Below are 57,671 nucleotides of genomic sequence, written 5' to 3' on the forward strand. Positions count from 1 at the left end.
ATGCCGCAGGATTGATAGAAAAAGGCTTAACAAGCAGTAGTTTAGTCGCGCAAAATACACGCAACGCACCTGCCGGATTGGGGCCAGGTGGACATCAACAGACAAACTGGTTTGTCTAATTCAATTTTAACTAAAAGGGTAATACATCTACTATAACCTCTTACTATGAACAATTTACAGTACGAGTTCGGAATGGTCGGTCTTGGGGTAATGGGCAGAAACCTGATGCTCAACATTGCTGATCATAATTTTTCGGTCATTGGTCTGGACCTGGACCCTCTTAAAGCCAAAGTTGTAGAGACTGAAGCCGGCGAAGGAAAACCTGTCCGTGGCACTACTTCCATTGAAGAGTTTGTGCAGTCGATCCGAAAGCCCCGCGCTATCATGCTGCTGGTACCCGCCGGTAATCCGGTAGATGCCGTAATCGCCAGCCTTGTGCCCCTGCTGGAGCCGGGCGATATCGTGATAGATGGTGGTAACTCGTACTTCCCGGATACTGAGCGCCGCGTGGTGACTCTGGAAGAAAAAGGCATCCATTTCTTCGGAATGGGTGTGTCAGGTGGTGAAAAAGGAGCCCGTTACGGCCCGAGCATGATGCCCGGTGGAAACCGTGATGCCTACGAACGCCTACGCCCGATATTTGAGGCCATTGCCGCCAAGGTAGATGGCGAACCCTGCGTAGCTTATCTGGGAAGTGGCTCGGCGGGTAACTACGTCAAGATGGTGCATAATGGTATCGAGTACGGGATCATGCAGCTCATCTCCGAAGCCTACGACCTGCTCAGACGCGGGGTAGGGCTCAACGATGACGAACTGCAGGCGGTGTTCCAGGAGTGGAATCAATCGGAGCTGCAGTCATTCCTGATCGAGATTACGGCTGAAATCCTCAAGAAAGTGGATCAGGATACCGGTAAACGTCTGGTAAGTGTGATCTCGGACCGGGCCCGCTCCAAAGGCACCGGCAAGTGGACGTCACAAAACGCCATGGACCTGCAGGTACCGGTACCTACCATTGATACGGCGGTACTCATGCGTGATATATCCAAGTATAAGGAAGAGCGGGTAGAAGCCTCTAAGCTACTCCCCAATAAGGCCCTTGAGGTAGCATTTGACGGAGATCGTCAGGAGCTGGTCAACCAGATGCGCAATGCCTTCTACTTCGCCATGATCTCTACCTACGCGCAGGGCCTCGCTCAGCTAACGGTGGCATCCGAAGCCTATAACTACGGATTGCGACTGAATGAGGTGGCCAAGATCTGGCGCGGGGGCTGTATCATCCGGGCGGTATGTCTGAATGATATCCGGGCGGCGTATGAGAAAAATCCTCAGCTGCCTAACCTGTTGCTGGACCCCAAGGTAGGTGGTGACCTGCTGGATCGTCAGCTGGCTATGCGGGCCATCCTGAAACTATCCATCGATAAGGGGATCGCCATGCCGGCCTTCATGTCGTCCCTGGCTTACTTTGATGCCTATCGTACCGAGGTATTACCTACCAACCTGATCCAGGCGCAGCGCGACTACTTCGGCGCGCATACCTACGAGCGGATAGATCGGGAGGGTATTTTCCATACTGAGTGGTAATCTATATTTTCTGAAGGAGAGCTCTTCCGGGAGCTTTCCTGGCTTATTATTTACTGTTTTGACTATGAATTCAATCAATAAAGCCGCCCCTACCATTGCTGTTATCTTTGGTGGAACCGGCGACCTGACCAAGCGTAAACTGGTTCCGGCCTTTTACAACCTGTTTCTGGATGGGTGGATGCCGGAGCACTTTGCCGTGATAGGCCTGGGGCGTACCGCAACGGATGATGTCAAATACCGGGAGCATCTGCGGGAGGGACTCAACGAGTTTTCGCGTAGCGGCAAACCCGAGGACGCCCCCTGGGAGAAGTTCCGCGACTCTATCTACTACCTGCAGTCCAACATCAACGATCCGGCTTCCTATGAGGAACTGGCCGATAAGATCCACGCGCTGGAAGAGTCCTGGGGAACGCGGGCCAACCGGTTGTTCTACCTGTCGGTAGCGCCTAACTTCATAGAACCCATCACGGTCAATCTGTCTAATGTGGGTATTGCTAGTGATGTGGAGCGTGACCGGATCGTGGTAGAGAAACCCTTCGGACATGATCTGGGGTCGGCCCGGCAGTTGAACCAGTTGCTGACCCGTACCTTCCAGGAGTCCCAGATCTACCGGATCGACCACTACCTGGGTAAGGAGACCGTGCAGAACATACTGGCCTTCCGCTTTGCCAATGCCTTATTTGAGCCCCTCTGGAACCGTAACTATATTGACTACGTCCAGATCACCGTGGCGGAAGAGGTAGGCGTGGAGGACCGGGGCGGTTACTACGAAGGCTCGGGTGCTCTCCGTGATATGATCCAGAACCACCTCCTGCAGCTACTTTGTATGGTGGCCATGGAGCCACCGGTCACGTTCGAGGCTGAAGAAATACGCAATCGGAAGGTTGACGTTCTGGAGGCTATTCGTCGGTTTTCGAGGGAAGATGTAGGCAAATATGCTGTACGTGGTCAATATGGTCCTGGCTGGATGAAGGGTAGCCAGGTACCTGGCTACCGCGAAGAAGAAGGGGTTGATCCCAAGTCCGGAACGGAGACGTACGCGGCTATCAAGTTCTTCCTGGACAACTGGCGCTGGCAGGGAGTACCGTTCTATCTGCGTACCGGTAAGCGGATGCAGGAGAAGAGCTCTTCCATTACCATTCAGTTCCAACCAGTGCCGCACCTGACGTTCCCGACGACGATGTCGGAGAATATTCTGCCCAACCGACTGGTCATCAATATTCAGCCTCAGATGGATATCCGTCTGCGTTTCATGGCTAAGAAAACCGGTCTTGAAATGGCATTGACACCGGCCGAAATGGTATTTGACTTTAACGGAGGTACCACCAAGTCACAGTCGCCTGAGGCGTACGAAACCCTCTTGCTGGATGCCATGCAGGGGGATGCAACCTTATTTATGCGTTCGGATCAGGTAGAGGTGGCTTGGGAGGTGATTACACCTATCCTGGAAACCTGGGAGTCGCGGCATTCACTGGAGTTCCCTAACTATGCCGCTGGTATGTGGGGACCGGAAAACGCCGAGGCTCTGATCGCCCGCGATGGTCACACCTGGACGGTTTCCTTATCCCATTAATAGAGATAGAGATGTTACAGATATTTGAAGATAAATCACAGCTTAGCCAGGCAGCCGCCCTGCTATTCGTACAAGCCGCCGAAAAGGCTGTAATCCAGAACGGACGCTTTACGGTGGCCCTAACGGGGGGATCGTCGCCGGTGCAGCTGTATAACATGCTGGCCGAATCGCCTTACCTGGAGCAGGTACCCTGGCAGAAAACCTATATTTTCTGGGGCGATGAGCGCTGGGTACCCCTGACGGATGATCGCAGCAACGCTAAGATGGCGCAGGAAACTTTTCTGAGTAAGGTACCTGTTCCTCAGGAGCAGATTTACCCCATGTGGGCGGATAACACGGAGCCGGAGGCTTTTGCCGATCAGTATGAGCAGCTTTTAAAGACGCATTTTGGTCAGGAGGCTCCGCAGTTTGACCTGATCCTGCTGGGCATGGGGGATGACGGACATACCGCTTCGCTATTCCCGGGTACGGAAGTGCTGCACGAGCCCTCGCGCTGGGTACAGGCTTACTACCTGGAGCCGCAGTCGATGTACCGCGTTACCCTCACGGCCCCGCTGATCAATCAGGCCAAAGCCATCTGCTTCCTGACATTTGGCAGTAACAAGGCCAAAGCCCTGTACGAAGTACTGGAAGGTGAGCGGAATCCGGAGCAGTATCCTTCCCAACTGATCCAGTCCCAGGATGGTGAAGTGATTTGGATGGTAGATGAAGCTGCAGCCGCTCAGTTGACCAATAAAGGATAACCAGAGTAAGCTCTGATAAACAAAAAAGGTGGAGATAGTCTACGCCTTTTTTGTTTATCAGAGCTGCATATATTTTAACTACTTCGGATTACTTACCCAAACACCCTTTTTACCCTGCCAGACAAATTTTTTGGGATTACCTGCTATTTCCTGCTCGGGGGCCTGCGCACGATGGGCGCGCCACATGGCCGTCACGAAGGGATCATAGGTGGTAGTCTCGGCTTTTGGACGAGGATAATTGCCCCGCGCACTGGCGTAGGGATCATCCTCCCGCATCCAGCGCTCAATGTAGTCAAAGTGGGCATCGTGGTTCCATAGTTTAATAGCCTTCATGTAGCGGGCGGCTAGGGCGGTGCCGGCCCAGGCGGAGGCATTGCAGCAGGTACGGTAGCTCTCTGATGTTTTGTCCCATTTCTCCCACTGGCTTGGATGCTTCTCTTCGTAAGGTTCGCGTTGGCCGTGGTGGGTGATCATCTGCCAGAGCACCGTCTGTCCAAACCAGCCTTTGCCGTAATAGGTCTGCGTATCTTCGTGGAATAGGGCCGTTTCGGGTAGTTGCGCCAGTTCCTGATTATCCAGCATAAGGCTGGCAAACAGGATGGGCCATTTACGACCGCTGGAATGCCCACCGCCTTCGTTCCAGTAGCCACCCACCATCGTCAGCCCGTACAGATCAATACCACGCTGGATCAATTCTATCGTGAGCTTTTCCTTCCGCTCCTGCGGTACATCCAGCATTACCATCAGGCTGGCTATGGATACCAGCCTGGCATACTCGCGTCCATAGGGAGGCTGATTTTCATTGGGTACCAGTTCCTGCTGTGACCAGCTCATAATATGATCAATCCAGGGGCGCTGAAAGTACCGCTCAAAAGCCTCCCACGAAGGCACCTCTCCCGCAGGCTGAAGCTTAGGCAGCAGGTTCCACCGGATGTCTTTGACCCGAAGAATGGGTTTGTCCGTACCGGCATAGGGCGGTCGAAACGCATCGGATGGCGGCTCCTCGTCCAGGCAGGTAAGTACCGCTGCCGCTTTCATTACGACCTGGCTCTGCTTTTCCGCATCCCACATCAGGTCCTTATTAAAATGGTCTACGGGAAGCGTGGTATTGCTGATCGATGAGATTAGGGAGCGGTTGGTTGCGAGGTCCAGCGGGAGGTTAATTACATCTTTTTTAGTAAATGAGCCACTACGGGAGTCGTAGCCCTGGGTATAGCCTGCTTTCAAAACGATCATGGAGCCGTTCCGCATGGTGGTGTCCTGCTTAAGACTGGTGTCGTTCCAGTGGTTTATCCTGATTGAGGAGCTATCAACTTTGGCCGGACCGGGAGCAGGAGTGATTTTTACGATTCGTACCGGACCTACTACCCACCAGTCGCCGGTTATGAACTGGCCGGTTCTGGCAGGTTTGTCAAACGTCCAGGTAACACCGTACTGGCTGACTTCCCGGCGAAGAGCAACCCCAATAGTCACGCTGGCGGAATCGTCCCCGGTGGTACTTACGGGTTTGGTACAGGCGAGGGAGATCAGTACTAAAAGTAGAGCGAGGCTGGTTAAACAGGAGGTAAGAGGTTTCATGCTTCGGGTTGGCTAAAGTAGAAAAAGCCGCGAAAGCGGCTTTTTCTACTATTAAAATTAGTCCTGGTTACTTCTTATAAATCTGCTCGTACACGGCGTCCATAATGGCGGTGCGGATGTTGAGTTGCGAGATCTTGTTGTTGTCACGCGTAGGGTACACCCGGTTGGACAGGAATACGTAGTTGAGGTTGACAGCCGGGTCCATCCATACCATAATACCCGTAAAGCCGGTATGGCCGTAGCTCATGGGGTGAGCATATTTAGGAGCGTTGCCGGTATAATGGAAGGTAGGCTTATCAAAACCAATTCCCCGGCGGCTTCCCGTTTCAGGATACTGATATCTTGTGAATTCGGTCAATACATCAGGGCTCAACAGCTGATTGCCGCCGTAATATCCTTTCTGAAGGTACATCTGCGTCACCTTCATCAGGTCATTGGCATTACCGAATAGTCCGGCGTGGCCACTGAATCCTGCCAGCATCACGGCACCTTCGTCGTGTACTTTACCACGGATGACCGTCTGACGGAAGAATGTATCGCGCTCGGTGGGTACTATACGGTTGATATCATAAAAGCGTAGTGGATTGTAGGTCAAAGTACTAGCTCCTAACTTACTGTAGTAGTGCTTCTTAAGGTACTCTTCCATCTCCATACCGGTCTGGTTTTTGACGATTTGCGGATAGAGGTAGAAAGAAAAGTCGCTGTATACATAGCCGGGCTCCGGATTCAGAGGAGAGTCGCGGATAGCCTTGAATATCTTCTGGGGATAGTCTTTGTGCAGGTACAGGCTGTCCTGAACCACCTCAATCGGAAAGTCCTCCGACTTCCGGGTAGTGAAGGTGTTTTTCTTCCAGGTGCCATTCGGATTTTTAGCGTCACGCCAGAAAGGAATCCATGCCTTCAATCGGGCCTGATGAGTCAGTACATCCCGCCATTTCAGGTCTGCTTTGTTGGAGCCTTTAAAGAAGGGCAGGTAGTCCTTCATGGTAGCATCCAGACTAAACTTCTTCTGATCCCAAAGGCTCATCAGCGCCAGGGTAGAGGCGGACACTTTGGTAACCGAAGCGAGGTCAAACAGATCGCTCAGCTGCGTGGGCTCTTCCTGCTCGTAGGTATGGGTACCGTAGGCTTTTCTGAAAAATACCTTTCCGTCCTTAGCCAGCTGTACTACGCATCCGGGGGTAGCTTTCTGAGCAATGGCGTAGTTGGCAATAGAGTCGATCTTATAGGTGATAATCTTCGAATCCAGTCCTAGCTCCTCGGGAATCGTGTACTTCAGCCGTCCGATGGCAGGCAGTTCGATACCGGCTCCGTAGGCAAAGCGCTCGTTCACCGTTACAGGTAGCTTTCCCTTGGCCGGTATAGCACCAAAGACTAACTGAGCCGCCAGGTCTTCCGTGTAAGGTGTCATCTGGTAGGTCATCACCAGGGCTTTCGCCTGTTCGGGGTTTTGTACCTTGTTCAGCACGTACGGATTGCCGAAAAGACTTACTACCGCCTTCCCCGTAGCCGTAAGCTGGTTGAGTATCGCATTCATCTGCTCGGTAAGGCCAAAGTTCAGGCGGGGCGATACGCTGTTGAGGTGTACTCCCACCAGCAGCAGGTTGTAGTCGTTGAGCTTGGCGTTAAGTGCAGCGAGTTGTGCTTCGGTAGGACGAGCGGGGATACTGATGGTATCCACCTTCGTATACAGACCAGCTATCTCCTGGAACTTGGTTGGCTTATCAGCTCCCAGGGATATAGCCGCTATTTTGAGCGTATCCAGGCGCTGAAGCGGCAGCAGGCCGCCGTCGTTTTTCAGTACCGTCAGCGCGTTTTCAACCATGAGTCGGTTGGTCAGTTCGGCGGCTTTGGGATTCAGATCCTCTACCAGATTATTCATATCAACAGGCTTCAAGCGATCCAGTCCTACCCAGGCTTTGGCGGCCAGTACCTTGCGCACGCGGTCGTCGATTTGGGCCTGTGTGATCTTACCCTCCGCGATGGCCTTCTTTATTTCGGCGATGGCCATGGGTACATCTTCCGTAAACTCCAGTATATCCATACCTGCTTCCAGACCCATGGCGTCAGCCTTGCCGTTGGAGAAGTACTTGGTAACGCCCTTCATGTTCATGGCATCGGAGTAGGTCAGCCCGTTGAAGCCCAGCTTGAACTTCAGCAGGTCGGTCACGATGGGCTTCGAGAGCGTAGAGGGCAGGTTAGGCGTATTGTCCAGCGCGGGTATGCTCAAGTGCGCGATCATCATACCGCTCAGGCCGTTGTTGATCAGCACCCGGAACGGATACAGTTCCAGGGAGTCCAGTTGGGTAATATCTTTTCCGATCACAGGCAGGTCGTAGTGTGAATCTACTCCTGTATCGCCGTGGCCGGGGAAGTGCTTGGCACTGGTCAACAAGCCGTGGTCCTGCATCCCTTTCATATAAGCTACTGCCTTCTCGGCTACCCGGTACTTATTTTCTCCGAACGAGCGGAAGCCAATGACCGGGTTATTGGGATTATTGTTGACGTCAGCTACGGGCGCAAAGTTGATATGTACCCCCAGGCGGCGCGCCTGCTGGGCCAGTTGCGCTCCCATCTGATAGATGAGGTCGTCGTGGCCCTGCATGGCCCCCAGGGTGATCTGGTAGGGGTAGCGGACGGTACTGTCGATGCGCATGGCTAAGCCCCATTCGGCATCCATGGCTACCAGCAGAGGTACTTTGGATATAGACTGAAAGTAGTTGGTCAGCCGGGCCTGTGGTACCGGTCCTCCCTGGAAGAACACCACGCCTCCGATCTTGTTTTCCCGGATTAGCTTCGCCACAAATGCCGGATTGCTGCGGGCGGTGTCAATAAGAGCCCGTCGGGTATCCGACGTAGCGGCCACCATGATCAGCTGAGCGATACGTTCGTCGGGCGTAAGGGTCGCGAATACGGAGTCAACCCACTGGCGATTGGCACCTAGAAAATCAGGCGGTGTACTGATCTGGGCAAAGGCAGAAAAATGATAAGTTAAAAAGGTAATAGTCAGACAGAGGACCGTCAGTACTTTCTTCATGGGTTTGGAATAAATTAAAATACTTTCAAAGTTTGGAAATCCCCGGCAGGATTGCAACCCTGTATAGTACGAATATCAGCGAAGTTTCTGATATAGAGTTGCTCAAAAAACGAGTCCCAGTAAGAGGCCACCCAGGATGATGAGGTAGGAGGGAACGCGGGTAAAGTAAAGAATGAGCAGGGTACCTACCACCGTAAGCAGGGGCTGTATCTGCGTCGCCATGGGCTGAAACAGGATAATAGCGGCGGCTATGGTCAGTCCGCAACTGGCCGCGTGGATACCATCCAGCGAAGCCCGGATACCCCGGTACTTCTTCAGCTGGTCCCAGAAACGGTACACAAAAAAGATCAGGAAGGTACCCGGAAGAAAAATAGCGACCGTGGCTATAATAGCTCCCAGTATCTGGCCGCTGATGCCGTATTCCTGCATGGACATACCACCCACGTAGGTAGATATAGAGAAAACCGGCCCCGGTACTACCTGTGTGAGGGCCATACCGGACAGAAACTCCTGCCGGGTCAGGTAGTGCTTAAATACCACAAACTCGTTATAGAGCATCGGGATCAGTACCTGTCCGCCCCCAAATACCAAACTACCGTTGCGGTAGAAATTCTCGAACAGACGTACGGGTAGCGATCGGGTAATGGCACCCAGTGACGCCGCTGCCACCAGTACTCCCAGCCACAGGAAGAAGTTGGCCCACTCGATGCGGAGCGGCTCTTTGTCCATGACCTGATGCTGGCGGTAGTTGAGTGAAGCCACCACTCCACCGATCAGGATGAGCAGGGGCGTCACGTAGGGGGAGGGATACAAAAGGGTAGCTGCCGTAGAGAACAGAACCAGTACCCATCCCTGTATGCCATGCACTACTTTCTGGGTGATACGATACCCGCCAAACATCAGGAAGGCCACCGCCATGGGGCCTACAAACCGGGTAAAGGACAGGGATATATTATTGACTTCCAGGTAATGTGTGCCAATGGCCGCCAGGGTCATAAGTACCATGGCCGGGAAAGACCAGACCAGCAACGTAAGGTAAGCCAGGTTGGGACCGCCAATCTTGAAGCCCAGCGCCGTGACGGTCTGGGTAGAGGTAGGGCCGGGAAGTATCTGGCAGAGCGCCTGCAGTTCGAGGAGTTCTTCCTCGGTGAGGTAGCCGCGCTTTTGTACGAGTCGTTCCAGCATCATCATCAGGTGTACCTGAGGTCCGCCAAAAGCCGTACAGGCAAGTAGCAGGATGTCTCTCAGATAAATGATATACCGGAACTTCCGCATTAATAAGTGGGGTAGTGGGAATAGTCTGTAAAAATGGTAAAAAAAGAACTTCCTGCGTAGTATATGCAGGAAGTTCTTTACGAAAAGGCAATATTCTTTAACAAGACACAGCTTGTATTAAGACAGCTGCGCTTATTTTTTCAAACCAAGTTCACGCAGACGCTCATCCAGGAACTCACCGGCCGTCATGTCCGTGTATAGCTTGGGATGTTGCTCATCGATACAGCTTTCCAGCGAAGTCAGGTTCATATCGCCACGAGGGTGCATAAAGAAAGGAATCGAGTAGCGCGAAGTACCCATCTTTTCACGCGGTGGGTTCACCACGCGGTGGATGGTAGACTTAAGCTTGTGGTTGGTGAGGCGGTCGAGCATATCTCCTACGTTCACCACGATCTGGTCGGGCAGGGCTGTGATAGCGATCCACTCGCCGTCACGACGCAGCACTTCCAGACCTTCCGCACTGGCTCCCATCAGCAGCGTAATGAGGTTGATATCACCGTGAGCGGCAGCGCGTACAGCTCCCTCGGGTAGCAAGTCCGGATTTTCGATGGGGAAGTAGTGCAGCGCCCGCAGGATGCTGTCCCCGTTGCGTACTTTGTCTTCGAAGTAGTCCTCGGGTAGTTCCAGGTAGATGGCAATCGCCCGCAGAAGGGTCTTGCCCGTATTTTCGAAGGTACTATATACCTGCTGAGTATACCTCTGGAATTCAGGTACCTCCTCCGGGAATATATTCTTGAACATAGTACCTTCGGGATCAGGCTGACCTACATGGTAAAACTCCTTCAGGTCGGCAACTTTGAAGCCCTTTGCGGTTTCTTTGCCTTTCCCGATATAGCCGCGCTGACCGTGCAGTTCCGGAAATTCGTATTTCTTTTTGACTTCTTCGGGTTGTTTGAAAAACCGCTCCACCGATGAGTAGAGATTGTGGCGGAGTTCTTCATTCAATCCGTGGTTCTTAATGGCCACGAATCCAATGTTATTAAAAGCAGCACCCAGGTCTGCTACAAATTTCGCTTTTCGCTCCGGATCACCCGAGGTAAATTCGGCCAGATCGAGCGAGGGTACTTTATCCAGCAATGCTTGTTCCATAGTAGTAATTTTTTACAAATTTCAGGACAATCTGTTGTTTATGCAACTATAACTTGAGGCAGTACCGAAGAAGGAAATCTGGTGGGAGGATTAACAAAGAGCATAAGCCAGATAGTGACCCCTGGAAGTCCCTTTCTCTCCTTCGCCTTTTCCTCCCTTCCTCCTTCCCAATGTTAACAATTTGTGAACTTACCGGCTGCCGTATGGGAAATGGCTAATTTGCGACAATGAATCAGCCCGTTACTGCATCCGTGTTACGTTTTGTTTACAACACCCGAGGCCTTGACATGTTTTGGATGAGGTCCCTGCTCATGGTCTTTTTAGCCGGAATCTTAACCACAAGCATCGCCGCCGGGAGCCCTCTCTCCATCAATTATCGCCTGGAAACAGAAAAAGCAGGGGCGGAGGAGCGCCCGGATTCATTACTGCTGCAGCTTCGTAAAAACTACGCCCGGGCGGTCAGCGATAAGAAGGAGGTAGAGGCGGCGCGCTACCTGCACGAGATGGGTCGGGTCATGTACCAGACGGGTTACTATCCGCAGGCGCTGGACTACTACCAGCAGGCCGAGAAGCGATTCAGGGAGCAACAGCAGGATGAGCACCTGGCCCGCAACCTCAACGACCAGGGACTGCTGTACTACTATAGCCATCAGCCGGATCAGGCCCGCCAGTACTATGACAAAGCCCTGGCTATCTACCAGCAGAGAGGGGACCGGGCAGGACGGGCCGAGACACTAGGCAAAATAGGACATCTCTACGAAAAACAGCAACGCTACGACAGGGCCTTCCACCTACAGCGTCAGGCCCTGGCCGATTATCAGCGTGTAGACCACCAGGCAGGTACCGCCAAGATCTACGAAAATCTGGGCAGTATATATGAGGATCTGGAGCAGTACGACTCAGCCTACGTGAATTATAGCAAAGCCCTGCTGATCAATAAAAAGAATGGCAACGAAATAGCTCAGATCGAAATCCTCAACAACCTGGGAGATGTACTTCGCAAAACGGGTCGCTATCGTCAGGGAATGGCTTACAGCTGGCAGGCCCTGGCGCTGGCTCAGCAAAAGGGGGTACGCTATCAGCTTACGAGTGCCTACAATGACCTGGCTAAAGGCTATAACCTGCTCAACCGTAACGACAGCGCTTACTACTACCTCTCACTGAGCCGCAGGTACCAGACTGATATTTATTCAGAAGAGGCCAATAAGCAGATGGCTCTGCTCCAGACGCTGTATGATCTGGAAAAGAAAGACAACGAAATAGAGAGCCTGACCCACGAGCAGGAGCGGGCCCGGCTCATTACGGGGTCGGTGGTACTGATCGTGCTATTAGTAGTTGTTGTTGGGGGATTAGTTATCAGCCGCCAGCGTCTCAAGCTCAAAAACGAGCAGGTGCTCCGCAGCCAGAACGAGGCCCGGAACCAGCTCATGTTGATGGAGCTGAAAAACAAAAAGCTGGAAGAGGAGTCGCTGAGGCAGCAGCTGGAAGTAAATGCCAAGGGGCTCACCTCCCATACATTGCACCTGATCGAAAAGAATCAGTTTCTGGACGGCCTGCGTAGTACCATGGAGTCGATGGTAAAGGAAGAAAAGCGTGACCAAAAAAAGCAGCTGAAGCAGCTCATCGAACAGATCCAGCAGAACATCACCCATGACGATCACTGGAACGAGTTCAGGACTGTTTTTGAGCAGGTACACCAGTCGTTTCTGACCCGGCTGCAGCAGCAGTGCGACAACCTTACCACCAACGATATTCGCCTAGTAGCGCTCATCCGCATGAATCTTGACTCACGCGATGTGGCTACGCTACTCGGTGTCTCGACCGATAGCCTCAGGGTAATACGGTACCGCCTGCGCAAAAAACTTAACCTCCCCCAGGGCGATAGCCTTTCTGCCTACATCCAGTCCATCTGAGTGCGCTTAACATTGACATAACAGTATCGTAATACAAAGATAATGGCTCCTTGTTAACGCAGGTGGCGCTTGTAGATCAGGTAGTTAAGTGCTATTTGTTACGGTTGTTAACGCTTTGTTTATGGTAGGTAACCCGATGTTGCCTGTTTGTTAACGCTCCTGATTTGGAGCACTGCCCCTACTGTATTCACCTTCGTGCTGTCGTTTGACACCCGCCCCTGCTCAACGGGTCGGGCTATGGTTAAAAAAATAGATTGCACTAATGGCACGTACTCCTTTACTCCTCCTACTTCTGTGTTTGCTTGTTGGAAGCGCCTCGTCGCAGGTACTCCGGGGGAGGATTGTGGAAGCCGAAACTGGTGAGCCTATAGTAGGCGTCACGCTACTTCTCGAAAATACCAGCTACCACGACGTCTCCGGCCTGGACGGCTCTTTTGCCATTGCTAATCTACCCAAAGGCGACTACCGGCTTGTGGTCCGGCACGTATCCTATGCATCCCAAACGCTGGATGTGAAGGTACCTATGCCACAGGCTCAGCCACTTAATTTGTCCCTGGCACCGGCCGTGTACAGTACCCTGAGTGAAGTAGCCGTGGTAGGAAAACGGGACGGCGCTTCCGAAACGACCGCCCGCTCCATGGAGCGCAACGCCAGTCAGGTCCTAAATATCGTATCGGGCAAAGCCATTGAGCTTTCGCCCGACCTGACGGTAGCCAACGTCATTCAGCGGGTATCGGGGGTATCGGTAGAGCGTAACAGCAACGGGGACGGACAGCACGCCATCCTGCGCGGCATGGACAAACGCTACAACTATACCCTGGTCAACGGCGTAAAGATCCCCAGCCCCGACAACAAGTACCGCTACGTACCGCTCGATATATTCCCGGCGGAGCTGCTGGATCGCCTGGAAGTGGTAAAGGCCCTGACCCCCAATATGGAGGGTGACGCTGTGGGTGGAGTCATCAATATGGTGATGAAAGACGCTCCTGATCACCTGGTGATATCGGGCAACCTGGCTACCGGCTACAATGAGCTGTTCATGCAGCGTCCCTTCACCAGCTACGACCACCGTAACATACAGTCTCGGTCGCCCTACGAGCGGTTTGGCAACCAGTATAGTGCTACACCAAAGGATTTCTCTAATGCAGCGGTTACCTACCGCTCGCAGTCGCCCCTGCCCAACCTGGTAGGAGGCCTTTCAATCGGCAATCAGTTCCTGAACCATAAGCTGGGGGTGCTGGTGGCCGGAAGCTTCCAGAATACCTACCGGGGGAGCAACAGTCTGTTTTTTGACTTCGAAACCGTGGATACCCTGCGCGGCGTCACCCTTAATAAGATGCGGGAGCGCGAGTACTCGGAGCAGCAGCGGCGCTACGGCCTGCATGCCAAAGTAGAATACCGCTTTAACGAACGCCACCGCCTGGAGTGGTACAACGCCTACATGAACCTGACCAACATTCAGGTCAGGGATCAGAAAACCACCCAACTCACCATTGGAGGCTATGATCCGGTGCTGGGCAACGCTACCCTCGGCTACTCGACCCGCTCCCGCCTGACGCGCCAGCAGATCCAAAACAATACTCTGCAGGGCCAGCACCAGTTGTGGGATGCCCTGATGCTTCGCTGGTCGGCGGTGTACTCGCTGGCTACCAACGAGGAACCCGACAACGTAACGGTACCGCTGGTGGGTATTCGCGAAAACTTCCTGGAGCGCCGTACTACCATTGACGATGCCTCGCGCCGCTGGGAACATAATACCGACCGTGACCTGGCTGCCTATCTTAATCTAACCTATACCCGCAAACTGGGTGAAATGGCTACTGAGTGGTCGGTAGGAGGACTATATCGTGATAAATCCCGCACCAACTTCTACAACAACTACCAGCTACGCCCTGCCAACCTGTTTGCCCGTTACGGGGAAGACTTTACGGAGTACTCGCAGATCCAGTGGACCATCCAGAACCCGCGCGGAGCGGTAGCCACGGCCCTCAACTATGACGCTGCCGAAACTATTCAGGCCGGGTACCTGCAGTTCAAGGGACAGGTCCATAATCTGGAAGTACTGAGTGGGGTACGGGCCGAGGCCACTGATCAGGGCTACACGATGAAGTTCCCCATCGGCGAGGGACGCCCTGCCAGCAGCCAGGTATATACCGACTGGCTCCCCAGCCTGCACCTGACGTACAAGCTACTGGGACATACCAACCTGCGGGCTTCCTACTTCCGATCTATTAACCGCCCGGGCTTTTTTGAGATTGTTCCCTATCGCATTGTCAACGAGGAGTACCAGGAGCGCGGGAATCCGGATTTGAGACGGACCATCGCTGACAACCTGGACCTGCGCTACGAGCGATACCCCAGCACGTCAGAGCAATTTATGGTAGGTGTTTTCTATAAATCCATCAAAGACCCCATTGAGTATACCCTGCAGCGCGACGCCATCCGGGGGCAGGACCAGTACTATTCGCCCGGCAACTTCGGTAACGCGGTCAACTACGGCCTGGAGGTAGACTACATCCGGTACCTGCGCCGGTGGGGCATCAAGGCCAACTACACCTATACACACTCTACCATCACAACGCTCAAGTCAAAGCGCATTCGTAACGAGAGCGGCGACCTCGAGACCATCCTGGTCAACCAGACCCGGCCCCTGTTCGGACAGTCGGCGCACGTGGCCAACCTGACGCTGCTCTTCAAGGATCCCCGTAGCCAGCTAGACGCCCAGCTGGCCGCGGGCTACACCGGCGACCGCATCAATACTGTATCGCAGTTTGTGGATAACGACCTGTGGCAGAAGGGATTTGTACAGGTGGATGCATCGCTGGAAAAGCGACTGGGCAAGGGCTGGAGCCTTTTTGCCAAGGCCAATAACCTGCTCAACACGCCCATGGAGGTGTACATCAACAACGTAAGCGCCCGCAATGACGGCATTCCGTTCCAGAAGGGAAGCCAGCGCACCCTGATCCGGCGCGACTACTACCAGCGCTCCTACATCCTGGGCGTACGCTACAAACTTTGAGTACTAAACAGTCAATCAATTAATAACAACAAACCATTACGTTAGAAATGAAGAAGGTATTTATGTACATGGCCGCCGTTGCCCTGCTTAGCTTCCAGGCTTGTAATAATAATGACACGGAGGTAACTCCCGTTGAGGAAAAACCAACCGTTGAGGAAGCGGTAGCCGGTGAAGTATCAGGTACCTGGAAAAAAGGAAGTACCTATAAGATCACGGGTCACCTGCAGATTCCCGCTGGCAAGTCTCTGACCATAGAAGAGGGTGTTACCGTACTGTTCAGTGACTCGGTAGTGAAGCCCGAGGTAGTAGTACTGGGTAACCTGTACAGCCTGGGTACCACCGAAGCACCCGTGAAGTTTACGGTACCCGATGCCTGGAAAACGGCTAAGAATGAATTCGGAAACCTGTGGGGAGGCCTCATCGCCGGTCCTAACGCTAATGAATTGGTGATCAAGAATACCATTCTGGAGTACGGTGGAGCCGTTACGACGGAGGAGTCTCCTTCGGTGAAGGCGGGCTTGTACAAGGCTGAAGCCGGTGAGCACGTACCTGTTATTTACTATCCGGCCCTCAACGGTAAGCTGGTAGTAATGAACAGCACGATCCGCAACTTCAACGAGGATGGTTTCTATATTGAAGGCGGTAAGGTGATCATTGCCAACAACCTGTTCTACACGACGGGTGTATCGGGTGGAGATGCTATCAATATTAAGTCAGGTGTACAGGCTGATATCGCTTTCAACCTAGTGTACAGTCCCAATACCAACGCTCTGAAGCTATCCAACTCCGGTGACCGCAGCCCTCAGGCGTACATTGTAGGCTACAACAACACCATCATTAACGCGGGCTGGCGTCGTCCTACTACCAAAGGTGGATCTATCTGGCTGGAAAAGTCGGTGCGGGCTGACCTGTACAACAACCTTCTGGCCAACGACCGCTTTGGTATCAAGCGTGACAAAGGCGCTCCCGAGGATAACCGCTCCGTGATTGGTACTACGCTGTACTACGGCCACAGTGAGGATGCTGTGAAGCAGTTCCAGCCTTCTACCGAAATCATCGCCGGTGTAAATGACCTGCTGGCTGCCAAGGTAGGTGACAACGATCCTAAGTTCGTAAACTACCCCCTGAGCACCAGCATGACCAATCCTACTTTTAATACTGCCTGGGATTTCCACCTGCAGACAGGTTCACCCGCGCTGGGCAAAGGCCGCACCGACTTCACCCGCCTGTATGCCGATGGCCTTGTTATCAACGGTGTAACGTATAAGTCGCCCGCGCCTGCTACCCACATCGGTGCCTTTGGTACCAAGTAAGCGGTAGCCCCTTTTATAGTTTTGATAGTCGTTGTTAATTGACACAATTTTGAAGAATTACATTCAACTAATTATCGGATGCAGCCTGTTGGCCTATGGATGCCAGACCGCCAACAGCCTGCATACCGACAGCGGAGTAGCCGACTCGTTAAGCGTAGTAGAGCCGATCTATGTAACAGAGCCGGTAGGGCATGATTCCGACGATCCGGCGGTATGGGTAAATCCTGCTGACTCTGCCCAAAGCCTGATACTAGGTACTGACAAAGACCAGGACGGTGCGCTGTACGTGTTCAACCTGGAAGGAAAAATCCAACACGATAAGGTAGTACGCGGCTTGCAGCGCCCTAACAACGTGGATGTGGAGTACGGCCTGATGCTGGGTGGCAAGCCTACCGATATTGCCGTTGTGACCGAGCGCTTCACGCATAAGCTGCGCATCTTCTCTCTGCCCGATATGAAGCCCCTTGACCAGGGAGGTATCGAGGTATTTGAAGGGCAGACGGGTAAAGAAGAGCGTGACCTGATGGGCATTGGCCTCTATCGTTCTAAGGCGGGACAGATCTACGCCATCGTAGGCCGCAAAACCGGCCCCACCGATGGTACTTACCTGTGGCAGTACCTCCTGGAAGACAACAGCAGCGGACAGGTGAAAGGGACGCTGGTGCGTAAGTTTGGAGCCTACAGCGGGCTGAAAGAGATCGAATCCATTGCCGTAGATGATGAGCTTGGCTATGTGTACTACTCTGATGAAGGTAAAGGCGTACGGAAGTACTACGCCGATCCTGAGAAAGGAAATAAGGAGCTGGCCCTGTTTGCCACCACCGGTTTTGCCGCCGATCACGAAGGCATCTCCATCTACCAGACGTCGCCCACCACGGGTTACATTCTGGTGTCGGACCAGCAGCACAACCAGTTTCATATTTTCCGTCGTGAAGGCGAAGCCGGGGCACCGCACCAGCATAATGAGCTGAAGGTAGTCCGGGTAAGAGCGGCGGAGAGCGATGGCTCCGAGGTAGTGTCGCTTCCCCTCGACCGGCTTTTCCAGAAGGGTCTTTTCGTAGTCATGAGCAACGACCGGACGTTCCACCTATACCGCTGGGAAGATATAGCCGGAACAGAACTTCAGTAGTAGCTGATCAAGAAGGCTTCGTATAGAAATGAGCATACGTCCGGCCCCTGGGGCTGGACGTATTTTTTTGTAAAAGCTACCTATTTAAATATAACTAGATGAAAAAAAGTAACTAAGAATAGTACTATTAAGTAAATAGGCGAGTTGGTATGATTCCATACTTTTATTTTGATATTTTTATAAAATGCAGAATACTATTTTATTAGAATATCGGACTACATACATTTGGTTTAGCTGGTTTACTTTTGGCTATATCTATGTCACCTGGTCTTTTAAAAAATACAGATGATGCCGTGCTCTGGAACTACCTTAGGGAAGGAGACGAGGAGGCTTACACCGAGCTGGCCAGGCGGTACTATCGGACCATGCTTCAGTACGGTCAGAAGTTTACGCCTAATGTTCAGATGATCGAGGATGCCATTCAGGACCTGCTGGTGCATCTGTGGCTGCACCGTGCCTCCCTCAACGACACGCCTTCTGTTAAGTTCTACCTGCTCAAATCATTCCGTCACCGTATTCTCAAAGCCATAAAGCCCCATTCAAACGAAGTCGAGCTCACCGAACGCTTTGAAGACCTGCTTCCGGACCATTCGTGCGAGGACTCCCTCATCCGCAGCGAAAACGACCAGGCTCTTACCCATCAGGTCCAGGTAGTACTTGACCAGCTCCCTGCGCGCCAGCAGGAGGTGATCTACCTCCGTTTCTTCCAGAATCTTAAGCCCGAAGAAATTGCGGGTCTTCTCTCCATCAATCCCCAATCCGTCAGCAACATTATTCAACGGGCTCTTGGCAACCTCCGTGAGTTGTGGCCTACTGTACAACCGTATGCTTTGCTTTTTTATGCTTATTGCCAAACATTGTAGTATTATTTAAATAATTTTAAAAATTTCCTTCCGCAAGTGAGTATCCAGGCCATAGAATCGGATACTAGTAGAAATAGCACAACAATCCGCGCATGCATCGCTCCTATACCGGCTTACTAGACGCCCTGCTGGCCAATCCTGATTTCCTGCAATGGGCCAGAGGGGAGAAGCCTGAGGATGATGCACGGTGGGACCAATGGGTGGGCAATAATCCTGACCGCAGAGAGATTCTGCAGAAAGCCCGGGTACTGGCGAAGGTCATGGAGGAGGCTCCGGTCGAAGTATCTGACGACTATATAGAATCCAGGATCAGGCAGGCCCTGACTATTGCCAAGCAGAAGGAGGTGAAGTCCTCCCAGGTGCGAAAGCTACTACCAGCCATAGGCTACCGTTGGGCGGTAGCAGCCTCGCTGCTGCTGGCGGTGGGAATAGGCATGGTCATTTACGGAATGCGGAAAGACAACTCTCATGATGCAGTAGTGCTGGCGAAGGAGGAAAGGGGGCAGGCGGCTGACTCTACCCGGATACTGAATATGGACCGCGTGGTAAAGTATGTCCAGCTGCCGGACGGAAGCTCCGTGGTACTCCACCGAAACAGCAGCATCCGGTTCCCCAACCGGTTCGACCCGGCCAAACGGGAAGTGTACTTATCAGGGGAAGCATTCTTTGAAGTGACCAAAAATCCGGCGCAGCCTTTCTATGTGTATGCCAATGAGCTGGTGGCGCAGGTACACGGGACGAGTTTCAGCGTCAAAGCAGGCCATCAGGACGGGCAGGTAGAGGTAGCCGTAAAGACGGGTAAGGTATGGGTATATACAAATAAGGAAGCGGAGGCGAGCAGGGGTGAGCCGGCAGCCAGACTCATACTGACTCAAAACGAGCAGGCGAGTTTTGACCGGAATAATCTGACGCTGGTACGCTCAACGCAGAAGAGCCCTGTACTCCTGAACCTGGTCATCGAACATCAGCCTTTTGCCTACTCTGAAGCTCCAATTGGTGAAGTATTCACCGCACTTAGCAAAGCGTATGGGGTAGATATTGAATACAACAAGGACCAGATGGCCAACTGCAGTATTACGGCTACGCTGGGGGATGAGCCACTGGAAAATAAGATCAAATGGATCTGTACGATACTGGAGGCCGACTACGAGATTACCGAGGAGAAGATACATATCAGAGGAAATTCCTGTCTATGAATTAATAACCTAAACCCCTAACCCTATTCGATAAAACACACAGAGCACAAAAAAGGTGAACAGTGCGGCAACACCGTTCACCCCGATTGAAAATCCCCCGTTTCTAGGCTGGCGCAAAGAAAAGTCCCCATTGGGGATCAGGGAATTATTTTGCTGATTTTTTTATGAACAACAAAACAGTCAAAAGTATGAAAAAAACCTTTTACCAGCGGAAATACCTGCTTAGAATTATGAGAATCAGCCTCATACAGTTGTTTGTTATTATTCAGTTTTCGGGCTTATCCTTTGCTTCCAGCGGCTTTGCTCAGGAAGTACTGAATCGCCGACTGACGATCAGTGTCAAGGAAGAGCGGATAGGAGCGGCCCTCGAAAAGATCAGTAAGGCTTCGGGTGTTAACTTCATGTACAGCCCCGAGCTGATACGCTCACAGCGCAAGGTGACCTTCGATGCAAAAGAGGAGAAACTGGAGTCGGTACTGAGCAGCTTCCTGGCTCCCCTGCAGATCTCCTACGAAGTATCAGGTACTCAGATCCTCCTGAAAAGATCAGTTGCTAAGCCTGTAGATCAGCCGGAGGTGATCAAAACTTCTCAGAATGTGCTATTTCCGGTCAAAGGAAAAGTCGTGGATGGAAGTGGCGAAGGAATACCTGGAGCGACTGTGGTTGTAAAAAACAGCTCGGTAGGTACCACCACCGATGTGGATGGTAACTTCACCATCAATGTACCCGATGGAAGTACTACCCTGGTTGTATCCTCCATTGGCTTCCTGACGCAGGAAATCAATGTGGCCAATAAATCACAGGTAACAGTGACGCTGCAGGGCGATATCAAAACCCTGAGCGAAGTAGTCGTAACGGGTTATTCTTCTCAATCTAAAAGAGATATCACCGGTGCGGTATCTACCGTAGATGCTGCCGAGCTAACCAAAGTAGCGGCTCCTAACGTAGCCCAGCAGCTGCAGGGCCGCGTATCGGGCGTAACCGTAACCTCCAACAACACCCCCGGTGGTGAAGCTACCGTTCGTATTCGTGGTTTTGGGACGGTCAATGACAACGATCCGCTGTACATCATTGACGGGGTACCTACCAAAGGTGGCCTCAACAGCATCAACCCCAATAACATAGAGTCGATGCAGGTACTGAAAGATGCCTCTTCGGCTTCTATTTATGGTGCACGCGCGGCCAATGGGGTCATCATCATCACGACCAAGAAAGGAAAGATCGGGGCACCTCAGTTTACATTCAACGGCCGCACCGGTATCCAGACAGGTAAGGTGGATCTGGGCCTGATCAGAGATCCGCAGCTATTCGGTGACCTGCTCTGGACCCAGCGCCGGAACGCCGGTGTACTGACCAACGGCAATCCGTCACACCAGCAGTACGGTAACGGTCCTGCAGCCGTAGTACCTGACTACATACTGGCGGGTTCTGCCTATGGTCTGCCAGCCACGGATCCCCGGGTAAATCCTTCGCTGTACAACTACAATGCAGCTGGTTTCTACCAGATCGTAGAAGCAAATAAGGAAGGTACCGACTGGCACCAGGAAATCCTTCGACCGGCGCCTATTCAGGAGTACAACCTGGGAGCTACCGGTGGTACCGAAAGCGGCCGCTACGCCATCTCCCTGAACTACTTCAAGCAGGATGGGGTGATGATCCATACTACGTTTGACCGTTACTCACTTCGCTCTAACACGGAGTTTACGTTCAGGAAGCGGGTACGTTTCGGCGAAAATCTGGAAGTAAGCTACACCCAGAACAAAGGATACTACCACAACAACGGTACCGCCAGCACCGCCAACAACCAGGATGGTAACCCCATCGGTAACGGATATCGTATTCCTTCGATCATTCCGGTGTATGACATCATGGGTAACTTCGCGGCTACCCGTGCGGCTGGCCTTGGGCCCGCTACTAACCCGGTAGCCCAGCTCTGGAGATCGCGCAACAACCAGTTGAATACCTTCCGTGCCTTCGGAAACGTATACGCCGAAGCAGACATTATGAAGGACCTGGTGGCCCGGACGAGCATAGGTGTCGACTATACCAATGCCAACCGCGTATCCTACGTACTGATGGACCTGGAAGAGGCCGAGATTGAAGCCGCTAACTCACTGACCAATGCCAACGCCTACGATATCAACTGGACCTGGACCAACACGCTTAACTACAGCAAATCATTCGCTGATATACATAAGTTGAGCTTACTGGCCGGTACTGAAGCTATCAAAGGTTCAGGTAAAAACTTTACGGCAACCCGTACGACCTTCTTCTCGGAAGATCCATTATTCATGTACCTCAACTCGGGTACGGCCGGTATCAACAACAGTGGCACCGGTTACGAGTGGGCGCTCTTCTCAGTATTCGGTAAGGCTAACTACTCCCTCCTGGACCGCTACCTACTCGAAGCTACCGTACGTCGCGATGGCTCGTCGCGCTTCGGTCAGAACAACCGCTATGGTACCTTCCCGGCGTTCAGTGCCGGATGGCGCATCTCGCAGGAAGGATTCATGTCGGGTCTGACCTGGCTGGATGATCTGAAGCTGAGAGCAGGCTGGGGACAAACCGGTAACCAGGAGATAGGTAACTACAACGGTTTCAGTACCTACCGCTCTACCCTGAACCAGTCGTCTTACCCGATTAACGGTTCCAACAGCTCCGTAGTGGCTGGATTTGATACCGAAGCTTTTGGTAACCAGGATGCCAAGTGGGAAACTACTACGCAGACCAACATTGGTCTGGACGCGACCTTCCTGAAAGGCAAGTTTGGCTTCAACCTGGATGTATACAACCGTGTTACATCGGATATGCTGTACCAGGTAGCGCTGCCGGCCACGCAGGGGGTAGCTACTATACCTTTCGTGAACGTAGGCGAAATGAGCAACAAGGGACTTGACCTGGCTCTTAACTACAACGACAAAGCCCTGAACGGTGACCTGACCTACTCGGTAGGCCTTAACTTCTCTACCTATAAGAACAACGTAGTAAAGCTTAACAACAGCGCCACGGCCGTACTGCTGGGACCAGCTATCCGTAGCTATACCTGGACGCGCTCCGTAGCTGGTATGCCGCTGTACTCTTTCTACGGTCTGAAAATCGACGGTATCTATCAGAATCAGGGTGAAGTTGACGCCGGACCCAAGTACCCCGGTTACGCAGCGGTAGGTAAGTACAAGTACCAGGACACTGACGGTGACGGTACTATTACGGACAACGACCGTGTGTTCCTAGGTAATCCGCATCCTGACTTTACTTACGGTATCAACCTGAACCTGGGCTATAAGAACTTCGATTTCTCGGCCTTCCTGCAGGGGGTACAGGGCAACCAGGTACTTAATATGGTGAAGCGTTGGGTTGACTTTAACAACCAGGCCGGTAACCGTAGTCTCCGTATGCTGTACGACTCATGGACTCCTGAAAATCCTGACGCCGTACTGCCCATCCTGGATGCCAACGACAGCCGCAGCCAGCAGCCTTCCAGCTACTTCATTGAAGACGGCTCGTACCTGCGTATGAAGAACATCACCCTGGGCTATACACTGCCTACCACTGCGCTGTCAAAGATTGGCTTGTCAAGTGCCCGGGTGTACGTGCAGGCTCAGAACCTGTTCACCATCACCAAGTACAGCGGTATCGATCCTGAGATTACCTCGGTGGGTTCAACACCGGGTAGTACTGTGCTGGGTATCGATCAGGGTAACTACCCAAGCGCCAAAATGTACCAGATCGGAATCAACTTCGGATTCTAATCCGCGGGTGTAGTAAGAAGTATTTTATCTAAGAACCTCAAGTCTATTCTAAGTATATGAAAAAGAAAGTCTTAGTAGTTGCGGCATTGGTCAGCATGGGAATGATGACTTCCTGTGGCAGCGAGTTTCTGGAAACCACTCCGCTGGGTGTAGCCAATGAGCAGATGCTCGCCAACAAAGCAGGTGTAAACGCGGTGTTGATCGGGGCGTACAGCTTACTGGATGGAGTAGGAGCCGGGCCAACCAACACGGCATCATCCAGTAACTGGATCTACGGATCGGTAGCGTCGGATGATGCTTATAAAGGTAGTGACGTAGGGGATCAGGCTCAGATCACCACCATCGAGCGGTATCAGAACCAGGCCGATATTGGTGCCTTTAACGATAAGTGGGTAGCTATTTACGATGGCGTATCACGCTCCAACGATGTACTTAAGCTGATCGCAAAAGCAAACGATATGTCCGAGGCGGAGAAAAAGCAGGCCATGGGCGAAGCCCGCTTCCTGCGGGCCTGGTACCACTTCGAAGCCAAAAAGCTCTGGAACATGGTACCTTACGTGGACGAAAACGTAACTGACTACATCAACCTGCCGAACGATAAGGATATATGGCCTAACATTGAGGCTGATTTCCAGTACGCGATAGATAACCTTTCCGAGACCAAAGCGGCCGTAGGTAGAGCCAGTAAGTGGACGGCCAAAGCCGTACTGGCCAAAGCACACATGTACCAGAGCGACTACGCGGCGGCCAAGCCTCTGCTGGACGATGTGATCACTAATGGGCCGTTCTCGCTGGTCAACAGCTACCACGACAACTTCCGGATTGCTACCGAAAACAACACTGAGTCGGTATTTGAAGTACAGATGTCGGTAGGTGATGGTGGACTTGGTCAGAATGGTAGCTGGGGCGATAACTGGAACTTCCCCTACGGATCGGCTCCCGGTGGTTGCTGCGGTTTCTACCAGCCTTCCCAGAACCTGGTGAATGCTTTCAAGACCGATGCCAACGGTTTGCCCCTGCTGGATACTTTTAATGAGGTAGATGTGAAGAATGACGAAGGCCTGGCTTCATCGGCTGCCTTTACTCCCTACGAAGGTACCCTGGACCCCCGTCTGGACTGGACCGTAGGCCGCAGAGGTATCCCCTTCCTGAACTGGGGTGTACACCCCGGTAGAAACTGGATCCGTGATCAGAGCTTTGGTGGTCCGTATACCTTTAAGAAATTCTTTGCCTATAGCGGCGAAAACGCCGGAGCTGAGTCTCCCCGTGCCAACTCCAATAACTACCGTGCCCTGCGCTTTGCTGACATATTGCTGATGCGTGCCGAAGTAGCCGTAGAAGAAGGCGACCTGGACACCGCGCTGAAGATCGTAAACCAGATCAGAACTCGTGCCGGTAACGTAGTCGTAACCACGGCCGATGGGAAGCCTGCCGCTAACTACCTGGTAAAGCCTTACCCGTCATTCCCAAGTCAGGAGTACGCCCGCAAAGCGGTACGTTTTGAGCGTCGTGTGGAACTGGCGATGGAAGGTCACCGCTTCTTTGACCTGGTGCGCTGGGGCGTAGCTGATCAGACGCTGAACGCGTACCTGGCCAAAGAGAGTCAGAAGAGAACCTACCTGAACGGAGCTACCTTCGTCAAGGGTAAGAATGAGTACTTCCCGATCCCACAGGCTCAGATTGATATCATGGGAGCCAGTGTCCTGAAACAGAATCCCTAAACTCTTTATTCGCCTGCCTCCTATATATCTGAGGCAGGCGAAAATTTTATAGGTAAAAACGGTACCTCACCGTGTTTTTATACTATTCCTAACTCCTTATTAATCATGCAAGATAGTATACGTACTACGGATGAAGCCCATTCATCCAGAAGAAGCTGGCTTAAGGCGACTGCCCTGGCCGGAGCCGCCGTACTAGCCGGTCAGTCAACCCAGGCTGAGGCCACTGCTGCCCCTGCCGTGGCGCCACCACCTGCCAAAAGGATCCCATTGGCGGTATCCACCTACTCATACTGGCACTTTCAGGAGCAGAAGTACCCCATCGAAAAAGTGATCGAAAACGCGGCTCGTCTGGGCTTTGAAGGGGTAGAGATCCTGCACCGCCAGATGAAGAACGAAACCATTCCGTACATGAATAAGCTCAAGCGTCTGGCGTTTGACAACGGACTGGCCCTGCCGATGCTTTCGATTCACCAGAGCTTTGTACAACCCAAAGCCGAGGACCGCAAAAAAGACATTGAGCATACTAAGCGCTGCATCGATCTGGCTACCCAGATGGGCATACCCGCTATCCGTATGAACACCGGAAGCTGGCGTACCGTCAAGCGCGATGCCAACTACTACAAGACCGGTCAGGAGCCGCCTATTGAAGGCTATACCGATAAAGACGCCATCCAATGGTGCATAGATTCTTTGGGCGAATGTCTGGTAACGGCCGAAAAAGCCGGTGTGGTGCTGGCCATCGAAAACCACTGGGGACTATCCTCCAACATCGACTACCTGCTCGAAATATATAAGCCACTCGCTTCATCGCCCGCTATGGGGATGAATGTCGATACGGGCAACTTCGTAGGTGACCCTTACTCACAGTTTGAGCGCCTGGCTCCCTATGCTACTATCGTACAGGCCAAGACCTACTACGGCGGAGGTCACTTCTACGATCTGAACCTGGATTACAAAAAGATAGCGAACATCCTGCGTAAGGCCAACTTCAAAGGCTACGTGTCCCTGGAAATGGAGGGTAAAGAAGATCCCGAAACGGCAGTGCCCAAGAGCCTTAAGGTACTTCGTGATGTATTTAGCTGATCATTCCTGACCTAATACTAATGATAAGATCCATCGGGTCAGGTACCGGATGCTTAAACTACTAGTGCTACATGAAAAGACGATCCGCTATAAAAAGCCTGGGGCTGGCACTGGGAGGACTAGTGAGTCTGCCTGCCTGGGCTTCCAACTGGACTCCCGAATCGGTAGGTCCGGCTACTGCGCTTTCTACCGGTGAAGAGGCCCTGCTGGCCGAGCTGGTAGAAGCCATCATTCCCCGGACTACCAACGCCGCCGGTGTGGTATCGCCCGGTGCCAAAGAATTAGGAGTACACCAGTTCGCCGCCCGCATGATCAGGGACTGCCTGGGCGAGCCGGCACAAGCCAGCCTGAAAGAAGGTCTTGTTTCCACCGATAAGCTTTCCAACCAGACGTACCAGAAAGGCTTTGCAGCCCTTACTCCCAAGGAAAAGGTAGCAGTATTGACCTCCATGAGTAACTCAGCCGATGCTACAACAAAGGGTTTTGTCAGTATGATCAAAAATTTGACGATCCGGGGCTATACCAACTCGGAGTACTACATGACCCAAGTACTCAAGTACAACATGGCCCCCGGCTACTACCACGGCTGCGTACCTGTAGTGCAATGACCAGTGACCAGTGACCAATGAGTGATTTAGTGAATGAGAGAATAAAACAACAATCACAACTCATTAACTAAATAGATCATTCAGAATTCAATATTCAACATCGCACCGGCGACCCGGTCAGAATTTCAAGACATGTCTTATTTCAATATAGATTCTATAAACGAACGTACTTTCGATGCCATCGTAATCGGCTCCGGGATCAGTGGGGGATGGTCGGCCAAAGAACTGACGGGGAAAGGGCTGCGTACGCTGGTACTTGAGCGGGGGCGTGAGGTAAAGCACGTCACCGACTACCCTACTACCATGAAGCAGCCGTGGGAGTTTGACCACCTCGGTCAGCTTCCCAAAACGCTCAAAGATGCCAATCCCATCCTGAGCCGTGCCGGTGCGTGGGCGGAAGATTCAGAGCATTTTTTCGTCAAAGACAACGAGCACCCTTATATCCAGGACAAGCCATTTGACTGGATTCGGGGCTACCAGACGGGTGGTAAATCGCTGATGTGGGCGCGGGGCACCCAGCGCTGGTCGCAGTACGACTTCGACGGACCTGTACGTGATAGCTATGCGGTGGAGTGGCCCATTGGCTACAAGGATATCGCCCCCTGGTACAGCTACGTAGAGAAGTTTGCGGGTATATCAGGAAATAAAGACGGTTTGCCCCAGCTACCCGATGGGGAGTTTCTGCCGCCGCATGAGCAGTCGTGCGTGGAGAAGCACTTCACGAAGGAGATGGCGAAGCATTACAAAGGTGCCCGCCCGGTCATCATCGGCCGCTGCGCGCACCTGACCAAGCCCCAGCCCATCCATATTGAGCAGGGGAGAGGCCAGTGTATGAACCGTAACCTGTGCCGCCGGGGCTGCCCGTACGGAGGGTACTTCAGCAGTAACTCGTCTACACTGCCCTGGGCGGCCAAGACTGGTAAGCTCACCATGCGTCCCGATTCGGTGGTACACTCTATCATTTATGACGAGCAGAAGGGGAATGCCGCGGGCGTACGGGTCATTGATGCCCATACCAAAGAGATGACCGAGTACTATGCTAAGATCATTTTCGTGAATGCGTCGGCCTTGAACTCCAATCTGATCCTGCTGAACTCTACCTCCAGCCGCTTCCCTAACGGATTGGGTAACGACAATGGCCTGCTGGGGAAGTACATCTCTTTCCATAACTTCAGGACGACCATCAGCGCCGAATACGAAGGGCTGCTGGACTCGAAAACCGAAGGCATTCGTCCGAATAGTAGCTACATACCCCGCTTCCGCAACGTGTTCAAGCAGGAGACCGACTTTCTGCGTGGCTATGCAGCCGGTTTTGGAAGTAGCCGCATGACATACAGCGATCAGGAGGGTTTTGGGGAAGAGCTGAAAGCCAGCCTGATGAACCGGAAGTTTGGCAACTGGCGCGTCAACTCCTGGATGATGGGCGAAACCATACCCAAGGAAAGCAACTTCGTAGCGTTGGATTCACAGCAAAAGGATGCGTGGGGAGTGCCTCTGCTACGTACCTCGGTAGCCTACGACGACAACGACGAAAAGATGATCCGCGACTTCCACGAGCAGATGACCGAGATGCTGACCGTTGCCGGATTCAAGAACATTCAGACCCACGAGAAGCCCGACAAAGCGCCCGGACTGGATATTCACGAAATGGGTGGGGTACGTATGGGTAAAGATCCGAAGACATCGCTTTTGAATAAGTGGAACCAGATCCATACCTGCAAAAACGTATTCGTAACGGATGGAGCCTGTATGACTACCAATTCTACCCAGAATCCATCCCTGACCTACATGGCTATTACGGCGCGTGCCGCCAACCATGCCGTGGAAGAATTAAGGAAAGGGAATCTGTAAGTAGGAATATACGTTGTGTAACAGACAGTAAGAGACATGTATACAATTCGGAGGCTCTCTGTTAGACGGAGAGCCTTTATTTTTTAAATTTTTTTATAATTAAAAGTAGTTCATCTACTTACTTTACATTCTAATTAACATTCCTATCCCTTATAGTATGAAAGAAGAAAAGAAAACGTCCATTGGGAGACGTGACTTCCTCAAAGGCTCACTGGCTACAGTAGCCGCGTTTTCCATTGTTCCCCGGCATGTATTAGGTAAAGGCTACCTGGCCCCGAGCGACCAGCTTACCAAAGCGATTGTAGGTGTGGGCTCTATGGGTAGAGGTCACATTCCCTACGCTGGTACCCGGGTTGTAGCCCTATGTGATGTAGACCGTGGCCACCTTAAGCAGGCTGCCGGTATGGTGGGCAAAGACGTCAAAACATTCAGCGACTATCGGGAGCTGATCCAGCTACCCGAGGTGGATATTGTACACGTAGCGACTCCTCCTCACTGGCACGGAATCATCGCGGCCGATGCCGCCCGGGCCGGTAAAGATGTGTGGTGCGAAAAGCCCATGACCCGCACCATTGGCGAAGGAAAGCGCCTCGTGGAAGCGGTACAGCAGCACGGCCGTATATTCCGACTGAACACCTGGTTCCGCTTCGACGCCAACTTCTACGGTATGAATACTACCGTAAAACCTATCAAGAAACTGGTTGATAGCGGACTGCTGGGATGGCCCCTCAAAGTGACCGTAAGCCGTCACACCGGCTTTGACTGGAAGTTCTTCTGGGTAGGACAGACCAACCTTGATCCGCAGCCCGTACCCGCCGACCTCGACTACGAGATGTGGCTCGGTCCCGCGCCTTACAAGCCGTACCACCCGCACCGCGTACACGGTACCTTCCGGGGCTACTGGGATTACGACGGAGGTGGTCTGGGTGATATGGGTCAGCACTACCTCGACCCGATCCAGTACTTCCTCGGTAAAGATCACACCAGCCCCGTTAGCGTAGAGATAGACTCCCCTCAGCAGCATACCGATGCCGTAGGTACTTGGCGCCGTATCGAGTACACCTACGCCGATGGCTGTAAGATCGTACTGGATGGCGAAGCGAAGGATGCCAATGTACCTTATATCGAAGGACCTAAGGGTAAGCTATATCCTAACTTCCGCTCGGATATACCTGATCTGGAAAAGAAACTGGCGGCCTTCCCCGATCCTGAGCCTCAGGTGACCGACTTTGTAGAAGCCGTAAAAGAGCGTAAGAAATTTGCCCTGAACGAAGAGAACGGACACCGCTCGTGTACCCTCGTCAACATGGGACTGATCGCTCTGCGTCTGGGACGTTCGCTGAAATTTGATCCCGTTAAGCAGGTGTTTATTGATGACGAAGGGGCCAATCGCCTCATCGATCAGCCAATGCGCGCTGCCTGGACCATCTAATCCTTTTCCTAATCCCTGCATTACTTAGAATCATGAAGAAAATAGTATATACGATTGCTGCCCTCTGTATGCTCCATACGGGCGTGATGGCACAGCGTGAAGATAAACGAACGGTTACCACCCGCGTGGCCGATGCGCTGGCTATGATGCCGGCTAAGAACGCCGCCCAGCTTACCAAGAACATGGAGGAGCTGGCAGCCCTGGGTAAGCCCGGTCTGGTACAGATGGCCAGTATGCTGGTGCCTGCCGAAAAAGGCGATAACACTGCGTTGGAATACGCACTGGGAGGCTTTACCTACTATGTCACCCAGCCCGGCAAAGAGGCCCTCAGGAAGATGGCTGCTGAAGCCTATGGCGAAGCACTTGGCAAACTGACTGATTCCCAGAACAAGGTATTCCTGATCTACCAACTGCAGACCGTGGGTAAAAATGAGTCGGTACCTGTATTGCAGTCGTATCTGAAAGACGAGAAGTTGAGCGGTCCTGCCGCCAGAGCGCTGGTAAAAATCGGTACACCGGAAGCCGGACAGGCGCTGCTAAGCGCCCTGAATGGTACTTCAGGAACAACGCAGCTTTCCCTGGTGGAGGCCCTGGGCGACAGCCGTTTTACTCAAGCGGCCCCGGCTATCGAAAAGCTGGTAGATGCTCAGGATAATAATCTTCGTAAAGTAGCCCTGTACTCATTGGCTAGCATCGGTGCCCCTTCATCCGAAAAGATACTGGCGCAGGCGGCTGACAAAGCTACCTTCATCTACAATGAAGCCAACGCTACCGCCGCTTACCTGTACTACCTGAGCCGTCTGGCTGAGGGGGGTAACCGTCCTGTTGCGGAGAAAGCTGCGGCTGACCTTCTCAAGAAATCAGCCGGAGCCAATCAGGTACATACCCGTACCGCTGCCCTCAAATTATTAGTGGATATGCAGGGCGAGGCCAGCGTGCCTACCCTGATCAGTGCCATGGGCAGCGACAACGCAGCTTACCGGGCAGCCGCTCTGAAGTACGCTCAGGCGCACACCGGAGTCGCCAGTACCGCTCTTTGGCTGAAAGCCCTGAAGAAAGCCAAACCAAACGTACAGGCCGAGATCATCAACATGATGGGCATGGCCGGTGCGAAGGACGCTCTGCCTGCCATTACGAAAGCAATCAATAGCAAGGATAATGGTGTAAAGCTGGCCGCTATCAAAGCTGCCGGCCGCGTAGGGCAGGACGCTGCTATCAATGACCTGATGACGGTGCTGAAGAAAGGCAGCGCTGAGGAGGTACAGGCCGTTAAGAACGCTCTCCTCACCATGAAGGGTAATACCGTTGTGGACAAGGTAGCGGCAACGCTGCCTTCCATGCCAGCTGGTGCGCAGGCGGCCCTCATTGATGTGCTGGCAGCTCGTGCCGCGGATACCAAAATGGACGTCGTACTCAAGCAGCTCAATAGCTCGGATGCCGGTGTGAAAAAGTCAGCACTGGCTGCTCTGAAGCACATGGCTACTCAGAAGGACCTGCCGACCCTGTTCACGCTGATGGACGCTTCCGGCCAACTCAGCGAGGTTCAGGAGTTCCAGAACGCGGTAATCGCGGCGGTAAAAGGAGCCGGTACCCAGGCCCAGCAGGCGGATCTGATCCTGAAGCAGATGAACAGCACGGCTGCCGATAAAAAGAATCGTTACTATCAGGTACTGGCCAGCGTGGGGGGAGACAAAGCCCTGCAAACGGTAGTATCAGCCTATAACGGTGGTGATGCCGCTTCCAAACTGGCTTCACTGACTGCTCTCACTAACTGGACCGATGCCAGCGCAGCCAATGAGCTGTACACCATCAGCAAGAACACCACCAACGCCGAGCACCTGGATCAGGCGGTACAGGGGTATGTAAAGGCTGTAAGTAAAGCGAAGGAAAATCCGGTACAGAAGGTACTGAAGCTGCGTAAGGCGCTGGAAGTAGCCAAAACTTCGGCTCAGAAGGAGATAGTCCTGAAAGAGCTGCAACGCAACCGTACTTTCAACGCCATGCTGGTAGCCGGTGACTACCTGGACGATCCTCAACTGCAGCAGGCCGCGGCACAGGCCGTTATGAACATTGCCTTAGCTAACAAGGAGTACCAGGGAGATGTAGTACGTAACCTGCTGAACAAGACCATCGCGGTACTGAAAGGTCAGGATAGTGAGTATCAGAAGGAGTCGATCCGTAAGCACCTGGCCGAAATGCCTAAGGGTAAAGGCTACGTAGCCATGTTCAACGGCAAAGACCTGACCGGCTGGAAAGGTCTGGTGGAGAACCCCATCAAGCGCGCCGCCATGCATCCCGATACCCTGGCTGCCAAGCAAGCCAAGGCCGACGCTAAGGCCAAGAACGACTGGATCGTACGGGATGGAGAACTCGTATTCACCGGGCACGGCGATAACCTGGCTTCGGTGAAGAAGTACGGGGATATCGAAATGTACGTAGATTGGAAGATTCAGAAAGACGGTGACGCCGGTATTTATCTGCGGGGTACCCCACAGGTGCAGATCTGGGATACGGCCCGCGTAAAAGTAGGTGCCCAGGTAGGCTCAGGTGGCTTGTACAACAACCAGAAGCACGAGAGCAAGCCCCTCAAAGTAGCCGACAATGCCGTAGGCGAGTGGAATACCTTCTATATCAAAATGATTGGTGACCGCGTAACGGTACATCTGAACGGTGAACTGGTCGTGGACAACGTACCTCTTGAAAACTACTGGGACCGCAAGCTGCCTATCTTCCCCGAAGAGCAGATCGAGCTGCAGGCACACGGTACGGAGGTAGCCTATCGTGATATCTATGTCCGCGAACTGCCCCGTACGGAGCCTTTCAAGCTGAGTCAGGAAGAGCAGAAGGAAGGCTTTAAAGTACTCTTCGACGGTACCAACATGCACGAGTGGACTGGTAATACCAAAGACTATGTTATTGAGGATGGTAATATAGTCGTCTATCCTGACAAGGGTGGACGGGGCAACCTCTTCACCAAGGACGAGTACAGCGACTTCGTATACCGTTTTGAATTCCAACTAACACCCGGAGCCAACAACGGTCTGGGCGTACGTGCTCCTATGGATGGAGACGCTGCCTATACTGGTATGGAGCTTCAGATCCTGGACAACGAAGCACCCATCTACAAAAACCTGCACGAGTACCAGTTCCATGGTTCAGTATATGGTGTGATACCCGCCAAGCGTGGGTACCTGAAGCCAACGGGCGAGTGGAACTACCAGGAAGTACGTATGCAGGGCTCCAAGATTCAGGTAATCCTGAATGGTACGACCATCCTGGACGGTGATATCGCCGAAGCCAGCAAGAATGGTACCCTGGACCACAAAGACCATCCCGGCCTGAAAAGAACATCCGGACATATCGGTTTCCTGGGACATGGCGACGTGGTTCGTTTCCGTAACATCCGGATCAAAGATCTGAGCAAGCAGCAGGAAGCAAAGACTGAGACAGCAAAGCCTGCCAAGTCAAAAGCGAAGACCAGAGCCAGCAAATAATACGCTGCTAAGTCATACAGTAGTACAAAGCCCGGTGACCCTTCACCGGGCTTTTTCTATTTTGGAGTTGTTTACTACTCCTTTTGCCTGTATTAGTAGGGCTTTGATTTTAGCAGTAACTATATGTCGCTAAGTCCGTTAAATCTTAGTAACCTATTCATCAGAGCGAATATGAGCTTTTATTGTAGGTAAAAACGGACCATTTTTGCTCTTTACTCTTAAAAACATGTACATATACGTCCATACACTACTAGATGAATCGCTGCGAAAGCAGCTACGATCGGCTCTCCCGACCGAGCATCATCTGTATTTTCGTTCTGAAAAGGATTCCGACAACGAACTGGTAGAAGTATTCAACCGGGCTGACATGATGCTGGGAAACCCTCCGCTGGAATGGTTTCAGTCGCCGCCTGCTAACCTGCAGTTCTGGCAGCTCGACTCCGCCGGCTTTGACAAGTACCAGGGGCTGGAGCTGAATGCCCGGGTCGCCAACATGGGTGACTGGTTTGCGCGGCCCTGCGCCGAAACCATCGTAGGGGGTATCCTGGCTCTGTACCGCGGAGTGGACGTACTGACGCTGCTACGGCAGCGCAAGGAATGGATAGGCAGCGGCCTTCGTCCGTATCTGGGTACCCTGTACCGGCAGAAAGTCATTGTACTGGGCAGTGGTACCATTGGTACCGCCGTGCGTGATATACTGGAAGGCTTCCGCTGCCGGGTACTTACCCTGGCCCGTACTTCCCCTTCGGCCGATCTGCACAGCCGTGAGGAGTTTCTGAGTGAGCTGAGTGATACGGATCTGGTGGTCAATACGCTGCCTGGTACGGTACATCACTTTGTGGATAGAGAAGTACTGACTACCATGCGCCAGGGGAGCGTCTACGCCAATGTAGGGCGGGGCAGTACTACCGACGAGCGGGCCCTCATTGAGGTACTACAGTCGGGCCACCTGAGCGGAGCCGTGCTGGACGTGACCGAGATTGAGCCTCTACCCGTTGAAAGTGAACTATGGTCGCTGCCCAACGTAGTACTCACCCAGCATACCGGTGGAGGTCAGGTGAAGGAAGATGACGGAAAAGTAGAGCTGTTCCTCCACAATTTTCAAAAGCTGCAGAGAGACCACCTGCTCGATAATGAAGTAGACCTGAGAAGAGGGTACTAAAGATACGTTGTGCAATAAAGCCGTAGTACCTGATTCGTGAATATAGTACCAGGATACCTGAGGCATCTTATTTTATTCTTTTATGGAAAATACAGTTTGCAGTAACGCTGACCGCGTCAGCAATAAATTCATAGAGTTGTTTGGTGAAACGCCCCGGCTGTTTCGCTCACCCGGACGTATCAACCTTATTGGTGAGCACACCGACTACAACCAGGGCTTTGTACTACCGGCCAGTCTGGATAAGGCCGTTTTCTTTGCTATTACGCCCCGCAAGGACAACCGGGTAATCCTGCACGCGGTGGACCTGGACGAAACCTACGAGTTTACCCTGGACGACCTCTCCAAGCCCGAGCAGACCTGGGCGTACTACCAGTTAGCCGTCGTAGATCAGCTTCATAAAAATGGCTACAGCATCGGAGGGTTTCAGACAGCCTTTGGGGGAGATATCCCGCTGGGCGCCGGTATGTCCTCTTCGGCCGCTCTGGAATGCTGCCTGATGTTTGCCCTGAACGAACTATTCGGGCTGGGACTGGACCGGATGGAGATCGTAAAGCTGGCCCAGAAGTCCGAGAACCAGTACGTAGGAGTGCAGTCAGGTATTATGGACCAGTTTGCTTCGGTATTCGGCAAAGAAGAGTCGGTGATTCGCCTCGACTGCCGGTCGCTGGACTATGAGTACTTTCCCTTTCCGATGAATGAGTACCTGCTCGTACTCTGTGATACCAACGTAAAACATTCCCTGGCCAGCTCAGAATACAATACCCGCCGTAAAGAATGCGAAGCCGGAGTGGCTATTTTTCAGAAGTACCATCCCGACGTACAGAGCCTGCGCGATGCTACCCCCGCTATGGTGGAGCAGCACCGGGAGGAGCTAGGCGATGTAATTTACCGCCGCTGTAAGTATGTCACAGAAGAAATAGTACGGGTACAGGAAGCCTGTGAATTGCTATTGCAGGGTGATCTGGCCAGCTTCGGGGCCAAGATGTACGAGACCCACGATGGCCTGCAGCACGAGTACGAAGTAAGCTGTGAGGAGCTTGACTTCCTGGTGGATCAGACCCGCTCCAATCCCGAGGTACTCGGTGCCCGTATGATGGGGGGAGGCTTTGGCGGATGTACCATCAATCTTATTAAGAATACCGCCATTGAGGCATTCGAACAGCAGATGAAGGAGGCCTACCAGCAGGCTTTTAGTCGTGATTTGCCCTGCTACCGCGTCCGAATTATGGACGGAACGGGCGAAGTGCATAGAATTTAAGTACTACCTGCTTTTACCCGTAAACCAACCTTTTTCCGTATACTAACTTATGAAGCACTACTTTTTTCTGGCATCCATGCTGGTTGGGCTCAGCCTGGCCGGATGTCAGTCCCAAAAACCAGATGAATCTATGCAATTAACTGTAACCAAAGCCGATTACGGGCAACTGCCGGACGGGCAGAAGGCCGAACTTTACACCCTCACCAATGCCAACGGAATGACCGTGAAGATCACCAACTACGGGGGCATTATTACCAACATCATGGTTCCCGATAAGAACGGTAACTTCGAGGATGTAGCACTGGGCTTTGACTCCTTATCTTCTTACGTCAATGGAAACCCCTTCTTCGGTGCGCTCGTAGGTCGCTACGGCAACCGCATCGCCAAGGGCAAATTCGAACTGGAGGGACAGACCTATACCCTCGTAACCAACAATGGTCCAAATCACCTGCACGGTGGTAAGAAAGGCTTTGATAAAGTAATCTGGCAAACCGAAGAGTTCAAATCGGAGGAGGGAGTAGGCCTGCGCATGAAGTACGTGAGCAAGGATATGGAAGAAGGCTACCCCGGCAACCTGGATGTGACCGTGACCTATACCCTGGCCGATGACAATAGCCTGCTGATCGATTACAAAGCGACTACGGACAAGCCAACGGTCGTCAACCTGACCAACCACTCGTACTTCAACCTGAGCGGTAAAGACCAGACCATCCTGGACCACGTAGTACAACTGGATGCCGACAGCCTGGTACCCGTAGATGCTACCCTGATCCCTACCGGCAAACTGATCCCGGTGGCAGGTACCCCTTTTGACTTTACCAAGCCTACGCCTATCGGAGCCCGCATCGATGACCTGAGCGACGAGCAGGTGAAGAATGGCGGTGGCTACGATCACTGCTGGGTCATCAACCGGGGCAATGAAAGCGGAATGGTGAAGTTCGCTACGGTAACGGAGCCTCAGAGCGGCCGCGTGATGGAGGTGTCTACGACCGAGCCGGGGGTACAATTCTACACCGGTAACTTCCTGACTGGTGCCCACAAAGGCAAAGGCAAGACCTATAACAAGCGCACCGGTTTCTGCCTCGAAACCCAGCACTTCCCCGACTCACCTAACCAGCCCGGGTTCCCCTCGGTAGTACTCCGCCCCGGCGAGCAGTACCACACCATGACGAAGTTTACTTTCTCAGCGAAGTAGGGGGTAGGCGATTAGGTTTTTTCTATTGGCCCGTGCTTGCACGGGCTTTTTTGTGTGTGGGAGAAAAGCCTAAGTATAATAGTTTAATATATTGGTACGTCAGAAGGCAGGCACCAATACTAGGCATATGCAGGAACTACGCTATAACCATGTGAGCAAGAAAGCTCTATAAAAGTCACTTTAACTAAATTTATCTTAATATGGATTAACTTATACCCGGCGCGCTTCTTTTGCGGTCGCTGAGTGGTGGAGGATAGCTTTGTTAATAAATTCGTTACCAAAAATGCTATATTTTGCAAGTAAAGTATAAATAAATGAAGAAGGTACTGCAAAAATTACTTATATTTAAGAGTTAGCCACAATTATAAAACCACAATGAAACATATAGTTATATTGACAATTTTGGGCACTTTAACTTCATACAGTTTGAAGAAGTCCTTGATATTTAATTTAAATAATGTAGAACAAGTTGAAATTTACCTAGAAAATATAGTACAAATAAAAGGAGGTTTTGGAAAAGAATTTATTAAAAACCTGAATAAATCGAAAGAACTAGGTCCGACAAAGTATATGAAGACTAATATAATTTCAATTCATTATAAAAACGGAGAAACAGGCACAGTCCATACGAATGGAAGTATTCACAGTTTCAAAAATTGGTACAAATCTGATGGAAATTTAATTGAAAAATATTCTGCAAGGCAAACAATTTTAACTGACACAATAATTGGGCAGCTCATGACAGTTGAAAAACTGAAAAAGTTAATGTATGAAAAAAAGTATAACCAAGTTGTATTATTGTTCTCTAAACAACAACAAAAGATTATAAACGATATTAAAAAGGAGCCTGAAATGTTTAATTATTGGTGTTCGGCTTGGACACTTGATGAAGCAAAATATGAAAGATATATAAAAAGAATTAAGGCAGGCAAAGGAGTATTTGTATTTGAAGACAATGAATGGAAAATAGACGAAAAATAACTGTGGCTAACAAGGTATTTTCAAAAGCGGGGCTGAACGGCTTCTATTGAATTTTGTGCAAAGTCCAATTTCTGTTCTTCGATTGAACTTTAATGCTAGAATCCCCGCCTTCGGCAGTACGCGAACCGTATATCGTATACCGATTGCCCAACTTCTCAATAAACTATTATTAAATTCGATTATGATAACCTATCAAGTAGATATAATTGACCCAAAAGCTGACCGGCTTTTGAAAGACTTGGCCGACATGAACCTGATTGCAATTAAGCAAACAGACAGCGATGGATTTATGCAGGTAATTGAAAGGCTTCGTTCAAAGGCAGAGCAACTTGGACCGCCGACGATGGAAGAAATAACGCAGGAAGTAGAAGCAGTCAGAACCGAACGCTATGCCAGAAGAAAAGCATAGGGTCGTTGTTGATACTAATCTTTGGATCAGCTTTCTGCTTACCAGAAACTTTACCAGACTCGACCAGCTCATAATGTCAGACCGGACGGTTTTGTTGATAAGCCAGGAGTTGCTGGAGGAGATAGTGGAAGTTGCTGAGCGGCCAAAATTCAGAAAATACTTCGACCTCTCCGACTTGATTGACTTTTTGGTGAATCTCAAACTAAAAGCTGAATTGGTCCACGTCAGTTCGCAAGTGAACGTTTGTCGTGACGATAAAGATAATTTTCTACTTTCGCTTGCGGTTGACGGTTCAGCTACTCATATTTTGACGGGAGATAAAGATCTGCTGGTTCTGCATCCATTTAGTAAGACACAAATACTTACAGTTACAGAATATTTCTCTGTCTAGTAGCTCGCCCTCACTTCCCAGTCAATATTTGTTGATAAAAATACCAACAAGGGCTAAAAGTCCGCAATGACAACTTCTTTGTGATTACTCTCTCCTTAGCTACTGTGCCTCAAAATTCACCACTTTCATCAACAATTGGGAGCAGCATGCACGAAAACCTATACATCGGCACCTCGGGCTGGAGCTATACCTGGAAAGGCATTTTCTATCCCGAAGAGCTGAAATCGGCCGATTACCTGCCCTACTTTGCCGGGTACTTTAATACCACCGAGGTAAACAGCAGCCACTACCATTACACCATGGCCAAAACCATCCAAAAGTGGCTGGCTCAGACTCCCGCCCACTTTAATTTTGCCGCCAAGCTGCACAAAGAGATAACCCACGAAAAGCGCCTGGTGGATGTGGCCGATCAGCTGGAAAAATGGATGAGCCGCTTCCTGATCATGGGTGACCGTCTGGGCCCGGTACTTATTCAGCTTCCGGCCAGTTTTCATTTTAAGGTGGAAGTGGCCGAAAGTTTTTTCTCGCTGCTGCGCGACAAGTACCCTACCCAGCCCTTTGCGCTGGAAGTGCGGCATAAATCGTGGTTGGTGGAGGAGTCAATCGAAATGCTGCGGTACTACCACATTGCTTTTGTGATTGCCGATTCGCCCCGCTGGCCCAAGCTCGAAACCGTCACGGCCGACCAGGTGTACCTGCGCCTGCACGGAGAAGAAAAGATGTACTCAGGCCCTTACTCAGACGAGGCCCTGGAGCGCTTCAGCTACATGATTAACGACTGGCTGATGGACGAAAAAGAAGTATGGGTATTCTTCAACAACACCATTGGCGGCACCGCAACCAAAGATGCCGAAAAGCTCCAGAAGATGCTGGAGAATATGTAGGGGAGCGTTTGGTTTAAACCCGGAATCCTGTACCGCATATTCCTGAGGGATTTAATGGGTAAGCAGTCAGTTTTCGTTGGCCTTTTCTAAGCATTCTTCTACTACGAATGCGATAGAGCTTTTATGTAAGGAAGTAGTTGCTAAGCCGCTTTAAATCAGTCCTTTGTCAATCAAGTGACCGTTTGATAATATAAATAGATTCTTCTTGCTAATGATGAAGGATTTAAGCACTATTACATCACTTTTATACTACCCGCTGCTTTCACCATTTTCATGATATAAGTTATTGAACATCAGGGCAAACCCATAAGGTAGTGTGAGTTCAGTTACTGGTTGTGCGTTCACATATACATTACTTGCTAAGCAGGTCGCGAGCTACATTTTCCAGGACCTGATTAAGCCAATTTATTCCCCCATTTCAGATTCACGTGCGATAGATAAAAAGCCTCAATAAGGCAGGCTGATCCCAGGCACTGGTAACTCGTTACTCCTAAACCTACTATACCATGAATGCTAAAAATCTATTTACATTCGTAGCAATTATCGTTTCGCTCTTCGGTCTCGGATTTACGTTTGCCCCTGAGTTCATGGGTGAGCAATATCTGACAAATCCCGCTTGGATAAATGACGGGACTAAAGTATTAGCACAGGCTTATGGTACTCACTTGATTGCCTATGCTGTGGCTTGCTGGTATGTCCGCGATGCGGGCTCCTCAATAGGTGGTAAAGTAATGCTCTTGTCGGTGTTCTTGTCCAATCTGGCTCTTATCGTCATTACCTCAATGGCTGTTCTGAACGGCATTGAAAAAACGACAGGGTGGGGGCAGGTTGTACTTTCGCTCGTGCTTGCCGCGTGGTCAGGGATGCTCCTGCGGCAAACAGACCGGGTAGTAGCTTGAGTCTGTAAAGTTTGGAAGCAGCAAGCGCTATAACTAAGGCCCGTATCACCACGGGTTTTTTTATTAGTAACGTTAGGTCGCTTAGCCGTTGTAGGTGATAACACCTCCAATAGTTAATTAACCCAATGAAATTAGTATCAGGTAAGTCAATACCTTACGGTTACTAACCCGGGGCTCACCTACAAAAAAGCGTAGTACTTCCCTTTTTAAACTATATTGACCACTGGTACCACCCATACATACGACCATGAATGAGCCTGTACTTGACGTTGTTGTAATTGGTGCGGGGCACGCGGGCCTCTGTATCAGCAAACTGTTGTCCGGCCAGGGACTTACCCACCGGGTATTTGAGCGGGGTACCATTGGGGAGTCGTGGCGCTCCCAGCGTTGGGATTCGTTCAAACTTAATTCAACGAATCGGCACAACCTGCTTCCGGGACAGACGCCTGTTTTTCAGGATCCGGAAGCTTTTGCCACTGCTTCTGCTTTTGTGTCGCACCTGCGGGCCTACGCTGAGGAATTTAGATTGCCTGTTACTGAATACGCGGTTGTTACCTCGGTCGAAAAAGACGAAGCGCACTCCTGCTTTTCGGTGGCGGTTACGGTCAACGGCCTGTCGGAGGTGTTTTACAGCCAACAGGTAGTAGTGGCGTCCGGTAGTCAAAACCAGATAACTATTCCGCATTTTGCCCGAAACCTGGCTCCCGGCATCGTTCAGAAACACGCCAGTGAGTACCGTCACGCGGGGCAACTGCCAGAGGGAGCGGTGCTGGTAGTAGGCAGCGCGCAATCGGGAACGCAGATCGCCGAAGATCTGACCAACGCCGGCCGTCAGGTGTACCTGTGTACCTGTAAGGTGGGGCGCATGCCCCGAACCTACCGGGGCCGGGATATTTTTGACTGGCTGTTTGAAATGGGCTTGTACGATACGCTGCGGGAGGAAGCAAGCCCGGAATTACTACGATTGCGGCCGCCTCAGGTGTCGGGGGTGGGTGTGCGCGGAAAAACCTGCAGCCTGCAGTCGCTGGCCCGAATGGGCGCAATTATTCTGGGCAAAGCCGACGGCGCCGACAGTGATACTGTGTACCTGCAACCTAATGCGGCAGAGCACGTACTGTTTGCCGATAGGTTTTCCAGTGCGTTAAAGGCGACCATTGACGGGTATATTCTCCGGCAGGCTATCACCGCCCCGGCGCCAACACCCGACCCGAACGAACTGCCCGACGAAACCGCTGCCTGCGCTTCCCCCTTAGCTACCCTATCGCTGAAAGACTACGGGATCACGTCGGTAATTTGGGCCACGGGCTTCTCCGGGGATTTCAGGTACTTAAAATTACCGGTTTTTAACGATGACAACAGCCTAAAACACCACAACGGCATCTCCGAGGTGAAAGGCTTGTATTTTCTGGGGCTGCCCTGGCTGCGCAAACGCAAGTCGGGCATTATCTTCGGCGTGGCCGATGACGCCTCCTACATCCTCGATCGGATACAGCAGTTTGGGGCCGCCTTCCGGCCTATTGTTTCGGGGCCCGCCACGCCAGCCGAAGCACCTAATTAAACTTTACGCACAGACTGATGAATTTATTAGGTACTGTATGCCGATCAAGAGCCTGCTGATTACCCTTTAAAATTTTTTTAGTGGAGAAAATATTCTGGACCGGGTATAGTAAGGAAGAAAGACACGTGGCTATCAACATGGTCAAAAGTGTGGTTTCATTATACGGAGATATAGTCGACTTTAAACTTTTCTCAGATCTGTCGATCACGATGGTTATCGAAATAGAAGAGTTAAAAGTGGATGGGCTTTATAATGATTTACTCAAAATCACTGGTATGGAATATTTTGAGTGCCTGCATTCAACTTCCAGAAGAGAGAGAAGAATCTATCTGAATATTACATTTACCAGAGGTACCGGAAACCTGCTTATCGAGGTACCGTCAGTACCGGGATGATGCTGTGCTATCTGGTTCCTGCCCCATAGGCTTTATAGAGTAAATACTTCGGAAAGTCTCCATGAGACAGCGGAAATGGTTGAGGAACCACCTCTTTTGTGACGCCTTACTCTCCCTTCTTCAGCCTGACAGGTACCGTCTTGTAAACGGACGTGTTGCTTTTGCGGGCGGTGGTGCTGATGGGTACCAGTACGTTGGCCTCGGGGAAGTGGGTTGCCAGGCAGCGCTGCGGGATGTCGTAGGGGAACAGCACGAAGGTAAAAGCATATTCGTGCCATCGCAAAGCAAACCACGACCGCCTGATGAAAACGAGTACCTGCCCCTCCCGTATGACCGCGCAGTAAGACTACCAGAAAGCCGGGCTTTTTTCTTTTCTTTGTAAAAATACTAAGCAGTATCTTTTATGAAAAAGGCGGAGGCAACGCGGCTGATGATCTTGCAGAAAGCGTTTGAGCTGATATACGTGAATGGGTATCAGACCACAAGCATTGACCACATTATTGCTACCACGCAGGTAACGAAGGGGGCATTTTACTACCATTTCAAGACTAAAGACGAAATGGGATTGGCCATCATCAATGAGATATTGAAACCAACCCTTACCAGTAGTTTTATTGACCCGCTGCAGAAAGAGCAGAATCCATTAGACGCCATCTACAACCTGATGCACCATCTGCTCATGGAAAATGAATTTATGAAAGTGGAATATGGTTGCCCCGTTGCTAATTTCACTCAGGAGATGACACCCTGGAATGCTGACTTCAGCCAAGTACTGGACGAACTAACCCGGCAGTGGGCACAGGTACTGACAGCAACTATCGAAAAGGGAAAGGAAAACGGGTCTATACGTGGAGACGTCAATGCAAAGCAGGTAGCCCTATTTGTCATGTCAGGCTACTGGGGCATCCGAAATTTTGGGAAGCTGGAGAATAGTAAGGGAGTGTACGTGCCTTATTTAAAGGAGCTTAGGAGGTACCTTAATGGGCTAAAATAATTTTTTCTGCAAAAACATACTACTTAGTATGTTTTTGGTTTTACTTTAGCATCAGAAAAGGTCAAAACTCAAAGAATATGGAGACATATAATCATGTAGTCCCTGAATTTACACTCGTTAATGCACTTGCTGCGGTGCTGATTGCTTTTGTATTTATCGCCCTGATGTCATTGGTAAAAGAGCCCGGCAGACAAAAAATCAATGCCATACTCATCGCAGGAGCAGGCGGAGTGTACTGGAGTGGCGGCTTAGGAATTTGGGAATTTATGTTCGGTACAGTAATGCTATTTGTCGCCTACAAAGGACTGCAGCACTATTACTTTATTGGGATCGGCTGGCTACTTCATACTATTTGGGACATACTACACCATTTTTATGGCGATCCGATCGTGTACCTTGAACCCTCTTCGTCGGCTGGTTGTGCAGTCTGTGACCCCATTCTGGCTATTTGGTTCTTCTTTGGAGCCCCTTCGGTTTGGAACCTCATCAGAAAGCAAAAGATAATTACAACATAATATGTATTCTACATTTCTGGCCTTACATTCTTTAACGCGCTGGCTGGTACTGGTAAGTCTGCTTTTTGCCATTTTTCGTGCGTATTGGGGTTGGCTTTCCAGGAGGGAGTTCACCAGGCTTGACAATTCCGTCCGGCATTGGACTGCCACCATAGCACACATTCAGCTGATGCTTGGACTTGGGTTGTACTTCATCAGCCCGATCATTGACTACTTCCTGCACAATTTTTGGGACGCTATCCACCAGAGAGAAATCCGCTTCTTCGGAATGGAACACAGCTCCATGATGATCGCTGCAGTGGTTGTTATCACCATCGGTTCAGCCAAAGCAAAACGCAGACAGACCGACGCCGAAAAGTTCAGAACTATGGCCATCTGGTTTGCCATAGGACTTTTTATCATCCTGACCTCTATACCCTGGTCATTTTCACCCCTAACAAGCCGGCCTAATTTTCGGGCGTTTTAGATGAAGGAAGAGTGAAAACAGAAAGTCCATCGATACTGATGAATGCAGGTACAATCAAAGTATCGATGGACGGTAGTAATAATAGTATTACTCCTTAAACCATTGCACATATACATCTGAGCCACCACTGGAAGTGAGGGTAGTGGAACCATATGTGCCTGTACCATGGAAGAATCCAGTTACATAGGTATTGCCTTTGCCATCTGTGGCAACGCCTCTTCCTGAATTGTTTGTTCCGCCTTTCTGCAGCCACTGTACGGTACCATTGCTGCTATACTTCACGACAAACATGTCATTCATAACAGCAGTAAGGGAAATGGAGCCAAAAGTGGCAGTGTTATTGAAGAATCCAGTTACATACACATTGCCGTTACCATCAACAGCTATACCTTGTGCATTATCCTGATTATTCCCTCCTCCTTGTCGGGCCCATTCAAGATTTCCAATGCTATTAATCTTAATCACAAATACATCCCGAGAGCCACTGGAAGTAAGGGATGTGAAACCAAAGTTGATAGTGCCATCAAAGAAACCGGCAATATATACATTCCCACTGCTGTCTAAGCCAATACCAGTAGCATGATCATTGCTAGTTCCTCCTCCAGGATATATCCATTGCATAGTTCCATTGCTGCTGTACTTAACAACAAAAACGTCACTACTACCGACGGATGTAAGGGTAACGAAGCCAAAGGTAGCAGTAGCATTGAAGTAGCCGGCAACATACACATTGCCGTTCCCGTCTACGGCTATGCTAAGCCCGGCATCTTCACCGGTTCCTCCGCCTTTCTGCGCCCACTGCACGGTACCACTACTACTATATTTAGCGACAAACATATCACCTTCAGCACTGGAGATTAAGGTAGTGGAGCCAAAAGTAGCAGTGCCCTGAAAGTTCCCTGTTACATATACATTGCCGTTTCCATCGACGGTGATGCCCCTTCCGTATGCATATGCGTTTGCTTCCCCCTTCTGCTCCCACTGCAGAGCTCCACTACTGTTGTACTTAACAACAAACATAGCCGTACTACCAATACCAGGTGCATTAAAGCCGGCGGTGCCATTATAAAACCCTGTCACGTATGCATTACCGTTGTTATCTACGGCTACGCTCTGTCCTGCGTCAAAGCTAGATCCACCCCGTTGCTGTGCCCATAGTACAGTACCACTACTGCTATACTTAACAATAAACATATCAGTACTACCAGCAGAAGTAAGGATAGTAGAACCAAAAGCAACAGATCCCTCAAAATATCCGGTTATATATACATTGCCGCTGCCATCTACAGCAACGCTGTTTCCGTAGTCATAACTAGTTCCACCGGCTTTCCAGGCCATGCTTGCCGGTGATACATCCCCTGGCGACTTATAGCTGCACCCCCACTTGCTGCCATTATATACACGAAGGCAATCAAACGTCAGGTCATAGGCCAAATCACCCCGCTTAGGAGAAGGGAGCGCTTCTATTTCTTCGGTAGAAAGGCGCAGGGGGTAGGTAAGAGCCGGTTCCGACTTGGCGAGACAAATCCAGTTACCGGAGGTAAATAACTGCAAACAGTTAAGAGTGGTGTTGTAGATGACCATCCCTTTGGCTGGCTCAGCAATAGCATCGCGCTGGGAGGTGGTCATTCGTGGAGGTAGGAACCCCTTGTTGGTACTTTCCAGCTCCAGTACTGCCGAGGGATGAGGTTCACCGGAACCATCACCCAACTTAAGCTGAGCTGTGGCTGATTGAGGAATAAAAAAAGGGCTTAAGCCCAGAACTACTAGAACCAGGTAAAGATGTTTACGCATGAATGTTAGTCTGGAGGGTTTTAAAATATACTGGTTGTAAAAAGCAGATAGTAGGGTACCTTTTCGGCTTTTGAACCGTCAGCCTGATCTATCTGCTCGAAACCACACCAAAAACGATGCCATTAAAGCACCTGCTTCTTTAAGTTGTATATAGAATTCAAAAGGAGGAATAAGGAAGTACTGGATATATCAGCATATGTATCTTATACTAGTGAGCATAGAGTGTCCTTTTTGAACAGTATAGCTACATATGTTGGATTCAGAAGTCGAGCAACAGCTGAATCCGTGCCTTAAGTTCTTTATATAAAGTGTCGGCAATCAAGCCTGTAAGACACAGGGCTAATAAAAGTACAAGTTGAATTGCCAATAGCTACCACCTAACTACTCCCTAACCCCTTCCTCAACTTCACCGGCACCGTCTTGTACACCGGCGTATTGCTCTTGCTGGCGGTGGTGCTGATGGGGACCAGTACGTTGGCTTCGGGGAAGTAGGTGGCGATACACCCCTGGGGGATATCGTAAGCCACCAGGATAAAGGTGCGGGCTACACGCTCTTGGCCGTCGGTTGTATTGTAGATATCTACTACCTCAGCCGGTTTATAACCGGCTTCTGATATGTCCTTTGGATTCATGAATACCACGCGGCGTTCATTGCGGACGCCCCGGTAGCGGTCGTCGAGGCCGTAGATAGTGGTATTGAACTGGTCGTGGCTGCGGATGGTCATCATGTGGTACTCACCGGCGGCCAATGTGGGTACCGAGGCGAGTGCTACGTTGAAATTAGCCTTGCCGTTGCGGGTGGTGAACCGCCTTTCGCGGGCACCATTGGGCAGGTAAAAGCCGGCTGGCTGACGAACCTTCTCGTTATAGTCCTCAAAGCCGGGTATGACCTGCGCGATTTCATTCCGGATAAAGTCGTAGTGCTGCTCGTAGGTGTCCCAGTTGATGCGGGTACGTCCGGCCAGGGTGGCTTTGGCCAACCGGCATACGATAGCGGGCTCGCTCAGCAACTGGTCAGAGATGGGCTCTAGCACACCCCGTGAGGCCTGCACGATACCCATGGAGTTTTCACAACTGATAAACTGGTCGGTACCTCCGGTGAGGTCGCGGTCGCTGCGGCCCAGGGTAGGGAGGATCAGCGCCTCCCGGCCGTGCACCAGGTGGCTCCGGTTGAGCTTGGTAGATACGTGTACCGTCAGCTGGCAGCGGCGCAGCGCTTCGGCCGTATACTGCGTATCGGGCGTAGCCGACAGGAAGTTGCCACCCATGGCAAAAAATACCCTGGCCCGGCCCTCATGCATGGCTCGGATGGCTTCTACGGTGTCGTAGCCGTGGTGGTGGGGAGGCTCAAAGCCGAAGCGAGCCTTAATGGCATCCAGCAGAGGCCGGGGCGGCTTTTCCCAGATGCCCATGGTGCGGTCGCCCTGTACGTTGCTGTGCCCACGGACGGGGCAGGTACCCGCGCCCGGTTTGCCGATGCTGCCTTTCAGCAGCAGCAGGTTTACAACCTCGCGAATGGTATCTACCGCGTTGGCATGTTGGGTGAGGCCCATGGCCCAGCAGATAATGATCTTACTCTTATGTTTCAGGAGGTCGACAGCTTCCTGTATCTGCGACAGAGGTACGCCACTGAGGGCGGCCAGTTCGGCGGCATTCTGCTGCCGCAGGTGTTGTATCAGGGTTTCGTAGCCTTCGGTATGTTCGTTGATAAAGTGGTGGTCAAATACCTGACCCGGCTGTTTGTCTTCTTCGTCCAGCAGGAGTCGCTCCATGGCCTGCAGCAGCGCCATATCCCCGTTGAGCTTTACCTGCAGGAACAGATCAGTCAGCTGGCTGTCCATACTCAGGGCACCTTTCAGGGTTTGAGGGTTGTTAAAGCCCATCAGCCCTGCCTCCTGGAGTGGATTAACCGCTATGATCTTGGCACCGTTGCGATGGGCCTTCTGTAAAGCCGTCAACATACGCGGGTGGTTCGTACCCGGATTCTGCCCCATCACGATAATGACCTCTGCCTCGTAGAAATCATCCAGCGTAACGCTACCTTTTCCGATACCTACCGATTCTGACAGAGCCACTCCGCTGGACTCATGGCACATGTTGGAGCAGTCGGGGAGGTTGTTGGTACCGTATTCGCGGACGAGGAGCTGGTAGAGAAAAGCGGCCTCGTTGCTGGTACGGCCGGAGGTATAAAATACTGCCTCGTCGGGTGAATAGAGGCTGTTGAGATGTGTGGCTATTTTATCAAATGCGGCCTCCCAGCTGATGGGCTGGTAGTGCGTAGCGCCCGCGGGAAGGTACATGGGCTCGGCCACGCGCCCTTGCTTCCCAATATCACGATCCGATAGTTGAGCCAGATCAGCTACTGAGTGCTGCGCAAAGAAATCGGCAAAGAGAGCCTTTTCGGTGGCTTCTTCGGCTACGGCCTTGGCACCGTTCTCACAGTATTCGGCTATGGATGACCGATGCCCATCCGGATCAGGCCAGGCACAGCTCGGGCAGTCAAATCCACCTTTCTGATTGAGCTTGAATAGTGCTTTCAGACCTCGATTGACGCCCGCTTCCTCGTAGACTGTCTTCATACTCACGGCCACGGCCTCCATACCGGCGGCTACAGCATAGGGCTTATCCAGTTTCAGGCCAGTCAGTCGGGCCGGATTTTCGGCTTGAGGGGTAGGTGTTTGATTTGCCATGTTTTTCTATCTATGGTAGCCTGATAAACAAAGCTACGTTACCAGGCCCGGGTTGTCAACTCTGTGGGAGCCGGTGTACACATTAAAAGAGTTTTTCCGGAGGAAGCCTACTAATGTTATACCGAGTTCTTCGGCGAGCTGAACGGCCAGGCTGGAAGGAGCGCCCACGGCTGCTACAAACCCAATTCCGGCCATACCGGCTTTCTGGACTAATTCAAAACTAGCCCGGCCGCTTAGCAGCAGCAGGTACTGGCTGAGGGGAACCCGGTTGGATTGTAGGGCTGAGCCTATGAGTTTATCGAGTGCATTATGTCTGCCGACATCTTCGCGTATTGACAGCAACTGTCCCGTCTGGTCAAAGAGGGCTGAGGCATGTAGTCCTCCGGTATGTTCAAACAGGCTCTGGTGTTGACGGAGCCGATCAGGCAACGGGTGCAGCAGTGTAGGGGAGATGTGCCAATCAGCACTGGTATTCTGCTCTCGCGAAGCCACTTTTATGGCCTCAATGGACGCTTTACCACATATACCACAACTGGAAGTCGTGTAGAAGTTACGGTCCAGGCTTTGTACGTCCAGCAGTACGTCTTCCCGTAGGATCACCGTTACCCGGTTGTCGTCGTCTCTGCGGATCTCTACTACTTCATCGGCTTTGCGGATAATCCCTTCGGTAAACAAGAAACCCAGCGCCAGCTCTACGTCATGCCCCGGCGTCCGCATGGTCACGGCCAGGTTCTTCCGCTTGCGGTCCTGATCGTACAGTACCGCTATGCCCAGTGGTTCCTCCACGGCCAGTACATCGTCAGCGGTACGTAGTTGCCCGTCCTGGTACTTAAGAATGGAGGTCGGTTGGGTAGAGGAAGACATATTTTAGGCGGTAAGCTGTGTGCTTTAAGCATTAGGCTTCTTTTATACTATAAAGATATAGGGTTACCAGTACATTACTCATGAATTTTAAACTTATATGCTCCATATCAAACCTTCAATATCTCCCATTAGGCCTTTTCCCGGGCTGGCGGGGCAAAGGCAGCCCATAACAAAAAGTGAAGCTCCATCCGAAACTACGCAGCAAAGGGGCATTTTGTAAGCCAGGGGCATAAAAAAAGAGCCGCCCATTTGTACAAATGGGCGGCTCCCTTCAAGTAATCAGGCAAGAGCTATACGGTAGTCCGTTGACTCATGATTTATTTAACGAGGTTAGCAGATACTGTGCGGGTAACTTCGGTTTTGATTTCAAAAGGTTTCGCTACGTAACCATTGGTAGTTTCTACTACGAATGTATACGTACCATCTTCCAGGTTCGACAGGTCGAAAATCTTAGAGATGTTTTCAGTTTTGGTTGCATACTCGTAGTAAAGTACTTTACCTTCGGCATTGCGGATCGCGATATAAGCGCGGGTAGGCAGGCTCTGAGCGGTCAGTCTGAACTTCAGGTCTTTTGTTGCCTGGATGCTAAGTTCTTCTGAATCGTTGGTACGAACTTCTACTTTCTTAGTTTCGTCGTTTGCTACAACCAGGTTTGCAGTTGATACTCCCATCAAAACTGCCAGTATTAGATATGTCTTTTTCATAATTGTTATCAATGTTAATTTTTTGTGATGTTGTTGTTGTATTATTTTAATACTAAATAAGTACTTGCCTAATACTTGTTTTGTCAATCCCGAGAGCCTTTCTTTTTGCTCTTGGTTGATACAAACGTAGATAAAACCTTGTATATAAGTCAACAGGCTGGTTTTTATATTTGAAAGTTCATGCTACGATCCTATGTATAAATTGGAATAGTACCACACATATAGAAAAAGTACAACAGATAGTTCATACGATTATAGGCCTATTTTCAGTAAAATTCCAAGAATTGAGAATATGTATTTGTATTATTTGCAGAAAATACTATATGATACAACCATAGCTCCCAATGGGCATATTGGTAGCCGGGGCCAGGGATAGGCTATACGAGCGGAAACAGATAGTTCTAGGCTTGATTTAGCCGAATAGCAAGTGAATTTTCTGTACTACCTATCCGGAGGTAGAGTAATGGGGGAGTAGTAGCATACTACTAGAAAAGCTTTCCCAGTAGTACCTGATTAGATCTTCCCTAAGCGCAGGATAAGTAGCGGTACCATCCCGCTAAGACAATCGAATTGATAATGAGTATAGGCAGGGGAGACTGCCAACCGGCTAGTCTCCCTTGTTTTTTCTGGTTTTCTTGATGGGGCGGCCGTACTTCAGCCGCTTTTCCTCCAGGTGGTTACGGCGCACATTCACCTTTTTATTCTTATCTATCTTTTCATGGAAGGCTCCACCACCGTCTTCCGGCCGGGTTACTTTAACGGGAGCATTCTTCATGAACACCTTCGGCTGTTCATCCTCCGTCAGTACTTCAGATACCACTACCTCAGCTGGTAGTTCAGCTACCGGGATGATGTAGTTCATCAGGCCTTCGATGGCCGCCAGGAGCTCCTTTTCATTTTCAGTCACCAGGCTTATAGCTATTCCCTGCTTGTCGGCCCGGCCTGTCCGTCCGATCCGGTGAATGTAGCTCTCGGGATCCTCAGGTACGTCAAAATTAATAACGTGCGATACCCCCGCCACATCCAGTCCGCGGGCTATGATATCCGTAGCGATCAGGATACGGTGCTGGCCTACCTGAAACTGCTTTACGGTATTAAATCGATTATTCTGGGCTTTATTAGAGTGAATCACACCTACCCCTTCCCTGAACCGGGCTTCTATCTCTTCGTAGAGCTGGTCGGCCAGTTGCTTGGTAGCCACGAATATCAGCACTTTGGTCATGTCCGTATCCTGGCTCAGTACCCATTTCAGGTAGTTGACCTTTGTAAAGAAGTTCGGGACGTAGTAGCCACTCTGGGTGATGTTATCGAGCGGAGTACCCACGGGGGCGGCCTCTATCAGTACCGGACTGTTGAAGTGGGTGTCCAGAAGTGTCTCCACCTCCAGTGACAGGGTAGCCGAGAAGAGCAGATTCTGTCGTCGCTGGGGCAGCAGGTCCAGGATGGTGTCGATCTGGCTACGGAAGCCCAGATTCAGCATTTCATCAAATTCGTCGATAACCAGCCGTTTGATACCTTTTACCTTGAGGGTACCATTCAGGGCCAGGTCAATCAGTCGGCCCGGCGTAGCTACTACCACGTCGGCTCCCTGCTGGAGCTCGGCGATCTGGTGCTTGACGTTGCTGCCGCCGTACAGGCCTACTACGCTCAGACTCATGTAGGTACTCAACTTCTGAATTGTCTCTATGACCTGCACCACCAGCTCGCGCGTTGGTACCAGGATCAGAACCTGCGGGAGCTTCTCCTTAGAAAACTGGTGCAAGCGAAGGCAGGGGAGCAGATAAGCCAGGGTTTTACCGGTACCCGTCTGGGCTATTCCACACACATCTTTTCCCGACATCACCACCGGAAACGCCTTCTGCTGAATGGTGGTGGGTGTGGTATAGCCCAGGTCATTCAGCGCGTTCAGTACGGGCTTATTTATATTCAGTTCGTCAAAAGTCATAGCACATGTATTACAATAGGATACAAAGGTAGAGCTATTCCTCCATAAATCGGCGTATCTGGTCGTAGCGTGGGTTCCAGGTGAAGAAAAACTGGAGAATCATGCCGATGTGCCCTTTGCCTTCCTGAATGTGGTAGTTGGGCTCAGGTACGTAGGTATCTAGCGCCGTTATAAATCGTTCAGTGCTTTTGATGATGGAGGGGTAGGTCTTGCCACCGCGGTAGATGAGCATCGGAGGCATGCCCTCGTGTAGATGAAAAATAGGTGAGGCTTTTTTCCAAATAGCAGGACTGGTAGTAAAGGTTTTGAGGTAGGTATGGCTACTGTCAAACTTCTGCTCCATCAGGTACCCATACATATCCAGCCCGGCCGCGTCGATGAGGATGGTACCTTTGATGGGATTGGCAATACCTAAAGAATCAAAATAGGTATTATCTAGTGAAATAAGCGCGGCCAGGTGACCACCCGCTGAGTGACCCGAAACAAAGATGCGCTCCGGGTTACCCCCATACTGCCGGATGTTTTCTTTTACCCATTTTACTGCCTTCGCCGATGCGGCAGCCATCTGTTGATAGTTGGCCTGTGGGCTAAGTGGATAGCCGACTATGACCGTTACGACGCCTTTACGAGCCCACCGATTACCAAAAAAGTTGTACAGATCCTTGTCCCCCGAGTTCCAGCTTCCGCCATGAATAAACACCAGTACACTTTTGAGGCCGTCCCGCGTACGAGGAGCAAAAATATTCAGCTTCTGATCAGCAGTACCCGTGGCCGGATCGGCATGAGCATAGGGTATATCATTAACCCTATTAACCCTTCTGAACGCGCAGCCTGATACTGATAGAATCAGCACGCACAGTACAAACGGAAACTGCAGTGGAGAACCTGGTACTTTTACTTTCTGCGGGGAAAAACTCATTTCTTAATCAAATAGGTGAATATCGTCTTCCTCGTCAAAGTCTTCGGCGGATAAGACATCAACGTGCTCTTCCGGTATAAAGCGGGGTAGTGCCAGCTGAATGAGCACCAGGCCGGCAATCATCAACGGAAACAGGATACCGAACTGCGATGATTTGAGTGCCCACAAGGCTACAAAGCAAACCAGCTGAATGATCGTGAACCGGTGAATCCATTTTTTGGGTACCCGTTCGGTATAAGGAGTTTGGGGATAGTACTTCGGGTCAGTAATCCAAAGCATAAGACGATCGAAAAACTGATTTCCACCCAGCGAAGCAAAGCCCATGTAGAGGAATAAACCGAACAATACCGCCATTGGGATATAGCCGAAGTAGTCCAGCAGGAATATAGATCCGGCGATCATCAGGTGAATAATCAGGCCTGAAAGCCGGTTTTCTCTGACTTTAACGATTACATCTTTACTAATACCACCCGCATCCACGGTTTTGGTTTCGGCCAGGCTCTTCACATGATTAAGTGAATGAACAGTGGCTGCTACAATCCAGGGTAAGGCAAAAAGGCTTCCTACCAGTACTATAAGTCCTACTATAGCCAGGTCCAGATGATAACCTCCTCCTTTTTTAAGCTTATAATCGGGGGAGTTGACAAGTCGGGTTGTAATATTCTGATCAAGAAAAAGCAGGATCGTTGCCAGTATGGCCGGACCTATAGAAGCAAATATAACCCAGGTAGGTATGGCAAAAATATCTACCAGCCAGGGTCTTCCGGAGGTAGTTTCAATACTATCGGGTACTTTAGGTGTACTGAGCTTCACATCCGGAAAAAGCAGTGCAAAGGCTGTCATACCGATAATGGCCAGTGCAGGCCCGAAATCACTCAGAAAATTGCGTACTCCAGTGCTCAAAAAGCGGGAGCCGGTAAAATCTTTCAGGCTACGGGCTAGCATGAAAGTACCCAGCGCCAAAATTACCGTCAGGAAGGCACTCGATAAACCGAAGCCTTCTGGCCCGAAGGAATTGACCGTATCCGAAACTGCCTCAACGATGAATATGACCGATATAAGAGCAGCAAAGATTTCGTCAGTAAAGCGCGAAAAATACTTCATCAGAGCACTCGCATCCGTAAAGGCGCAGATCAGCAGAATAATACCTGACCAGATACCCACCCAGGCGTAGGTCGCCAGAAAGGGTATGTTATACTGATTACAGATGGTATAGAGCAAACCCGTAAAAATCACGATCGGGCCTGTACCTCCCAAAATAGTCAGAGGCTGACCCGAAAACAGGGCGAATATAATTCCTCCTACCGCTGTAACAGCCAGCATCTCGATGATTCCAATCTGATTCCCCGTTAGCAGCCCCGTCAGAGCACCAAAAGCAATGGCATTGGCCAGTGCAGCGAAGTACAGAAACAGAGTAGTACCCGCCACTTTTGAGTGAAGTCCATCTTTGAAATCACTCGCGTAGTGGGGAGCTTTCCTGCGGATATCATCCCTTATACCACCGAATAAGCGACCGGTCCATTCAAGTTCATTACCATGTATGTTACTCATCTATATTAGATTTATCTAATTTGTTGAAATTATAAGATTAAATACAAATCTATCGAATTTTGTGGGAGAATCCTATTTTAATGGGATCCTGCACCGTCAGAAGAACCTTGTTTTCAGGTGTAGAAATATGAGGAGGTAGCTTGTAAAATAGGAATAGTACAATTGTAGTACCAACGGTTTTGACCAGATTTTATACAATATATTACTGTACGAACATGGAGATATTGCCCCTGCTAAACTAGAAGGTGTAGTTTCAAAACTTTTGTGCCAGCTTTGTTTAAACCGGTAACATAAAGGAGGGGGCTAACTATGGATTGGATAATCAGGTCCATAGAAACCTCATAAAGGGGTAGAAATAATTATTCAGGGAAGGAAAATTTTATCTGCCCATCTTCTGCAGTACCCAGTACAGTGGGGCGCCGCCCAGAAATAGGCTCCAGCCGATAAGAGCCGAGGAAGGATCGGTAATGATGACATTGATAGCGATCACAAGCAGGAACAGCACAAAGAATGCCGGAAGCCACGGATACCCCATCACCTTGAAGCCCTGATGCGGATCGTTGGAGCCTGCCTTTTTTCTGAAGACAAAAAGCGTAGCCGCCGCACTGGCCAGCGCGATACTATCCACCGACATCACGTAGTTAACGATCTGCTCGAAGGTATCCAGGAGCCAGAGCGAGGCCAGGGTAGTTACGATCAGGAACGTCAGGGCAAACTCCTGTACCTGTGTGCGGGAGTTGACTTTCTTGAAGGCCGGGGGGAGTATGTTGTCATCAGCCAGGGCGTAGTACACCCGGGGGAGTGACAGCATATTGGCATTGATAAAGCCCAGTACCGACAGGAATATCGCTACTGAAAAGAATATCTGTCCCCACGGACCGAATAAGGCACGGGCGGTATCGGAGGCAATGAGGTTGGAAGCCTGCAGCCCCTCAAAGCCCAGTGTATGGTAGTAGGTATAGTTGAGAGTCAGGTACAGGCCCAGGATCAGGAACATCCCGATAAAGATACCGCGTGGCGTGTTGCGGACGGGATCTTTGATGTCAGCGCCAAAGTTGAGGGTCTGCTGGTAGCCGCCGTAGGTATAAAACACCGCGATAAGGCTGGCACCGAAGGCCGTAAACCAGGAGCCGGATGCATCCGGAACTGATATAGTAGGAGTAGCCACAGTAGGTACATCATAAAATACACCTACGCATAGCATGAGCATCATCAGGATTTTGAGGCCGCTGAGGAGGTTTTGGGTACGTGCTCCCGAGCGTATACCCAGCATGTTGACCACGTAGAAGAATACCAGCGTAGCGATGGCGGTACTACGTATCCCCGTAGGGCCGTGCAAGGCAGTGGGCAGGAGCGGGTTGATGTACTCGGAGCCGATCAGGGCTACTCCGGCCATACCGGCGCCGTAGGTCAGCACGATCACCCAGTTGATCATGAAGGAGTACAGGGGGTGAAAGGCCGTAGAAATAAGCTTGTAAAACCCACCCGGGAAGTGGTGGCGCGAGCCGATCTCGGCAAATACAAAGGCTCCAATCAGACTGACTAGCCCTCCGGCTACCCAAGCCGAAAAGAAAATCTCCGGTGAACCCGCCTGCCGGGCCACAATTGCGGGCGTCCGGAAGATACCAATACCAATGACTAAACTAATGACAATCATGCCCAGATCGAAGGCACCGATCTGCGGGCGAATGGTAGTGGAGGGCTCAGACGACATAGAAGAGGTTTATCAATGAAAGAACATATACCCCAGCCAGATACCCGCCAGTACGCCCACAAAGTCGGCAATAAGGCCGGCCACGATAGCGTAGCGGGTGTTTTTGATTCCTACCGAGCCAAAGTAGAGCGCCACG

At 51.1% G+C, this 57,671-nt stretch carries 42 protein-coding genes (1 of these 42 cut by a window edge); 28 read left to right on the forward strand and 14 right to left on the reverse strand.

Annotated elements, in window-relative coordinates; all coding sequences use genetic code 11:
• Window positions 1–165: 165 nt before the first annotated feature.
• The 3 genes from gnd to pgl all read left to right on the forward strand — a co-directional run bounded on the left by gnd (window position 166) and on the right by pgl (window position 3,897).
• Window positions 166–1,581, forward strand: a complete 1,416-nt coding sequence (gene gnd / locus JUB14_RS06985) for an NADP-dependent phosphogluconate dehydrogenase (protein ID WP_207505147.1) — start codon at window positions 166–168, stop codon at window positions 1,579–1,581.
• A 64-nt stretch (window positions 1,582–1,645) separates the two neighbouring features.
• Window positions 1,646–3,154 (forward strand): glucose-6-phosphate dehydrogenase, encoded by a 1,509-nt coding sequence (zwf, locus tag JUB14_RS06990; RefSeq protein WP_207505148.1) that lies wholly within the window; start codon window positions 1,646–1,648, stop codon window positions 3,152–3,154.
• Between the two features lie 11 nt (window positions 3,155–3,165).
• Window positions 3,166–3,897, forward strand: a complete 732-nt coding sequence (gene pgl / locus JUB14_RS06995; protein ID WP_207505149.1) for a 6-phosphogluconolactonase — start codon at window positions 3,166–3,168, stop codon at window positions 3,895–3,897.
• Between the two features lie 78 nt (window positions 3,898–3,975).
• Here the strand turns inward: pgl and JUB14_RS07000 are convergent, their stop codons facing one another.
• The 4 genes from JUB14_RS07000 to JUB14_RS07015 form a co-directional block, all read right to left on the reverse strand.
• Complete coding sequence (locus JUB14_RS07000; RefSeq protein ID WP_207505150.1) at window positions 3,976–5,475, reverse strand: hypothetical protein; 1,500 nt, start codon at window positions 5,473–5,475, stop codon at window positions 3,976–3,978.
• A 67-nt stretch (window positions 5,476–5,542) separates the two neighbouring features.
• Window positions 5,543–8,512, reverse strand: a complete 2,970-nt coding sequence (locus JUB14_RS07005; protein ID WP_207505151.1) for a serine hydrolase domain-containing protein — start codon at window positions 8,510–8,512, stop codon at window positions 5,543–5,545.
• A gap of 102 nt (window positions 8,513–8,614) precedes the next feature.
• Window positions 8,615–9,787 (reverse strand): chromate efflux transporter, encoded by a 1,173-nt coding sequence (chrA, locus tag JUB14_RS07010; RefSeq protein WP_207505152.1) that lies wholly within the window; start codon window positions 9,785–9,787, stop codon window positions 8,615–8,617.
• A gap of 132 nt (window positions 9,788–9,919) precedes the next feature.
• Entirely contained in the window at window positions 9,920–10,876 is a 957-nt protein-coding gene (locus tag JUB14_RS07015) for an isopenicillin N synthase family dioxygenase (protein WP_207505153.1), read from the reverse strand.
• 311 nt (window positions 10,877–11,187) lie between these two features.
• Here JUB14_RS07015 and JUB14_RS07020 point away from each other — a divergent pair, with 311 nt between their 5' ends.
• The 22 genes from JUB14_RS07020 to JUB14_RS07125 all read left to right on the forward strand — a co-directional run bounded on the left by JUB14_RS07020 (window position 11,188) and on the right by JUB14_RS07125 (window position 42,984).
• Window positions 11,188–12,789, forward strand: a complete 1,602-nt coding sequence (locus JUB14_RS07020; protein WP_207505154.1) for a tetratricopeptide repeat protein — start codon at window positions 11,188–11,190, stop codon at window positions 12,787–12,789.
• Between the two features lie 262 nt (window positions 12,790–13,051).
• Window positions 13,052–15,808: a TonB-dependent receptor gene (locus tag JUB14_RS07025; protein ID WP_207505155.1), complete on the forward strand. Its 2,757-nt coding sequence runs from the start codon at window positions 13,052–13,054 to the stop codon at window positions 15,806–15,808.
• Window positions 15,809–15,855: 47 nt separating this feature from the next.
• Entirely contained in the window at window positions 15,856–17,121 is a 1,266-nt protein-coding gene (locus tag JUB14_RS07030) for a beta-helix domain-containing protein (RefSeq protein WP_207505156.1), read from the forward strand.
• A 49-nt stretch (window positions 17,122–17,170) separates the two neighbouring features.
• Window positions 17,171–18,250 carry a phytase gene (locus JUB14_RS07035; RefSeq protein ID WP_374757795.1) on the forward strand — a complete coding sequence of 360 codons (1,080 nt, stop codon included), beginning with the start codon at window positions 17,171–17,173 and terminating at the stop codon, window positions 18,248–18,250.
• 257 nt (window positions 18,251–18,507) lie between these two features.
• The gene (locus JUB14_RS07040) at window positions 18,508–19,113 is read left to right on the forward strand and encodes an RNA polymerase sigma factor (RefSeq protein WP_207505157.1); all 606 of its coding nucleotides are present in this window, start codon (window positions 18,508–18,510) and stop codon (window positions 19,111–19,113) included.
• 92 nt (window positions 19,114–19,205) lie between these two features.
• Complete coding sequence (locus tag JUB14_RS07045) at window positions 19,206–20,309, forward strand: FecR family protein (RefSeq protein WP_207505158.1); 1,104 nt, start codon at window positions 19,206–19,208, stop codon at window positions 20,307–20,309.
• 188 nt (window positions 20,310–20,497) lie between these two features.
• Complete coding sequence (locus tag JUB14_RS07050) at window positions 20,498–24,058, forward strand: TonB-dependent receptor (RefSeq protein ID WP_207505159.1); 3,561 nt, start codon at window positions 20,498–20,500, stop codon at window positions 24,056–24,058.
• Window positions 24,059–24,114: 56 nt separating this feature from the next.
• Entirely contained in the window at window positions 24,115–25,779 is a 1,665-nt protein-coding gene (locus JUB14_RS07055; protein WP_207505160.1) for a RagB/SusD family nutrient uptake outer membrane protein, read from the forward strand.
• Between the two features lie 105 nt (window positions 25,780–25,884).
• Window positions 25,885–26,862: a sugar phosphate isomerase/epimerase family protein gene (locus tag JUB14_RS07060; protein WP_207505161.1), complete on the forward strand. Its 978-nt coding sequence runs from the start codon at window positions 25,885–25,887 to the stop codon at window positions 26,860–26,862.
• 71 nt (window positions 26,863–26,933) lie between these two features.
• Entirely contained in the window at window positions 26,934–27,470 is a 537-nt protein-coding gene (locus JUB14_RS07065) for a gluconate 2-dehydrogenase subunit 3 family protein (protein WP_207505162.1), read from the forward strand.
• 132 nt (window positions 27,471–27,602) lie between these two features.
• Window positions 27,603–29,321, forward strand: coding sequence for a GMC oxidoreductase (locus JUB14_RS07070; protein WP_207505163.1), 1,719 nt, complete (start codon window positions 27,603–27,605; stop codon window positions 29,319–29,321).
• Between the two features lie 157 nt (window positions 29,322–29,478).
• Window positions 29,479–30,753 (forward strand): Gfo/Idh/MocA family oxidoreductase, encoded by a 1,275-nt coding sequence (locus JUB14_RS07075; RefSeq protein ID WP_207505164.1) that lies wholly within the window; start codon window positions 29,479–29,481, stop codon window positions 30,751–30,753.
• Window positions 30,754–30,785: 32 nt separating this feature from the next.
• Window positions 30,786–34,247, forward strand: a complete 3,462-nt coding sequence (locus tag JUB14_RS07080) for a 3-keto-alpha-glucoside-1,2-lyase-like domain-containing protein (protein WP_207505165.1) — start codon at window positions 30,786–30,788, stop codon at window positions 34,245–34,247.
• A 226-nt stretch (window positions 34,248–34,473) separates the two neighbouring features.
• Complete coding sequence (locus tag JUB14_RS07085) at window positions 34,474–35,409, forward strand: D-2-hydroxyacid dehydrogenase (protein ID WP_207505166.1); 936 nt, start codon at window positions 34,474–34,476, stop codon at window positions 35,407–35,409.
• An 82-nt stretch (window positions 35,410–35,491) separates the two neighbouring features.
• A complete protein-coding gene (gene galK, locus JUB14_RS07090; RefSeq protein ID WP_207505167.1) occupies window positions 35,492–36,667 on the forward strand; it encodes a galactokinase in 1,176 nt (391 codons plus the stop codon).
• A 49-nt stretch (window positions 36,668–36,716) separates the two neighbouring features.
• Window positions 36,717–37,862, forward strand: a complete 1,146-nt coding sequence (locus JUB14_RS07095) for an aldose epimerase family protein (RefSeq protein WP_207505168.1) — start codon at window positions 36,717–36,719, stop codon at window positions 37,860–37,862.
• Between the two features lie 375 nt (window positions 37,863–38,237).
• Window positions 38,238–38,843 carry a hypothetical protein gene (locus tag JUB14_RS07100; RefSeq protein WP_207505169.1) on the forward strand — a complete coding sequence of 202 codons (606 nt, stop codon included), beginning with the start codon at window positions 38,238–38,240 and terminating at the stop codon, window positions 38,841–38,843.
• Between the two features lie 181 nt (window positions 38,844–39,024).
• Entirely contained in the window at window positions 39,025–39,252 is a 228-nt protein-coding gene (locus JUB14_RS07105; protein WP_207505170.1) for a hypothetical protein, read from the forward strand.
• Window positions 39,233–39,643 (forward strand): putative toxin-antitoxin system toxin component, PIN family, encoded by a 411-nt coding sequence (locus tag JUB14_RS07110; RefSeq protein WP_207505171.1) that lies wholly within the window; start codon window positions 39,233–39,235, stop codon window positions 39,641–39,643. The genes JUB14_RS07105 and JUB14_RS07110 overlap by 20 nt, the downstream gene beginning before the upstream one ends.
• A gap of 146 nt (window positions 39,644–39,789) precedes the next feature.
• A complete protein-coding gene (locus JUB14_RS07115; RefSeq protein WP_207505172.1) occupies window positions 39,790–40,527 on the forward strand; it encodes a DUF72 domain-containing protein in 738 nt (245 codons plus the stop codon).
• Window positions 40,528–41,033: 506 nt separating this feature from the next.
• The gene (locus JUB14_RS07120) at window positions 41,034–41,426 is read left to right on the forward strand and encodes a hypothetical protein (RefSeq protein WP_207505173.1); all 393 of its coding nucleotides are present in this window, start codon (window positions 41,034–41,036) and stop codon (window positions 41,424–41,426) included.
• 247 nt (window positions 41,427–41,673) lie between these two features.
• Window positions 41,674–42,984, forward strand: coding sequence for a flavin-containing monooxygenase (locus tag JUB14_RS07125; protein ID WP_207505174.1), 1,311 nt, complete (start codon window positions 41,674–41,676; stop codon window positions 42,982–42,984).
• 501 nt (window positions 42,985–43,485) lie between these two features.
• Here JUB14_RS07125 and JUB14_RS07130 read toward each other — a convergent pair.
• Window positions 43,486–43,662, reverse strand: a complete 177-nt coding sequence (locus JUB14_RS07130) for a hypothetical protein (RefSeq protein WP_207505175.1) — start codon at window positions 43,660–43,662, stop codon at window positions 43,486–43,488.
• A 120-nt stretch (window positions 43,663–43,782) separates the two neighbouring features.
• Between JUB14_RS07130 and JUB14_RS07135 the strand changes: the two genes are divergently transcribed.
• From JUB14_RS07135 to JUB14_RS07145, 3 genes are all read left to right on the forward strand, one after another.
• Window positions 43,783–44,373 (forward strand): TetR/AcrR family transcriptional regulator, encoded by a 591-nt coding sequence (locus JUB14_RS07135; protein ID WP_207505176.1) that lies wholly within the window; start codon window positions 43,783–43,785, stop codon window positions 44,371–44,373.
• Window positions 44,374–44,450: 77 nt separating this feature from the next.
• The gene (locus JUB14_RS07140) at window positions 44,451–44,888 is read left to right on the forward strand and encodes a DUF6010 family protein (RefSeq protein ID WP_207505177.1); all 438 of its coding nucleotides are present in this window, start codon (window positions 44,451–44,453) and stop codon (window positions 44,886–44,888) included.
• 1 nt (window position 44,889) lies between these two features.
• Window positions 44,890–45,354, forward strand: coding sequence for a hypothetical protein (locus tag JUB14_RS07145; protein ID WP_207505178.1), 465 nt, complete (start codon window positions 44,890–44,892; stop codon window positions 45,352–45,354).
• Between the two features lie 87 nt (window positions 45,355–45,441).
• On the opposite strand, the gene JUB14_RS07150 is transcribed toward JUB14_RS07145, so the two are convergent.
• From JUB14_RS07150 to JUB14_RS07190, 9 genes are all read right to left on the reverse strand, one after another.
• On the reverse strand, window positions 45,442–47,148 hold the full coding sequence (locus JUB14_RS07150; RefSeq protein ID WP_207505179.1) for an SBBP repeat-containing protein: 1,707 nt from the start codon (window positions 47,146–47,148) through the stop codon (window positions 45,442–45,444).
• A 377-nt stretch (window positions 47,149–47,525) separates the two neighbouring features.
• Entirely contained in the window at window positions 47,526–49,838 is a 2,313-nt protein-coding gene (locus tag JUB14_RS07155) for an FdhF/YdeP family oxidoreductase (protein WP_207505180.1), read from the reverse strand.
• 33 nt (window positions 49,839–49,871) lie between these two features.
• The gene (gene fdhD, locus JUB14_RS07160; RefSeq protein ID WP_207505181.1) at window positions 49,872–50,702 is read right to left on the reverse strand and encodes a formate dehydrogenase accessory sulfurtransferase FdhD; all 831 of its coding nucleotides are present in this window, start codon (window positions 50,700–50,702) and stop codon (window positions 49,872–49,874) included.
• A gap of 317 nt (window positions 50,703–51,019) precedes the next feature.
• Entirely contained in the window at window positions 51,020–51,406 is a 387-nt protein-coding gene (locus JUB14_RS07165; protein ID WP_207505182.1) for a T9SS type A sorting domain-containing protein, read from the reverse strand.
• A 607-nt stretch (window positions 51,407–52,013) separates the two neighbouring features.
• Window positions 52,014–53,351, reverse strand: a complete 1,338-nt coding sequence (locus JUB14_RS07170) for a DEAD/DEAH box helicase (protein WP_207505183.1) — start codon at window positions 53,349–53,351, stop codon at window positions 52,014–52,016.
• A gap of 34 nt (window positions 53,352–53,385) precedes the next feature.
• Window positions 53,386–54,270 carry an alpha/beta hydrolase gene (locus JUB14_RS07175; RefSeq protein ID WP_207505184.1) on the reverse strand — a complete coding sequence of 295 codons (885 nt, stop codon included), beginning with the start codon at window positions 54,268–54,270 and terminating at the stop codon, window positions 53,386–53,388.
• 3 nt (window positions 54,271–54,273) lie between these two features.
• The gene (locus JUB14_RS07180) at window positions 54,274–55,821 is read right to left on the reverse strand and encodes a sodium bicarbonate transporter family protein (protein ID WP_207505185.1); all 1,548 of its coding nucleotides are present in this window, start codon (window positions 55,819–55,821) and stop codon (window positions 54,274–54,276) included.
• 379 nt (window positions 55,822–56,200) lie between these two features.
• Entirely contained in the window at window positions 56,201–57,535 is a 1,335-nt protein-coding gene (locus tag JUB14_RS07185; RefSeq protein WP_207505186.1) for an APC family permease, read from the reverse strand.
• Between the two features lie 12 nt (window positions 57,536–57,547).
• Window positions 57,548–57,671, reverse strand: partial view of a spore maturation protein gene (locus JUB14_RS07190; protein WP_207505187.1) — the final stretch only. The gene runs 1,112 nt beyond the window's last position; the window shows 124 of its 1,236 coding nt (coding positions 1,113–1,236); the start codon falls outside the window, past its right edge; the stop codon is at window positions 57,548–57,550.

This window comes from Telluribacter humicola, from assembly GCF_017355935.1.
GTDB classification, from domain to species: domain Bacteria; phylum Bacteroidota; class Bacteroidia; order Cytophagales; family Spirosomataceae; genus Telluribacter; species Telluribacter humicola.

Coding starts and splice junctions, on each gene's coding strand:
- gnd (WP_207505147.1), top strand. CDS start 166: ATGAACAATTTACAGTACGAGTTCGGAATGGTCGGTCTTGGGGTAATG.
- zwf (WP_207505148.1), top strand. CDS start 1,646: ATGAATTCAATCAATAAAGCCGCCCCTACCATTGCTGTTATCTTTGGT.
- pgl (WP_207505149.1), top strand. CDS start 3,166: ATGTTACAGATATTTGAAGATAAATCACAGCTTAGCCAGGCAGCCGCC.
- JUB14_RS07000 (WP_207505150.1), bottom strand. CDS start 5,475: ATGAAACCTCTTACCTCCTGTTTAACCAGCCTCGCTCTACTTTTAGTA.
- JUB14_RS07005 (WP_207505151.1), bottom strand. CDS start 8,512: ATGAAGAAAGTACTGACGGTCCTCTGTCTGACTATTACCTTTTTAACT.
- chrA (WP_207505152.1), bottom strand. CDS start 9,787: ATGCGGAAGTTCCGGTATATCATTTATCTGAGAGACATCCTGCTACTT.
- JUB14_RS07015 (WP_207505153.1), bottom strand. CDS start 10,876: ATGGAACAAGCATTGCTGGATAAAGTACCCTCGCTCGATCTGGCCGAA.
- JUB14_RS07020 (WP_207505154.1), top strand. CDS start 11,188: ATGGTCTTTTTAGCCGGAATCTTAACCACAAGCATCGCCGCCGGGAGC.
- JUB14_RS07025 (WP_207505155.1), top strand. CDS start 13,052: ATGGCACGTACTCCTTTACTCCTCCTACTTCTGTGTTTGCTTGTTGGA.
- JUB14_RS07030 (WP_207505156.1), top strand. CDS start 15,856: ATGAAGAAGGTATTTATGTACATGGCCGCCGTTGCCCTGCTTAGCTTC.
- JUB14_RS07040 (WP_207505157.1), top strand. CDS start 18,508: ATGTCACCTGGTCTTTTAAAAAATACAGATGATGCCGTGCTCTGGAAC.
- JUB14_RS07045 (WP_207505158.1), top strand. CDS start 19,206: ATGCATCGCTCCTATACCGGCTTACTAGACGCCCTGCTGGCCAATCCT.
- JUB14_RS07050 (WP_207505159.1), top strand. CDS start 20,498: ATGAAAAAAACCTTTTACCAGCGGAAATACCTGCTTAGAATTATGAGA.
- JUB14_RS07055 (WP_207505160.1), top strand. CDS start 24,115: ATGAAAAAGAAAGTCTTAGTAGTTGCGGCATTGGTCAGCATGGGAATG.
- JUB14_RS07060 (WP_207505161.1), top strand. CDS start 25,885: ATGCAAGATAGTATACGTACTACGGATGAAGCCCATTCATCCAGAAGA.
- JUB14_RS07065 (WP_207505162.1), top strand. CDS start 26,934: ATGAAAAGACGATCCGCTATAAAAAGCCTGGGGCTGGCACTGGGAGGA.
- JUB14_RS07070 (WP_207505163.1), top strand. CDS start 27,603: ATGTCTTATTTCAATATAGATTCTATAAACGAACGTACTTTCGATGCC.
- JUB14_RS07075 (WP_207505164.1), top strand. CDS start 29,479: ATGAAAGAAGAAAAGAAAACGTCCATTGGGAGACGTGACTTCCTCAAA.
- JUB14_RS07080 (WP_207505165.1), top strand. CDS start 30,786: ATGAAGAAAATAGTATATACGATTGCTGCCCTCTGTATGCTCCATACG.
- JUB14_RS07085 (WP_207505166.1), top strand. CDS start 34,474: ATGTACATATACGTCCATACACTACTAGATGAATCGCTGCGAAAGCAG.
- galK (WP_207505167.1), top strand. CDS start 35,492: ATGGAAAATACAGTTTGCAGTAACGCTGACCGCGTCAGCAATAAATTC.
- JUB14_RS07095 (WP_207505168.1), top strand. CDS start 36,717: ATGAAGCACTACTTTTTTCTGGCATCCATGCTGGTTGGGCTCAGCCTG.
- JUB14_RS07100 (WP_207505169.1), top strand. CDS start 38,238: ATGAAACATATAGTTATATTGACAATTTTGGGCACTTTAACTTCATAC.
- JUB14_RS07105 (WP_207505170.1), top strand. CDS start 39,025: ATGATAACCTATCAAGTAGATATAATTGACCCAAAAGCTGACCGGCTT.
- JUB14_RS07110 (WP_207505171.1), top strand. CDS start 39,233: ATGCCAGAAGAAAAGCATAGGGTCGTTGTTGATACTAATCTTTGGATC.
- JUB14_RS07115 (WP_207505172.1), top strand. CDS start 39,790: ATGCACGAAAACCTATACATCGGCACCTCGGGCTGGAGCTATACCTGG.
- JUB14_RS07120 (WP_207505173.1), top strand. CDS start 41,034: ATGAATGCTAAAAATCTATTTACATTCGTAGCAATTATCGTTTCGCTC.
- JUB14_RS07125 (WP_207505174.1), top strand. CDS start 41,674: ATGAATGAGCCTGTACTTGACGTTGTTGTAATTGGTGCGGGGCACGCG.
- JUB14_RS07135 (WP_207505176.1), top strand. CDS start 43,783: ATGAAAAAGGCGGAGGCAACGCGGCTGATGATCTTGCAGAAAGCGTTT.
- JUB14_RS07140 (WP_207505177.1), top strand. CDS start 44,451: ATGGAGACATATAATCATGTAGTCCCTGAATTTACACTCGTTAATGCA.
- JUB14_RS07145 (WP_207505178.1), top strand. CDS start 44,890: ATGTATTCTACATTTCTGGCCTTACATTCTTTAACGCGCTGGCTGGTA.
- JUB14_RS07150 (WP_207505179.1), bottom strand. CDS start 47,148: ATGCGTAAACATCTTTACCTGGTTCTAGTAGTTCTGGGCTTAAGCCCT.
- JUB14_RS07155 (WP_207505180.1), bottom strand. CDS start 49,838: ATGGCAAATCAAACACCTACCCCTCAAGCCGAAAATCCGGCCCGACTG.
- fdhD (WP_207505181.1), bottom strand. CDS start 50,702: ATGTCTTCCTCTACCCAACCGACCTCCATTCTTAAGTACCAGGACGGG.
- JUB14_RS07165 (WP_207505182.1), bottom strand. CDS start 51,406: ATGAAAAAGACATATCTAATACTGGCAGTTTTGATGGGAGTATCAACT.
- JUB14_RS07170 (WP_207505183.1), bottom strand. CDS start 53,351: ATGACTTTTGACGAACTGAATATAAATAAGCCCGTACTGAACGCGCTG.
- JUB14_RS07175 (WP_207505184.1), bottom strand. CDS start 54,270: ATGAGTTTTTCCCCGCAGAAAGTAAAAGTACCAGGTTCTCCACTGCAG.
- JUB14_RS07180 (WP_207505185.1), bottom strand. CDS start 55,821: ATGAGTAACATACATGGTAATGAACTTGAATGGACCGGTCGCTTATTC.
- JUB14_RS07185 (WP_207505186.1), bottom strand. CDS start 57,535: ATGTCGTCTGAGCCCTCCACTACCATTCGCCCGCAGATCGGTGCCTTC.